A 56,449-nucleotide genomic window follows, 5' to 3' on the forward strand; every position below is an offset into this window, starting at 1 on the left:
AGGTCAGACCGGCACGGCCTCCAGTGCGCCCCACGGACGGGACGGCACCTCGGCCCGCAGCACGGGCGCGACCTCGGCGAAGAAGTGCTCCAGGTGGCCCCGTGCGGCGGCCGGGTCGCTGAGCAGGAAGCTGTCGACGCCGATGCCCAGGACCTCGTTGCCGAACAGCTCGCGGAACCGCAGCAGCTTCTCGGTGACCTGCTCGGCGGTGCCCACTAGGAGCGACCCGTGCTCGGCGAAGTCCTCGACCGACTCGAACGGGAACCGGTTCTTGGCGGCGCCCGGACTGTTCCGGAACGCCTCGAACGTGGGCCTGACCAGGTCGAACGCGTCCTGGGACCGGGCGGTGATCACCGGCGCGGCGGCGCCCACCCCCACCAGCGCGTCGGCGGGGTCGAAGCCGTGCACCGCGAGGCGCTCCCGATAGTCGTCGACCAGCCGGACGTAGGTCTCGGTGCGCTGGAACCCGTTCGCAGAGAACAGCGGGTCCCCGTGCCGGGCCGCGAGGTCGGTCGAGCGCGTGCTCGTCGCCGACCCGTGCCAGACTCGCGGGCCGGGCGACTGGAACGGCCGCGGGCGGACGGTCGCCCTGGCCAGCGGAGGGCGGAACCGCCCGGACCAGGTGACGTCCTCGTCGCGCCAGAGCCGGCGCAGCAGCTCGTACGACTCCTCGAGCCGGTCCCACTGCTCGGCCTCGGTCGCGCCGAACAGCAGCGGCGCGAACTCGTCGTTCCCCTTGCCGATGATGAGGTCCAGCCGACCGTCGGACAGGTGGTCGAGCGTCGCGTAGTCCTCCGCCGCCCGGACCGGGTCGAGCAGAGACAGGACCGTGACGGTGGTGACCAGCCGGATCCGCGACGTGCGCGCCGCGATGTGGGCCAGGAGCACGGGCGGTGCCGACGACAGGAACGACGGGTTGTGCCGCTCGCCCACCCCGAACGCGTCGTACCCGACGCCCTCGGCCCAGACGGCCGCGTCGACCACCCGTCGGAGCCGTTCGTGCTCGCTGATGTCCTGCGAGCCGGGGATGTAGCGGCCGTGCGAGACGAGGGTGCTGCCGAGGAACTTCATGGGACACGTGCTCCGGGGATCGCGTCGAGCAGGGCGCGCGTGTGCTCCGCCTGCGGGTTGTCGAACAGGTCGTCGGCGCGTCCGGTCTCCACCAGCCGCCCGCGGTGCAGCACCGCGACCGTGTCGCTGATCTGCCGGACCACGGCCAGGTCGTGCGAGATGAACAGGTAGCTCAGGCCCAGCTCCGCCTGCAGGTCCACCAGCAGCTGGAGGATCTGCCGCTGGACCGAGACGTCGAGCGCGGAGACCGGCTCGTCGAGGACCAGCAGCTCGGGCCGCAGCGCGAGGGCACGCGCGATGGCCACTCGCTGGCGCTGACCGCCGGACAGCTCGGCGGGACCCCGCGCGGCGACGGACGCCGGCAGCGCCACCTGGTCGAGCAGCTCGAGGGCGCGCCGGGTGCGCTCGGCCCGGTCCCCAATGCCGAAGGCATGCAGCGGCTCGGTGATGATCCGCTCCACCGACAGTCGGGGGTCCAAGGACGCGTACGGGTTCTGGTAGACCAGCTGGACGCGGCGGCGCAGGGCCCGCAGCGTCGCTCCGGACGCATGCGTGACGTCCTCGCCGTCGACGCGCAGCGTGCCGCTGGTCGGGTCGACCAGCCGCAGCGCGATCCGGGCCAGGGTCGACTTGCCGGACCCCGACTCCCCCACGACGCCCAGCGTGGTCCCGCGCGGCAGCCCGAGCGTGACGTCGTCGACCGCCCGGAAGGGTGCGCGGCCGACGCGGAACTCCTTGGTCACGTGCTCCAGCCGCAGCACGTCGCCCGCAGGTCCGACCGAGGCCGTCGCGGGCCGCCGTGGGGTCAGCCGCGCGCCGCGCAACGACGGCGCGGCCTCGAGCAGCTGCCGGGTGTACGCCTGCGTCGGCGCCTCGAGCACCTGGGCGGTCGGCCCCTGCTCGACCACCAGCCCGTGCTGCATGACGACGATCCGGTCGGCCCGCTCGGCGGCGACCCCGAGGTCGTGTGTGATGAACAGGACGGACGTGCCGTGCTCGGCGGTGACCTCGGCCAGGTGGTCCAGCACGGTGCGCTGCACGGTGACATCGAGGGCGGACGTCGGTTCGTCGGCGATCACGAGGTGCGGGCTGCAGGCGAAGGCGATCCCGATCAGCACGCGCTGGCGCATGCCGCCGGACAGCTCGTGCGGGAACTGCCGCGCGCGCAGCTCGGGGTCCGGGATGCCCGCGCGGCCGAGGATCTGCACGGCGCGCGCGGCGGCGGTCCGCCGGTCGGCAAGGCCATGGGTGCGCAGCACCTCGGCGATCTGCTCCCCGATCCGCTTCACCGGGTTGAGCGAGACCGTCGGGTCCTGCGGCACCAGGCCGACCGACTTCCCGCGCACGCGCTGGAGCTGCTTCTCGGACCAGCCGGACACGTCCTGCCCGCCCAGCAGCACGCGACCGCCCGTGATCGCCCCGCCGCGCGGCAGCAGCCCGATGACCGCGTGCGCCAGCGTGCTCTTGCCGGAACCGGACTCGCCCACCACGGCGACGACCTCGCCGGCGTCGATGCGCAGGTCGACCCCGCGCACGGCGGCCACGTCGTCGGTCCGGGTCCGGTAGGTGACCTCGAGGCCCTCGATCTGGAGCACGGGAGTCGTCATCGGGTCCGCCCGTCGCGGTCGAGCGCGCGGCTGACGCGGTTCGCGGCCAGCACGACGGCGATCACCACCAGGCCGGGCATCGTGGTGAGCCACCAGGCGGTGGCCAGGAAGTTGCGGCCGTCGGCGATCAGGGAGCCCCACTCGGGGGCCGGCGGCGGGGCGCCGTAGCCGAGGAAGCTCAGCGCCGACACCGCGAGCACGGCACTGCCCAGCTCGAGCGCGGCGAGCACCAGCACGGGCCCGAGGGAGTTGGGCAGCACGTGCCGGTGCAGCGTGGTCCACCAGCGCACGCCGCTCACGCGCGCGGCCTCGACGTAGGCGGAGCCGCGGACCCGGACCACGTCGGCGCGGATCAGGCGGGCGAACGCGGCGACGGCGGAGATGCCGACCGCCAGCGCGACCTTCATGGTGCCGAACCCGAGCGCGGTGACGATCGCCATCGCCAGGAGCAGGCCGGGGATGGCCAGCAGCACGTCCACCAGGCGCATCACGACGTCGTCGAACCGGCCGCCCACGAACCCCGACAGGAGACCGACCAGCGACCCGACCACGAGCCCGATGAGCACGGCGAGCGCCGTCGCCGACAGCGACATCGCGGCGCCGTGCACCACGCGCGTGTAGATGTCCCGGCCCAGCTGGTCGGTGCCGAACACGTGACCGGGTCCGGGCGCGAGGAGCCGGTCCGCGGCGACCACCTGCGTGGGGTCGGCCGGCGCGAACACGGACGGCAGGACCGCCCAGCCGACGACGAGCGCGAGCAGCACGAGCGCGAGGACGAGACCCGGCGCGGGCCGGCCCCGTCGGCGCGCTGCGGGAGCCGGTGCCGGTGTGGGGGCGGGCTCGACGGCCGGCGGGGCCGGCCTGGTGGCGAGGGAGGTCACGGGGGGCTCCTCAGACCGCCGCCGACACCCGCACGATGCGGGGGTCGACCACGGGGTAGACCAGGTCGGCGGCGAGGTTGACGACGACGAAGACGATCGCCGAGAGCACGACGACGCCCTGCACGAGCGGGATGTCCTGGGACATCACCGCGGACTGCGTCAGGCGGCCGACCCCGACGCGGGAGAACACGGTCTCGGTCACCACGGCGCCTGCGAGCGTGTTGCCGATGATGATCGCGACCATGGTCAGCGTGGGGATCGCGCCGTTGCGCACCACGTGCCTCAGGTGCACGGTCGAGCGCGGCAGGCCCTTGGCCCGGGCGGTCTCGACGAACGGCTGGTCCCACGTCGACCCGAGGCTCTTGGCCAGCACCTGCGTGAGCACGGCCGCGGTCGGCACCGCGAGCGTGACCGCCGGAAGGACCAGCGACTGCCAGCCCGTGTTGCCGGTGGCGGGGAACCAGCCGAGGCGGAACGAGAACACCTGCAGGAGCACCAGGCCCAGCCAGAAGCTGGGGATCGCCGCGCCCAGCGGGGGCAGCGACAGCAGCGCGTGCCGCAGCCCCCGAGAGCCGGTGAGCACCGCGGCGGAGGCGAGCAGCGAGCTCGCCACCACCGCGATGACCAGCGCGGTCGCGGCCAGCACGGCCGTCTGCGGAAGGGCGTCGACGATCGTCGTGACCACCGGCTGCCCGCTCTGCATCGACCGACCGAGGTCGCCGTGCAGCGCGGCGCCGAGCCGCACGAAGTACTGCACGATCACCGGCTTGTCGAAGCCGTACTCGGCCCGCAGCGCCGCCGCCGCGGCCGGGTCGACGTTCGCGCCCTCCCCGCCCTTGTTGAGCATGGTGAGGATGGGGTCGGACGGCAGCAGGTACAGGATGACGAACGTGGTGGTGAAGGCGGCCCAGACGACGAAGGCCGCCAGTCCGAGCCGCCTCGCCAGGTAGCCGATCAGGCTCACTGCTGCACCCAGGCGTCGTAGAAGACGAGCTTGGTCTCACCGTCGACCCGCAGACCGTGCGACGACGGCCCGATGCCGTAGGTCCACGCGCGGTCGGCGATCGGGATGTTCCACGCGTTGTCCACGACGTACTTCTGCACGGCCGCCGCGGCGGTCGCCCGCTCGGCGGGGTCGACGGTCGACTCCTGCGTGGCCAGCAGGGCGTCGAGCTCCGACGGGTTGGCCTTCGCGTAGCCCAGCGAGGTCCACGTCGAGGAGTACAGCGCGTTGAGCACCGTCGGGTCCGCCCGCGTCATGGTCCACGCGTAGATGTCGTAGTCCCCCGCGGCGACTGCCTTGCTGGACGCCGCCGGGTCGAGCTGGCGGATCGGGTAGTCGATGCCGACGTCCTTGAGCTGCTGCTGGATGATCTCGAGGTCCGTGTAGGACGCGATGACGTTGAGGGTCAGTCGCTTGCCGTTCTTCTCGCGGATGCCGTCGGCACCCACCTTCCAGCCGTCGTCGTCGAGCAGCTTCTTCGCCTTGTCCGGGTCGAACGCCAGGTCGGCGCTGAGGTCCGTGTAGCCCGGCGTGGTGCTGTTCAGCGGCGCCGTGCGGCTCTTGTACGTCGGGCCGTAGACGGTGTCGACGATCTCCTGGCTGTTGATCGCGTACCGGATCGCCTGCCGCACGGGCTCGTCGGTGGCCAGCCACGACTGCTGGTTCGGGATCCAGCTCTCCGTCAGGCCGGGCTGGTGCGCCGTGAGCAGGGTGTCCCCCGCGGCGGTCAGCGTCGCCTCGTCCTGCCACGAGATCAGCGAGGCCGACTGCACCTGGTTGCTGGTCACGGAGCCGGAGCGGACGCCGGCCTCGGGCACGAACGTGAACTTGAGCGTGTCGAGGTACGCCTCGCCCTTGTGCGCGGCCAGGCTGGAGGGCCAGTCGTAGCCGACGCGCTTGGCCAGCACGGCGTCCTGGTCCTTGGTGTAGCTGGTCAGCGTGAACGGGCCCGATCCGGCGTACGTGCCGGTGCACAGCTCCTCGGGGGTCTTGCCGGTGTCGGCGGGCGAGATGAGCCCGAACCACGAGCCCGACAGCGCCTGCAGGAACTGCACGTTGGGCCGGTCGAACGCGACGGTCACGGTCTGCGGGTCGACCACAGTGGTGCCCACGTAGCCCTGGATCCACGGTCCCGCGCCGACGGCCTTCGGGCCGAGCGCGACGATGCGGTCCAGGTTGGCCTTCACCGCGGCGGCGTCGATCGGCAGCCCGTCGGAGAAGGTGGCGCCCTCGACGAGCTGGAACGTGAACGACTGGGCGTCGTCGCTGATCTCCCAGCTCGACGCGAGCCACGGCACGATCTCGCCGGTCTTCGGGTCCTGGTCGACCAGCGAGTCGGCCAGCTGGCGCGTGATGTTCAGCGCCACGTGGTACCGCTGCTGCGGGGCGTCGAGGCAGCCGAGCGGGTCGCCCTCGAGGGCGTGGACGTAGGTGCCGCCCGCGACGGGCTGGGCCTCGGCCGACGCCGACGACGTGGCGCCGGAGCCGCCGCTGCCGCTCGAGCAGGCGGTGAGCAGGAGGCCGAGGAGGGCGAGGGACGCCAGCGCGAGGGGCCGTCGGCGTCGGACGTGATGAGGGGACATGGGAGTGCTCCTGGGAAAGGGGGAATGGCCGGCCGCCGGAGAGACCGGGGCGGTGCGTGCAGGGGGGCGCCGAGGGCGCCAGGTTCAGCGGGTCAGTGCTGACAACAGCGCGGAGCGGACCACGAGGCGTTGCCGCCCATGACCACCACCTCCGCCGCTGACGTGCAGGGCGCCCCGAGTGGGCGCCGCCTGCTGAACACGGCTCGGAACGTAGATATCCCGACCATTTCAGTCAACGATTCTCTGGCTCGTCTCACGGGCTGGACCAGAGAGCGAGATGTGCCGTCCGATCAATGAGACGGGCCCGGGCGACCGTTGACCGCCCCCGGACCTCTCCCTACGTTCCGGCGCGTCCGAGCACGAGCGTCGGGCCCCTCCCGGAAGGCAGCACCGATGACGACGACACCAGACCTCCTGGCTCCGCTGACACCCCTGTCCACCCTCGTCCGCGCCCTGAGCGAGCCCAAGGGCTTCGGCGACGCCAGCCTGCGCCGCCGCCGCGAGGGCGACATCGAGCTGCTCGGCGGGATCCCCGACGACTCCGCCCTGCCGGTCCACGAGCTTCTCGCCGCCACCGAGCGCGTGCTCACGGGCGCCCGCTCCGGCCCCGCGGCGTTCCAGTACTCGCAGTCAGCAGGACTCGACGAGCTGCGCGCGTGGATCGCGGCGCGCGAGGGCGTGCCGGCCGAGCGCGTCATCATCACGAACGGCGGGTTCCACGGCCTGTCGCTGTCGGTGCTCTCGCTGGTCGAGCGCGGTGGCCTCGTCGCCGTCGACAACCCGATCTTCCCGCTCTTCCTGCGGGCGCTCGAGCTCTCCGACGGCCGCACCCTGCCCGTCGGCGTCGGACCGCACGGGCTCGACGTGTCCGAGCTCGAGGACTCGCTGCGCGCGGGCGCCCGACCGGCGGCCGTCTACACGGTGCCCGACTTCCACAACCCGTCGCAGGGCACGCTCCCGACGGAGCAGCGCGTCCGGCTGGTCGAGCTCGCCGAGCGCTACGGCTTCGTGGTGCTGGCCGACAACCCCTACCGCGAGCTGCGGTTCCGGGGCGCCGACCAGGACGCGACCGTCTTCAACACCTCGGACCACGTCGTGCACGTCAACACGTTCTCCAAGACGCTCGGCCCCGGGCTGCGGCTCGGCTGGGTCGTCGCCTCCGAGCGCATCGCCAAGCAGCTCACCACCCTCCGCAACCGGCAGGACTCCCACACCTCGACGCTCGAGCAGCGCATCGTGATCGACCTGCTCACGCACGACCCGCAGTGGTTCGACCGCACGCTGGTGCGGGCCCGGGCGCTGTACCGCGAGCGGGCCGACGCCGTGGTGGACGCGCTCGACGAGCGCCTGGGCGGGCTCATCGAGTCGGTGCGACCCGAGGGCGGCTTCTTCCTGTGGCCCCGGATCACCGACCCGTCGATCGACCCGACCGCCCTGTACGAGGCGGCCAGCGCCCGCGGGGCGACGTACCAGCAGGGCGAGTTCTTCGCCTCCAGCGGCCGTCGCGAGTTCGCCGACCACCTGCGCCTGGCCTACGGCAACCACTCGGTGGAGACGCTCGTCGAGTTCGTCGACCGCCTCGGTTCCGCCGCGGACTCGCTGCGCTGAGGGTCCTCCACTCCGCCCTCGAGGTCCGGTCCCCCACCGCACCCCGATCCCGACACCTGCCTGAACGGTCGCAACGTCCGCACTCGTGGGGGTCAGGGCCCGACGGAGTGCGGACGTTGGGGGTGGGGCCCCGCTGACGTCCGCACTCGTGGGGGCCAGGACCCGACGGAGTGCGGACGTTGGGGGTGGGCCTCGCTGACGTCCGAGCTCGTGGGCGTCGGGGCCCTTCGATGCTCGGACGTTGCGGGTGGGTGAGCTGCACCAGGTCAGCGGCGGCGGCGGACCAGGACCAGGTCGTCGCGGTGGACCAGCTCGCGGTCGTAGCCGGGGCCCAGCGCGGCGCGCAGCTCGGTGGTGGACCGACCCAGCAGGGGCGGCACCTCCTCGGCGTCGTACGACACCAGCCCGCGCGCCACCAGCACCCCGTCGGGCCCGACGAGCTCGACAGGGTCGCCGGCCTCGAACGTGCCCTCGACACCCGTCACGCCGGCGGGCAGCAGCGACGTCCCCCGCTCGAGCACGGCCCGGACCGCGCCCGCGTCGAGGATGAGCCGCCCGCGCGTGCTCGCGGCGTGCGCGAGCCAGAGGCGGCGGATCGAGGTGCGGCGGCCGGTCGCGGTGAACCAGGTGCCGACGTCCTCGCCGGCCAGCGCCTGCGCCGCCTGCGCGGCCGACGTGAGGATCACGGGCACGCCGGACTGCGTGGCGATCGCGACCGACTCCAGCTTGGTGATCATGCCGCCGGTGCCCACCGCGCTCCCCCGCGAGGCCACGTCGATGCCCTCGAGGTCCTGCGCGTGCACGACGGAGGCGATCCGTCGGGACCCGTCGCGCGACGGCGGCCCGGTGTAGAGCGAGTCCACGTCGCTGAGCAGCAGCAGCGCGTCGGCGTGCACCAGGTGCGAGACCAGGGCGGCGAGGCGGTCGTTGTCGCCGAACCGGATCTCGTCGGTCGCCACGGCGTCGTTCTCGTTGATGACGGGGACGATGCCGAGGTCGAGCAGCCGGGTCAGCGCCCGGTGCGCGTTGCGGTAGTGCACGCGCCGCACGGTGTCGTCGGCGGTCAGCAGCACCTGCCCCACCTGCAGGCCGTGCCGGGCGAACGCGGCCGTGTAGTGCGCGACGAGCAGGCCCTGGCCGACCGAGGCCGCCGCCTGCTGCGTCGCGAGGTCCTTGGGACGGGTGGCCAGGCCGAGCGGGCCGATGCCGGCCGCGATCGCCCCCGACGACACCAGCACCACCTGCCCGCCGGCCGCCCGGCGTGCCGCCAGCACCTCGACGAGCGCGTTGAGCCGCTCGGGCGCCAGCCGACCGTCGGGCGTGGTCAGGGACGAGGAGCCGATCTTGACGACCACCCGGGACGCCGAGACCAGCTGCTGGCGGTCCTGCAGGGCGTCGGCGGTCACGTGCGGCATTCTGCCGCGTGCCGGCGCACGGTCACGCGGATATCCGCTGAGCGGACGTCAGCTCTCCGCCGCGTCCGTCCAGACCCCGGCCTCGCGCTCGGTCCACAGCTCCTCGCGCGCCTCGGTCTTGGCGTCCATGCGCTCCTTGTACTCCTGGCGCTTCTCTCCACGCGTCGGGCGCGAGTGGTCCTCGAGGCGCAGGTCCACGCCGCGGGGCCCACCGAGGAACTCGGAGCCCGTCATGAGCGTCGGCTCCCAGTCGAAGACGACCGCGTTGTGCTCGGGACCGATGCGGACCTCGTCGCCCGCGACCGCACCGGCGGCGAACAACCGGTCCTCGACGCCCAGGCGGGCGAGACGGTCCGCGAGGTAGCCGACGGCCTCGTCGTTGGAGAAGTCGGTCTGGCGCACCCAGCGCTCGGGCTTCTCGCCGCGCACCCAGAAGTACACGCCCTGGCCCTCGACCTCGCGGCGCGTGACCGTGAAGCCCGCGTCGTCGACCGCCTTGGGGCGCAGCACGACGCGCGTGTTCTCGACGACCGGTGCCTCGCGGCGGGCCTTGTCGACGATCTCCCCGAGGGCGAACGTCAGCGGGCGCAGGCCCTCGTGGCTGGCGGTGGACACCTCGAACACGCGGAACCCGCGGGCCTCGAGGTCGGGCTTGACCAGCTCGGCCAGCTCGCGCGCCTCGGGGACGTCGATCTTGTTGAGCACGACGATCTGGGGGCGCTCGAGGAGCGGCACCCGGCCGCCCTCGATGTCCAGGTCACCGGCGTACGTCCGCAGCTCGACCTCGATGTCCTCGAGGTCCGAGAGGGGGTCGCGGTCCGGCTCGAGGGTCGCGCAGTCGAGCACGTGCACGATGACCGCGCACCGCTCGATGTGCCGCAGGAACTCCAGCCCGAGCCCACGTCCCTCGGACGCGCCGGGGATGAGGCCGGGCACGTCGGCGACGGTGTACCGCGCGCCACCGGCCTGCACGACGCCGAGGTTCGGCACCAGCGTGGTGAACGGGTAGTCGGCGATCTTGGGCCGGGCCGCGGATATCGCGGCGACCAGGCTGGACTTGCCGGCGCTGGGGTAGCCGACCAGGGCGACGTCCGCGATCGTCTTGAGCTCGAGGACGATGTCCTGCTCGTTGCCCGGCTCGCCGAGAAGCGCGAACCCGGGGGCCTTGCGGCGCTGCGAGGCGAGGGCGGCGTTGCCGAGCCCTCCGCGCCCGCCGGCCGCGGCGACGTACTGCGCGCCCACGCCGACGAGGTCCGCGAGCACGGTGCCGTCTGGGGCCTTGACGACCGTGCCGTCCGGGACGCCGAGGACCAGGTCGCTCCCGGTCGAGCCGGAGCGGTGGTCGCCCATGCCCTGGGTTCCCGACGGCGCGTGCCGGTGCGGCGAGTGGTGGTAGTCGAGCAGCGTGGTGACCTGCGGGTCGACCTCGATGATCACCGAGCCACCGTTGCCGCCGTTGCCCCCGTCGGGGCCGGCGAGCGGCTTGAACTTCTCCCGGTGGATGGACGCACAACCGTGCCCACCGTCACCGCCGGTCGCATGCAGCACGACCCGGTCGACGAATGTCACCACGGCTGAACCTCCCTTGCATTGCTACGTCTCGATACTCACACGCAGAAGGGGCGCACCGCACCGGTGCGCCCCTCCCACGACAGACCCGACGCGGACCGATGCCGCGTCGTCATGACTTGCTCAGACCTCGGCCGCCACCACGATGTCGATGACCTTGCGGCCACGGCGCGTCCCGAAGGTCACGGCGCCCGGGGCGAGGGCGAACAGGGTGTCGTCGCCGCCACGGCCGACGTTCACGCCGGGGTGGAAGTGCGTGCCGCGCTGGCGGACGATGATCTCGCCGGCCTTGACGACCTGGCCACCGAAGCGCTTGACGCCCAGGCGCTGGGCGTTCGAGTCGCGACCGTTGCGCGAGGAGCTCGCGCCCTTCTTGTGTGCCATGACGAACCTGCTTTCGTGCTCAGAGAATGGGGGGCTGCGGGTGCCTGCGGCCAGCCGGCCGACGGCGCGAGATCAGGAGATGCCGGTGACCTTGAGGCGGGTCAGCTTCTGGCGGTGACCCTGGCGCTTGCGGTAGCCGGTCTTGTTCTTGTACTTGAGGATGTCGATCTTGGGACCCTTCTCGTCCCGCACGACCTCCGCCGTCACCGTCACCTTGGCCAGGGCCTTGGCGTCGGTGGTGACCTTCTCGCCGTCGACGAGGAGCAGGGCGGGCAGCTCGACGGTCGAGCCGGCCTGCGCAGCGAGGCGGTCGACGACGACGACGTCGCCCACCGCGACCTTCTCCTGGCGGCCGCCAGCCTTCACGATCGCGTACACCACGTTGCTGCTCATCTCTGCTCGTCGAACTGCTTGTCAACTACTCAGGCGAAAGTGCTGGTGCCTACCTGCGCCCGCGCACATCCCGTTGCGACCGGAGGTGACCGGTGCCCGTGGGGGTTCGCGTCGGCGCCGCTTCGGCGGCACACACGGTCAGCGCGCACACGACGCGCCGACGTTCTAGGGTACGGACCCCACGCCGCAGGGTCAAACCTGGCAGGCGCGGCGCGGGGTCGACGTGACCTAACGCACGTCCTCGTCGCCCTCGGGCTGCTCGGACTCGGGCTCGGCGTCGGGCTCGTCGGACTGGGGCTCCGCGTCGGACTCGGGCTCCGGCTCGTCGTCGGCCGCGAACACGTCGGCGGGGACCGCCGTGAGCTCGAGCTCCTCGACCGGGCCCTCGTCCTCGGCCGACGCCTGGACGGCGGCGAACTCGGCGAACACGTCGAGCCCGGGCGCGCTGGGGGCGTGCTCCTCGGCCTCGATCTCGACACCCTCGACGACCTCGACCTGCTCGACCGACGCGACCGGCGCGTGGTGCTCGTGGTCGTGCTCGTGCGCGTGCGCCGCCGCGGCGGCGATCGTCGCCAGCGTGGCCTTGACGGCCTCGCGCGCCTCCGGCAGGACCGGGACACCGGCGTGCGGCACGTGCGTGACGGGCTCCTTGGCGCCACCCCGCTTGCGACGCGAACGCGGGGCGGTGCCCTCGGACGCGACCGGCTGCGGCTGGGGCGCACCGGCGTCGGGACGCTGGTTGTTCTTCTCGATCGGCTCCTCGTGCACGATGAAGCCGCGCCCGTGGCAGTGCTCGCACGTCTCGCTGAACGCCTCGACCAGGCCCTGGCCCACGCGCTTGCGGGTCATCTGCACGAGACCCAGCGAGGTGACCTCGGCGACCTGGTGCTTGGTCCGGTCGCGGCCGAGGCACTCCACCAGGCGGCGGAGCACGAGGTCGCGGTTGGACTCGAGCACCATGTCGATGAAGTCGATGACGATGATGCCGCCGATGTCGCGCAGCCGGAGCTGGCGGACGATCTCCTCGGCGGCCTCGAGGTTGTTGCGCGTCACCGTCTCCTCGAGCGTGCCGCCCGAGCCGGTGAACTTGCCGGTGTTGACGTCGACGACCGTCATGGCCTCGGTGCGGTCGATGACCAGCGAGCCGCCCGAGGGCAGCCAGACCTTGCGGTCCATGCCCTTGGCCAGCTGCTCGTCGATGCGGTGCACGGCGAACACGTCGGTGTCGGACTCCCAGCGCGTGACCTTCTGCGCCAGGTCGGGGGCGAGCTCGTCGATGTACGACGAGATCGTCGACCAGGCGTCGGCGCCCTCGACCACGAGGGACGAGAAGTCGTCGTTGAAGATGTCGCGGACCACGCGGATGGCCATGTCCGGCTCGCCCTGGAGCAGGGCCGGCGCCGACGCGGTCTTCGACTTCTTCTCGATGGCCTCCCACTGGCCCTGCAGGCGGGCGATGTCGGCGCGCAGCTCGTCCTCGGACGCGCCCTCGGCGGCGGTGCGCACGATGACGCCCGCCGAGTCCGGGACGATCTCGCGCAGGATCCGCTTGAGGCGGTTGCGCTCGGTGTCGGGCAGCTTGCGGCTGATGCCGGTCATGCCGCCGCCGGGCACGTAGACCAGGTAACGGCCGGCCAGCGTGACCTGCGAGGTCAGGCGGGCGCCCTTGTGACCGATCGGGTCCTTGGTGACCTGCACCAGGACCGGGTCGCCTGACTTGAGCGCCTGCTCGATGCGGCGGGCGGACCCACCCTCGAGACCAGCGGCGTCCCAGTTGACCTCACCGGCGTAGAGCACGGCGTTGCGGCCCTTGCCGACGTCGACGAAGGCGGCCTCCATGCTGGGCAGCACGTTCTGCACGCGGCCGAGGTAGACGTTGCCCACCATCGAGGCCTGCGCCTGGTTGGACACGTAGTGCTCGACGAGCACGCCGTCCTCGAGCACCGCGATCTGCGTGCGGGCGTTCTTCTCGCGCACGATCATCGAGCGGTCGACGGACTCGCGGCGGGCGAGGAACTCCGACTCGGTGATGATCTGGCGACGACGGCCGGCGTCGCGGCCGTCCCGGCGGCGCTGGCGCTTGGCCTCGAGGCGCGTGGAGCCGCGCAGCGCGGTGACCTCGTCGCTGGGAGCACGGGTGCGTGCGGCGCGGGGCTCGTTCTGCTCGCCACCCTCGCCGCGCGAGGAGCCACGGCGACGACGGCGACGACGGCGGCTCGAGCCGGCGTCCTCCCCCGTGGCGTCGTCCGCGTCGGACTCGGCGGTCTCGTCCTCGTCCTGCTCGGACCCGGCCTCGTCGTCGTCGACCTCGGAGTCGGACCCGCCGGGCGCGTCGGTGCGGCTGCGACGTCCGCGGCCACCACGACGGCGGCGGCGGCGCGGCTGGCCGGACGTGCCGGCGGCCTCGTCGGTCTCGGCGGCCTCGTCGTCCTCGTCCTCGTCCAGCTCGGCGTCGGCGGGGGCGTCGACGACGGCCACCTCGTCGGTGACGACGTCCTCGTCCTCGGGCTCGGGCCGCGCGGCGTCACCGCTGCGGCCGCGACGACCGCGGCGGCGCGAGCCACGCGCAGGAGCGGCGCTGTCGGACTCGACCGCGTCGGTGGTCTCGACCGTCGAGTCGTCGGACTCGGCAGCAGCCTCCGCCTCGGCCTCGGCGCGGTGCGCGGCCTCGGAGATCTCCTCCGGCGAGCCGGTGCTGGCCTGCGCGCGGCGACGGCGGGGCCGGGCCGCGGACGGGTCCGGCGCCTGGAAGAGCAGCGCGGTGGTGGCGAAGCGGGGGCCGGTCGACGTGCTGCTGGTCGTGGCGTTCGGCTCGGCGGGCGGCACCGTGGCCGCGAGCTCGGCGAGCACGTCGAGGGTCGGGGCTGCGGACTCGGCGTCCTCGTCCTCCTCCTCGACCGGCTCGGGCGCGACCTCGACCACCGGCTCCGGCGCGGCGGCGGCACGGGTGCCGGAGCGGCGACGACGCGGGGCGGACTTGGCGGCGGGCTCGTCGGCGACGGGCGCCTCGGCGACAGCGGCAGTCTCGGCGACGGGGGCCGGCGTCTCGACGGCGGGCGCGGGCGCCTCGTCGGCGGAGACCGGGACCACGGTGCGGGTGACGCGCCGCGACTTCTTCACCGGCGCGGCGAGCTGCTCGGCGGGCTGCTCGACCGGAGCCGGCGCGTCCACGGCCGGGGCCGCGGGCTGCTCGGTCACGGCCGGCAGGGTGACGACGGCGTCGGCCGTGGCGTCGGTGCTGGGCGCGGCGGTGACGCGGGTGGCTCGGCGGCGGCGCGGCGCTGCGGGCGGTGCCTCACCCCCGGCGGTCGTCGTCACGTCTGTGGTGGGGGTGTTCTCGTCGGTCACGCGAAGTGCTCCTGGGTACCGAGCATCGCCACTCCACACCCGGCGGTACTCGGTCGGTCGGTCGTCGCTCGCGTGCTGCGCGGCGACGGAAAGTCGGCGGTCGTGGCTGCTGCACCCGGTCGGCGCCATCGCCTGCGAGGCCGGAGCCGGCGGTCCCGATCGGGGACCAGCGGGCGGCAGAGCGGCGGCTGGCGCGCACGACATGCTGGTGCTGCGAGCTCAAGGGTCCTCAGGCGGTGTGGTCGCCTGGAGAGCCGCGGCCAGTATCGCACAGGGCATCCCGGACGGCGTCCGGCACGCCTGAGCCGCGCACGATGCGTCTGTGGGCTGTTGGGACCTTGGTCCCAGGGGCAGACTGGACCCGGTCCTAGCGTTTTCCCAGGTCCGCAGGTCAGGGCTGGTTCCAGCCGGGACCGGCGTGGTCGGCGCGGACCCGACCCGACGTACCGGCTCGCACCCCGGAGGGGCCCGTGGACACGCTCGACGTAGCGCGTTGGCAGTTCGGCATCACCACCGTCTACCACTTCATCTTCGTGCCGCTCACGATCGGCCTGGCGCCGATGGTCGCGATCATGCAGACGATCTGGGTCCGCACGGGCAACGAGCGGTGGCTGCGGCTGACCAAGTTCTTCGGCAAGCTGCTGCTGATCAACTTCGCCATCGGCGTGGCCACCGGCATCGTGCAGGAGTTCCAGTTCGGCATGGCCTGGAGCGAGTACTCGCGGTTCGTCGGCGACGTGTTCGGGGCGCCGCTGGCCATGGAGGCGCTCGCCGCGTTCTTCGTCGAGTCGACGTTCCTCGGCCTGTGGATCTTCGGCTGGGACAAGCTGCCGAAGAAGATCCACCTCGCGTGCATCTGGGCGGTCGCCATCGCGACCAACCTCTCGGCCTACTTCATCCTCGCCGCGAACTCGTGGATGCAGCACCCCGTGGGCGCCACGTTCAACGCGGAGCGTGGCCGCGCCGAGATGACGGACATCGGCGCCGTGCTGTCGAACTCGACCCTCCTGGCGGCCTTCCCGCACACGATCTCCGCCGCGTTCCTCACGGCAGGCACGTTCGTCGCCGGGATCGCGGCCTGGTGGATGGTGCGCCTCGTGCGTGCGGGCCAGGCCGACAAGGCGCGCGACGTCTACCGCCCCGCCATCGTCCTCGGCGTGATCGTCATGCTCGTCTCGGGCGTCGGCGTCGCCCTGAGCGGCGACCAGCAGGCCAAGCTCATGTTCCAGCAGCAGCCGACGAAGATGGCCGCGGCCGAGGCGCTGTGCAGCACGACGTCCGGCGTGCCGTTCTCGCTGCTCGCGGTCGGCCCGCTGGGTACGGGTGCCGACTGCGACAAGGTCACGCACCTCCTCGAGATCCCCGGCATGCTCTCGTTCCTGGCGACCGGCGACTTCTCCTCGACGCTGCAGGGCACCGACGAGCTCCAGCAGGCGTACGAGCAGAAGTACGGGTACACCGAGGCGAACGGGGAGCCCATCAGCTACATCCCGAACCTCGCCATCACGTACTGGGGCTTCCGCCTGATGATCGGCTTCGCGCTCGGGTCCGCCGCGCTGGCGCTGGTGGCCCTGTGGGTGACCCGCAAGGGCCGGGTGAACGGGAACGTCTGGTTCGGCCGGCTCGGCATCGTCGCCCTGGTCACGCCGTTCCTCGCGTCGTCGTTCGGCTGGATCTTCACCGAGATGGGCCGCCAGCCCTGGGTGGTCGCGCCGAACCCCAACCCTGGCGGCGTCGACGGCGTGTGGCTGCTCACCGCCCGCGGCGTCTCGACCGTGACCAGCGCCGGGACGATCCTCACGTCGCTGATCGCGTTCACGCTGCTCTACGGGATCCTCGCCGTGTTCTGGTACCGGCTCATGCACCGGTACACGATCGAGGGCGTCGCCGACAGCGAGCGCGACCCCAGCCCGGACAACCCCGACAACGACCCGGACAGCGCTGACCGTCCGCTGTCGTTCGCGTACTGAGAGAGGGGCTGACGACCATGGAGCTCACGACCGTCTGGTTCCTGCTCATCGCGGTCCTGTGGACCGGCTACCTGGTGCTCGAGGGTTTCGACTTCGGCGTCGGGATGCTGCTGGGGCTGCTGTCCCGCGGCGACCTGGCCGCCAAGGACCGGGACCGCCGCGTCATGATCAACACGATCGGCCCGGTGTGGGACGGCAACGAGGTCTGGCTGCTCACGGCGGGCGGTGCGACGTTCGCCGCGTTCCCGGAGTGGTACGCCACGATGTTCTCGGGCTTCTACCTGCCGCTCCTGCTCATCCTGCTCGCGCTCATCGTGCGCGTCGTCTCGTTCGAGTGGCGCGGCAAGATCGACGACGACCGCTGGCGGGCCCTCGCGGACCGCTGCCTGATCGCCGGGTCGTGGGTCCCCGCGGTGCTGTGGGGCGTCGCGTTCGCCAACCTGGTGCGTGGCGTGGAGCTGGACGCCTCCCACCAGTACGTCGGAGGCTTCTGGGCGCTGCTCAACCCGTTCGCGCTGCTCGGCGGCGCGACGACCGCGCTGATCTTCCTCACGCACGGCGCCGTGTTCCTCGCGCTGAAGTCCGACGGTGACATCCGGGCGCGGGCCGGCGCGTTCGCCGCGCGCTCGTCGGTGGTCACGCTCGTCGTGGCCGGCGTCTGGGCCGTCTGGACCCAGGTCTCCTACTCCGTGCCGTGGACGTGGGCGGCCGTCGTGGTGGCCGCCGGTGCGCTGATCGTCCTGGTCGTCGCCGCGCAGCGCCGCAAGGAGGGGCTGGCGTTCCTCGCGTCGGCCGTCGCCATCGTCGGCGCGGTCGTGCTGATCTTCGGGTCGATGTACCCGGACGTCATGCCGGCGTTCGACCCGGCCAACTCCCTGACCGTCACCAACGCGTCGTCGACGCACTACACGCTCACCGTGATGACGTGGGTGGCCGTGGTGCTGACACCGCTGGTGCTGCTGTACCAGGGCTGGACGTACTGGGTGTTCCGCCGGCGGATCTCGGTGCAGCAGATCCCCGACCACACCGGCCTGACGTTCGACAAGGTGCCCGTGCTGAACAAGCCGTCGTCCGCCGACCAGTGAGACCGCTCGACCCGCGACTCCTCCGGCACGCCAGGGCCGCTCGCGGGTACGTCACGCTCACCGCCGGGCTCGGGGTGCTCACCGCCGCGCTGGTGGTGAGCCAGGCGCTGCTGCTGGCGCACGCGCTGGGGGACGCGGTGACCGACGGCGCCACGCTCGCGGACGTCGGCCCGCTGATCGCCTGGCTGGCGGTCGTGGTCGTCGCGCGCGCGCTGGTCACCGCCGTGCAGGAGCGGTTCGCCCACCGCGCGGCCACCCGCGCGGTCGGTGAGCTGCGCGAGGCGGTGGTGACGCACGCCGTCGCGCTGGGTCCGCGGTGGCTGGCGTCGGGCGAGGGCCCGGCCGTGGTCACGCTGGCCACGCGCGGGCTGGACGCCCTCGAGCCGTACTTCGTGCGGTACCTGCCGCAGCTCGTGCTGGCGGCGACCGTGACGCCGGGGGTCCTGCTGGTCGTGCTCGGCCTCGACCCGGTGTCCGCGGTGATCCTGGTCGTCGTCCTGCCGCTGGTGCCGATCTTCATGGTGCTGGTGGGTCGCCTGGCCCAGGGCCGCTCGGAGCAGGGGCTGGACAGCATGCAGCGGCTCGGCGCCCAGGTGCTCGACCTGCTGGCCGGCCTGCCCACGCTGCGCGCCCACGGCCGGGAGCGGGGACCCGGCGCCCGGGTCAGGGCGCTCGGCGACGCGCACCGCGTGGCCACCATGGCGACCCTGCGGATCGCGTTCCTGTCGGGCATGGTGCTCGAGCTGCTCACCACGCTCTCCGTGGCCCTGGTCGCGGTCGGCATCGGGCTCCGGCTCGTCGCGGGCGACCTCGACCTGGTCACGGGCGTCGCGGTCCTGGTCCTGGCGCCCGAGGTGTTCCTGCCGCTGCGGCAGGTGGGGACCCAGTTCCACGCCGCGGCCGACGGCGTCGCCGCGGCGGGTCGCGCGTTCGAGGTGCTCGAGACGCCGGTGCCCTCGACCGGGTCGCGGCCCGCGCCGGACCTGCGGACGGCCACGGTGCGCCTGGACGGCGTCGGGGTGCGCGGCACGCCGCACGACCTGGACCTGGTCCTGCGCCCGGGCACCGTCGTCGCGCTCACCGGTCCCAGCGGCATCGGCAAGACCACCGCGCTCGAGGTGGTGCTCGGCCTGCTGCGCCCGGACGCCGGCCACGCCACGATCGACGGCGTCGACCTCGCGGACCTCGAGCCCGGCACGCTCTGGTCGCAGGTCTCGTGGCTCCCCCAGCGCCCGGTGCTCGAGCCGGGGACGGTCGCCGAGCTGGTCGGAGGCGACGACGCGGCGCGGGCCGCGGCGGCCGCCCTGACCGGCCTCGACGAGGTGCTCGACGGCCTCCCGGACGGCTGGGCGACCGCGCTCGGCCGCGGCGGAGAGGGCCTCAGCCTGGGCCAGCGGCAGCGGGTCGCGCTCACCCGCACCCTGCTCACGGACACCCCGCTGGTGATCCTGGACGAGCCGACGGCCCACCTCGACGCGGCCGGCGAGCAGGTCGTCCTCGACACCGTCCGCGCCCTGCGGGCCGCCGGGCGCACCGTGCTGCTCGTCGCGCACCGGCCGTCGCTGGTCGCGGCCGCCGACGACGTCGTGCTGGTCCGCGCCGCCGTCGCCGAGGTCGCCGCATGACCGGGCCCCTGCGCCGGGCGGTCCGCCTGCTCGACATCGACCCCCGCCGGTTCGCGCTCGCGGTCCTGCTGGGGACCCTGGCGCTCGGCTGCGGGGTCGCGCTGGCGGCGGTCTCCGCGTGGCTCATCGCCCGCGCCTCCCAGATGCCGCCCGTGCTGCAGCTGTCCGTCGCGACGGTCGCGGTGCGGGCGTTCGGCATCGGTCGCGGCGTCCTGCGGTACATCGAGCGGCTGGTGTCCCACGACGTCGCGCTGCGGGGCATGACGCAGCTGCGCTCAACCCTCTACGAGCGCCTCGCCGTCGCGCGGCCCGACACGTTGCTACGGCTGCGCCGCGGTGACCTGCTCGCTCGCGTCGGGGCCGACGTGGACACGGTCGGCGACGTCGTGGTCCGCGGCCTGCTGCCCGCCGGCGTCGCTCTCGTGCTCGGGGTGCTCACCTCCCTGGCGATGTGCGCGTTCTGGCCGCCCGCCGGGCTCGCGCTCGCCGTCTGCCTCGTGCTCGCCGGCGTCGTCGCACCCGCGCTCGCGGCCCGGGCCGCGCGCACCACGGAGGAGCGCGCGCTGCAGAGCCGGTCCGACATGGCGGCGACCGCGCTGGGCCTTCTCGACGACGCGGGCCCGCTGCTCGTCGGCGGGCGTGCCGACGACGAGCTGACCGCCCTGCGGGACTCGGACCGTCGCCTGGCCGCCGCGACCGACGCGGGCGCCGGACCGGCCGCCGTCGCCGCCGGCCTCGGGCAGCTGGCCGTCGGTGTCGCGGTGCTGGCCGCCCTGCTGACGGGCATCCCCGCGGTCGGCGCCGGGCTGCTCTCGCCGGTCGAGCTCGCCGTCATCGTCCTCACCCCCCTCGCGGCGTTCGAGGCGACGGCCCTGCTGCCCGCCGCGGCCATCCAGGTGCAGCGCTCGCGCGCGGCCGCCGTGCGGATCCTCGCCCTGCTTGACGCGCCGACGGATCCTGCCCCGACCGACCCGGCACCGGGGCGTCCGCCGCTCTCCGCGACGGGCCTGGCGGCGGGCTGGCCGGGGGCGGACACCGTCGTCGCGGACCTCGACCTCGACCTGCGCCCCGGCCGGTCCGTCGCTATCGTCGGCCCCTCCGGCACGGGCAAGACGACCACGCTGCTCACGCTGGCGGGCCTGCTCCCCCGGCGCGCCGGGTCGCTCACCCTGGACGGGCACGACGTCGACCACCTGTCCCGGGACGCCGTCACGGCCGCGGTCGTCGTCGGCACCGAGGACGCGCACGTCTTCGGCACGACCGTGCTCGAGAACCTGCGGGTGGCCCGCGGCGACGTCACGCAGGACGAGGCGGCCGCGGTCCTGCGGCGCGTCGGCCTCGGCGACTGGCTCGCCGGCCTGCCGGACGGCCTCGACACGCTGCTCGGCCCCGACGCCAGGACGGTCTCCGGCGGGGAGCGGCGCCGGCTGCTCGTCGCGCGCGCCCTGCTGTCCCCGGCGGCCCTGCTGCTGGTCGACGAGCCGGCCGAGCACCTCGACCCCGTGCGGGCGGACGCGCTGGTCACCGACCTGCTCGGGGACCCGCGCGGGGTGGTGGTCGTGACGCACCGGCTCACGCCACTGGCCGCCGCCGACGAGGTCGTCTGGCTCGACGCGGGTCGGGTCCGCGCGCGCGGCACGCACGCGGAGCTGGTCGCCGCGGTGCCCGGCTACCGTGAGTCGCTGGACCGCGAACGCGCGACCGACCGACAGGAGGTGGGACGTGCCCGATGAGGCCCTGCCGGGCTCGCTCACCGAGGTGCCCGACTCCCCGCTCCGCGCGACCGGAGACGCGCTGAGCGACCTCCTGGGCGCGATCCTGGCCGTCGCCAGCGAGCTCGACATCGCCGCCGTCCTCGAGCGGTTCGTGCAGGTCAGCGCGGACCTCACGGGTGCCCGGTACGGAGCGCTCAACGTCCTGGACGCGCACGGCACGTCGACGACCTTCGTGTTCACCGGCGTGCCCACCGCGCTGGCCCGGGTGATGAAGGCGGCACCGCATGCCGCGGGCGTGCTGGGCGAGATCCCCGAGACCGGCGTGCTGCGTCTCGCGGACCTGCGCGAGCATCCCGCCTTCCGTGGCTTCCCGCCCGAGCACCCCCCGATGGGCTCGTTCCTCGGCACCTCGGTACGGGTCGGCCCGCGGGTGTTCGGGCAGCTGTACCTCTCGGAGAAGGACGGCGGGTTCACCGAGGCGGACGACGACGTCGTGCTGGCGCTCGCCGCGGCCGCCGGGGTCGCCGTCGCGAACGCCCAGCTGTACGCCGAGGCCGAGCGCCGCGAGCACTGGCTGCGTGCCGGGCAGGCCATCACGACGATGCTGCTCGAGGGGATCGACGAGGAGGAGGCGCTCGAGCACATCGCCTCGACCGCCCTCGAGGTCGCGCACGCCGACACCGCCGCGCTCGCGCTGCCCGGCGTGGGCGGCGAGCTCCTCATCGAGCTCGCGGTCGGGCACGACAGCGACCGCATCCTGGGCAACCCCATGCCGAAGGGCGGCCGCGCCTGGACCGTCATGACCGAGGGCAAGGGCCTCACGACGCCGTCGCTGTCGCAGGCCCGGACGGTCGGGGTGCCCGCGATGCGCACCTTCGGCCCGGCCCTCTACGCGCCGCTGCGGTCCCCGGGCCGCGACATGGGCGTCCTCATCCTGCTCCGACGCATCGGCGGGACACCGTTCGAGGACTCCGACCTGGCGACCGCGGAGTCGTTCGCCGCCCAGGCGGCGCTCGCCTTCCTGCTGGCCGGCGCCCGCCACGCCCAGGACGTCGCGGCGCTCCTCGACGAGCGGGCGCGCATCGCCCGCGACCTGCACGACCTGGCCATCCAGCAGCTCTTCGCCACCGGCATGCAGCTGGAGACCGTCCGGCGGCGCGCGGCGCGGGGTGTCGACCCCTCGGAGCTGGCCGGGATCGTCGACGAGGCGCTCGACAACGTCGACGGCTCCGTGCGCCAGATCCGCCAGATCGTGCACGAGCTCCGCGATCCCGACGCCGCCTCCGGGCTGGTCGAGCGCCTGAGGCGCGAGGCCTCGCTCGCGCGCACCGGCCTCGGCTTCGCGCCGTCCTTCGTCGTCAGCCTGGACGACAAGGCGCTGGTCGACGGCGGGACCGAGGAGGACCAGCTGGACGAGCGGGTCGACCCGACGCGCGCGTCCGACGTCGTCGCCGTGGTGCGCGAGGGCCTGGCCAACGCGGCCCGGCACGCCCACGCGGCGTCCGTCACGGTGCGCGTCTCGGTCCGCGGCTCGGGGCCGCGCGGCGTGGTCCTCGTCGAGGTGCAGGACGACGGGGCCGGCCTCCCGCAGCGACGCGGGCGCAGCTCGGGCACGGGCAACCTCGCGTCGCGCGCCCGGCAGCACGGCGGGACGTTCAGCCTGGGCGTGCCGCCCGACGGTCGCGGCACGCTGCTGACCTGGGAGGCACCGCTCGGCTGAGCGTTTGCGAGCCCCCTGCGCCGGGTCGACGATGCGAAGGACGCGAGGGGGCGCGCATGGCACCGCAGGTCGAGTCACCGGCAGGACAGCTCTCGCAGAGGGCGATCTGGGCCATCTTCGGCGGGCTGATGCTCGCGATGCTGCTGGCGGCGCTCGACCAGACGATCGTCGCGACCGCGCTGCCCACCATCGTGCAGGACCTCGGCGGCGCCGAGCACCTCTCGTGGGTGGTCACCGCGTACATGCTCGCGTCGACGGTGACGACACCCCTGTGGGGCAAGCTCGGCGACCTGTACGGCCGCAAGATCCTGTTCATCACCTGCATCGTCATCTTCCTCGTCGGCTCCGCGCTCGCCGGCACCTCGCAGACGATGCTGCAGCTCATCGCGTGGCGGGCGGTGCAGGGCGTCGGCGGCGGCGGGCTCATGGTGCTCTCGCAGGCGATCATCGCCGACGTCGTGCCGCCCCGGGACCGGGGCCGCTACCAGGGGGCGTTCGGGGCCGTGTTCGGGCTGTCCAGCGTCGCCGGGCCGCTGCTGGGCGGCTTCTTCGTGGACCACCTGACGTGGCGCTGGGTGTTCTACGTGAACATCCCGATCGGCGTGCTCGCCCTCGTCGTCGTCGCCGCGGTGCTGCCGGTGACCAAGGCACGGACGTCGCCGAAGATCGACGTCTGGGGCATCACGCTGCTGGCGACGGTCGCCACCTGCATCGTGCTCGTCACCTCGCTGGGCGGGTCGAGCTGGGACTGGGGCTCGGTGCAGGTCATCGGGCTGTCGCTGCTCGCCGTCGTGGCCGGGATCGTGTTCGGGTTCGTGGAGGCGCGCGTGCCCGAGCCCGTGCTGCCGCTGCGGCTGTTCCGCAACCCCGTCTTCTCCACCACCTCGGGCGTCGGGTTCGTGGTCGGGTTCGCGATGTTCGGGTCGATCACGTTCCTCCCGCTCTACCTGCAGCAGGTCCAGGGCGCCACGCCCACCGGCTCCGGCCTGCAGATGATCCCCATGATGGTCGGCCTGCTGCTCACCTCCATCACCAGCGGCCAGATCATCAGCCGCACGGGCCGGTACAAGGTCTTCCCGATCCTCGGCTCCGCCGTCTTCACCGTGGGCCTCTACCTGCTCTCCCTCATGGGCCGGGACACGACGGCCCTGCAGTCCGGCCTGTCGATGTTCGTGCTCGGCGCGGGGCTCGGCATGGTCATGCAGGTGCTCGTGCTGGCTGTGCAGAACGCCGTCGAGTACCGCGACCTCGGCACGGGCACCAGCGGCGCCACGTTCTTCCGGACGATCGGCAGCTGCGTGGGCGTCGCCGTGTTCGGCACCCTGTTCAACTCGCACCTCGAGTCGACCCTGGCCGCCGCTCCCCCGGCCGGCGCCGTCGGTCCCTGCTCGGGGCCCGCCCTCAGCGCGACGTCGGCCGCCCTGCGCAGCTGCCCGGCCGACGTCCAGGACTGGTTCCTCGACGGCTACTCCGACGCGATCCACACGATCTTCCTTTACGCCGTCCCGGTCGGCGTCCTGGCCTTCGTGCTGGCCTGGCTCATCCCCGAGGTCACGCTGCGCACCGGCGCCAGCCGCCCCGAGCAGGGCGAGGTCTACGCGCTGCCCGCCAGCCGGACGTCGTTCGAGGAGCTGCGGCTGCTGCTGTGGCGCGAGGTCGGGCACCAGGACCCGCTGCGGGCGTACGCGATCCTCAACCGCGATCTCGACATCGGCCTCTCGCCCGGCCAGTGCTGGATGCTCGCGCGGGTCACGGCCGAGGGCTCTCGGACCATCGACGCGATGGTCGACCACTCGGGCGTCGAGCGCGACCGCGTGCTCGCCACCGCGGACGTGCTGCTGTCCCGGGGCCTCGTCGACGTCACCGACGGGGTCGTGACCCCGACCGACGCCGGGCACGCGATCGCCGACGAGATCCGCGAGAACGAGCGAGCGCAGCTGCGCCGGATCGTGGACCAGTGGTCCGGCAGCGACGAGCCGCAGCTCGACGAGCTGGTCGAGCAGATGACCGCCCGCCTCTGGCGCGAGGACCCGTCCCCCGCCGGTCTGCGGGCCTGACCCGTCAAGGACCGGGTTCGGCCCGGTCAGTGACCGGGTTCGGCCCGCCAGCCGGCGTGCTTGCGGGACGCCACCCACGCGGCGACCTGCGTCCGGCGCTGCAGGCCCATCTTGGCCAGCAGGGACGTGATGTGGTTCTTCACTGTCTTCTCGACCACACCGAGCCGTTCCGCGATCTCGCGGTTCGACAGGCCCTCCCCGATGAGCTCGATGACGCGCAGCTCGCTGGGGGTGAGGTTCTCGGTCGGGTCGTCGTGGCCCGCCTTGCGCCGCGTGACGGTCCGCTCGTCGAGCAGGATGCGACCGGCGGCGACCGCACGGATGACGTCCGTGATCTCGGCGCCGCGGACGGACTTGAGCAGGTAGGCGGCGGCGCCGGCGTCGAGCGCGGCGGCCAGGGCGTCGTCGTCGTCGAACGAGGTCAGCACGATCGCGCGGGCATCGGGCAGCGTCTCGTGCAGCGTGCGCAGCAGCTCGATGCCCGTGCCGTCCGGCAGCTGCAGGTCCACCAGGAGCACCTGCGGGCGGACCAGGGCGGCCCGGCGGGCCCCGTCGGCGACCGAACCGGCCTCGGCGACGACGGTCATGCCGTCCGCACGCTCCACCACCTCGGCGATGCCGCGACGCACCACCTCGTGGTCGTCGACGATCATCACGGTGATGGGACCTGCGGAGGCGGTGGTAGCGGGCACGATGGCATCGTACGAGGGTGACCACCCTGCTGCTGCCCACGACCATGACCGACGCGCCGAACGTGCCACCGGACGTCCGGGTGGTCCGCTACGACGTGGGTCGACCGGTCCCCGACGACGCGCTCGACGCGGACGCGTTGGTGGTCTGGGGCAACGGGGACGACCAGCTGGCCGACGCCGCCGGGCGGCTGCCGCACCTGCGGTGGGTGCAGACGCTCGCGGCCGGGCCCGACGCCGTGCTCGGTGCGGGGTTCGCCGACGACGTCGTGATCACGTCGGGCCGCGGCCTGCACGACGGACCGGTGGCCGAGCACACGCTCGCCCTGGTCCTGGCCGCGGCGCGTCGCCTGCCCGAGCTCGTCCGCGCCCAGGACCAGCACCGCTGGGCCACCGAGCTGGGCGGCATGCAGCACGACGAGCCGGGGCAGTCGTTCCGGACCCTGGACCGCGCCCGCGTGCTCGTCTGGGGCTTCGGGTCGATCGCCGCGCGCCTCGCGCCCCTGCTCGCCGCGCTGGGCGCCCAGGTGACCGGCGTGGCCACCACCGCGGGCGACCGGCACGGCTTCCCGGTCATCTCCGCGTTCGACCTCCCGGACCACCTGCCCCGCACCGACGTGCTGGTCTCCCTGCTGCCCGCCACCGGCCAGACCCGGCACGCGGTCGACGCGGGCGTCCTCGCCCTCCTGCCACGGCACGCCTGGGTGGTCAACGTGGGCCGCGGGGCGACGCTCGACGAGGACGCGCTGCTCGACGCACTGCGGTCCGACCGGCTGGCCGGCGCCGCGCTCGACGTGTTCGAGACCGAGCCGCTCCCCGCCGACTCCCCGCTCTGGGCGGAGCCGCGCATCCTCATCAGCCCGCACGCTGCCGGCGGCCGGCCGATGGGCGCCGGCGAGCTGGTGTCCGCCAACCTGACGGCGTTCCTGTCGGGCGGCCCGCTGCGGAACGTGGTCCGGCGCTAGGCGTGCCGAGGGTCGCCGATCAGCTCTCGGTCGTCTTCGGCTTGACCGTGCGAGTCGCCAGGTCGCGATCCGCGGTTCTGATCTGGTCGCTCGCCTCCGGGTTCTTCGAGATCGTCCAGAGCTTGAGTCCCGAGATCACTGCCTCCGTGCCGAAGTAGAAGGCGACCACGGTGCCGACCACCGCCGAGAACTGCTTCACCAAGTTCCTGGCGAGCTCGGTCTCGGCATTTCCTGCCAACGCCGGGATGGTCAAGGCGAAGGGGAGCATGGTCAGGAATGTCAGGATGAACGCCGCACCGATCGCGACGCGTGCGCGTCTCGCTGCGACGTAGAAGCCACCGAACGCGACGAGCGAGACGGTCGACAGGGCGATCCCGACCACCGGCTGCCACGGGAGGTCGCGATGCTGCACGTAGTTGACGGCGAGCACGACGTGCGCCCCCACCACCACGACGGCCGTGATTGCCGTGGTGATGATCACCGCCCGGACATTGGTCACTTCGTCGTCTTGCCCGCTGCCAGCCATCGGTCTTGGCCCCCTGTCGTCGCACCGTTGCGCACCGTGGGAAGCGTGACCGAATCATTCCGTTTTGTCACGGATGTCCCACTTTCAGGTGAGAGCGAGGCGCTAGAACCGACCTCGCCGCGGGCGGGGCTGGCAGTGCGGGCACGTGTACGACGACCGGTTCATGAACTCGTCGCGCCGCACCGGCGTCCCGCAGCGGGGGCACGGCCGGCCCTCCTGCCCGTACACGGCGAGCGAGCGGTCGAAGTACCCGGACGCGCCGTTCACGTTCACGTAGAGGGCGTCGAAGCTGGTACCGCCCTGCGCGAGCGCCTCCGTCATGACCTCGTGCGCGCCGGCGAGCGCCCGCTCGACCTCGGCGCTGCGCAAGGTCTCCGTGGGCCGGGCGTAGTGCAGCTGCGCCCGCCACAGCCCCTCGTCCGCGTAGATGTTGCCGATGCCCGAGACCAGCGACTGGTCGAGCAGCGCGCGCTTGAGCCCCGTGCGACGCCGCCGGACCGCGGCGACCAGCGCGGCGTGGTCGAGGGCGGGGTCGAGCAGGTCGCGGGCGATGTGCGCGACGGGCTCGGGGACCACCGGCGCCGGCGAGCCGAGCCCGCCCGGGAGCCCGTCGGGCGTCGGCACCAGGTCGGGGACGCTGAGGTGCCCGAACGTGCGCTGGTCGACGAAGTCGAGGGCGGCGCCGTCGTCCAGGGACAGCCGGACCCGCAGGTGGGGGTGCTCGACCAGGGGCTCGCCGGGCGACCGCACGAGCAGCTGCCCGCTCATGCCGAGGTGGGCCATGAGGGCGTCGTCGCCGTCGTCGAGCAGCAGCCAGAGGAACTTGCCGCGTCGGACCGCCGAGTCGAACCGTCGCCCGTCCAGCCGGCCGGCGAAGTCGAGCGGCCCGCCCGTGTGCCGCCGGATGCTGTAGTCGCGCCGCACCTCCACGCCCGTGACCGTGCGGCCCAGCACGTGCCGCGCCAGCCCGTCCCGGACGGTCTCGACCTCGGGGAGCTCGGGCACGTCAGTCCTGCGGCAGCGCCGCCAGCGCGCGGTAGGCGTCCGCCGCGGCGTCCTGCTCGGCGAGCTTCTTGGCCGACCCGACGCCGACCCCGCGCGACACCCCGGCCACGACGGCGTGGGCGGTGAACGTGCGCGAGTGGTCCGGGCCCTCGCCGCTGACCTCGTAGACGGGGGCACCCAGGCCCAGCGTCGCGGAGAGCTCCTGCAGCGAGGTCTTCCAGTCCAGGCCCGCGCCGAGGTCCGCGGCGGCCTCGAGGGACGGGCCGACCAGCCGATCGACGAGCGTCCGCGCCGACTCCAGGCCGTGGGACAGGTACACGGCGCCGAACACCGCCTCGAGCGTGTCCGAGAGGATCGAGTCCTTGTCGCGGCCGCCGGTGCTCAGCTCGCCCTTGCCCAGCAGCACGTAGCTGCCCAGGTCCAGGTCCCGCGCGACGACGGCGAGCGCGCGCTGCGAGACCGTGGCGGCGCGCATCTTCGCCAGCGCACCCTCGGGCAGGTCCGGGTGCGCCCGGTAGAGCGACTCCGTGACGACCAGGCCGAGCACGGTGTCCCCGAGGAACTCGAGCCGCTCGTTGGTCGGGATGCCACCGGCCTCGTGCGCGAACGAGCGGTGGGTCAGGGCAAGCACGAGAAGCTCGGGGTCCAGGTGGACCCCGAGCTTCTCGAGAAGTTCTGCCGCGGCACTCACGCCGGTCCTCCGGTCATCGAATGCTCAGCGGCGGTGGAGCGTTGCTTGATGAGCCGCAGCTCAGCGAGCCTCGAACTCCGTACGCACGGCCTCGGCGTAGGCGCGGTCCTTGTAGGTACCGCACGTCGGGCAGGCCGTGTGCGGCATCTTGTTGGACTTGCACTGCGGGCACGTGTGGAGCGTCGTGGCAGTGGTCTTCCACTGCGACCGACGCGCACGGGTGTTGCTGCGCGACATCTTGCGCTTCGGAACAGCCACGGCTAGCTCTCTTTCGTCTCGTCGTTCGAACCCAGCAGGCCGCCCAGGGCGGACCAGCGGGGGTCAAGCGTCTCATGCGAGTGGTCAGGGTCATCCGCGAGCCGTGCGCCACACTCGGAGCACAGACCGGGGCAGTCGGGACGGCACAGCGGCTGGAACGGCAGAGCCGGCACGACCGTGTCCCGCAGCGCGGGCTCGAGGTCGACCAGGTCGCCCTCCAGCTCGCGCACGTCCTCCTCGTCGTCCCCGTCCTCGACCGCGATCGCCGCGCGCTCGGGGTAGACGTACAGCTCCATGAGGGGGACGTCGACATCCTCGACGACCTCACCCAGGCAGCGCACGCACTCCCCGATCGCCCGGCCGCGGACGGATCCGGAGACCAGGACCCCCTCCATGACCGCCTCGAGCCGCAGATCCAGCTCGACATCGGTCCCGGTGGGGATGCCGATCACGTCAGTACCGAGATCCTCCGGGGCGCCCACGGTGCGCTGCACGGTCCGCGTCGATCCCGGACGTCGGCCGAGCTCGTGCGAATCGAGCACGAACGGCGAACGGGGATCGAGGTGAACAGGGCGCTGCACGGCCAGGGTCCCCTCGTTGATCTCGGTCCGTGCCATGAGCGGCAGAACCAACGGACAACTCTACGGCACAGGTCTGGGGCCGCCCAAATCCTCCGGGAGTGGCGCAGGTCTCAGCTCTCGTCGGCCCCGAGCCGACCAGCGAGCTTCGCCCGCCCGGCCTGCACCTGGCTCAGCACCTTGCCCAGGTCGATCTCGAAGTCCGCCAGCCGCCGGTCGCAGTAGTCGTCCGCGTCGCGCTGCAGCCGGTCGGCCGTCTCCTCGGCCTCGGCGACGATCTGCGCGGCCCGCTCCTGTGCAGCCACCACGACCGCCTCCTGCTCGACCAGCGCGGCGGCCTGCGCGCGCGCCTGCGAGAGCACCGCGTCGGCCTCGGCCTGGGCCACCGCACGCGCCGCACCGGCGTCGGCCAGCACCTCGTCGGCACGCGAGAGCTGGCTCGGCAGCACGTCCCGCGCCTGCTCCACCAGGTCGAGCAGCTCCGCGCGGTTCACCAGCACGGACGACGACATCGGCATCGCCCGCGCGTTCGCCACGGCCGAGCCGATCGCGTCGAGCACGCCCGTGAGGCCCTCGGGCCGGGTGGTCGGGTCCTCGTCGGTCATCCTGCGTCCCTTCCTCGAAGTGCCGTCCGCACCGCGTCCGCGACGCCCTCGGGCACGAGGTCGTCGATCGGTCCGCCGTAGCGCGCCACGTCCTTGACCAGCGACGACGCGATGTGCGCCAGCGCCTGGTCGCCGACGACGAACACCGTCTCCACGCCCGAGAGGTGCCGGTTCATCAGCGCCATGGGCAGCTCGGCGTCGAAGTCGGCCCCGCCGCGCAGGCCCTTGACCACCGCGGCGGCCCCGACCTCCCGGACGAAGTCGGCCAGCAGCCCGTCGACGGCCTCGACCCGCACCCCGTCCACGTCGGCGAGCGCCGCCCGGGCCAGCGCGATCCGCACGTCCACCGGCAGCAACGACGCCTTCGACGAGTTGCGTGCGACGCCGACGACGACCTCGTCGAACATCGACCGGGCGCGCCTGATCACATCCATGTGGCCGAGCGTGAGGGGGTCGAACGACCCGGGGCAGACGGCGATGGTCACCACGTCAGGGTAGGCCAGCCGCCCGGTCCGACCAGCCGAACGCGCGGCAGCCCTACCCTCGGGCATGGCCTCCGACGTCGTCCTGGACCACGCCACCGCCGCGGACTCCCCCGCGATCCGCACGGTCCTCGCGCACGCCTACCGGGCGAACCCGCTGATGGCCTGGGTGCTGCCCGACGAGGCCACCCGCGAGGACGCGTGCGCGGCCTGGCTGGGCCCGTCCGTCGACCGGTACCTGGCTTTCGGCCGCGTGCACGTCGCCCGGCAGCACGGTGCCGTCGTCGGCGTCGCCGCGTGGCGGCTCCCGGGTCCGGTGCCCGTCTCCACCAGCGTGCCGAGCGCATCGGGCGTGCTCGCGCTGCTGGTGGGACGCGCGCGGGCCGACGAGATCCTCGCCGCGCTGGCGTCCGCGGCCGCGCTGGCCCCCGCCCGACCGGCCGCGTACCTCAACTTCCTCGGCGTCGAGCCGGGGCTGCAGGGCCGCGGGATCGGTCGGCGGCTGGTCGAGCACGGGATCGCCGCGGCCGACGACGCGGGCACGTACCTCGCCACGAGCGACCCGCGGAACCTCCCGTTCTACGAGCGCCTCGGGTACGCCGCCGCCGGCACCGTCCCGCTGGGCGACGACGGCCCGCTGCTGACGGTGCTGCACCGTCCCTGACGGCATCTCAGGGCTGCGGCACCGGCTCCGCGAACCACATGACCGTCTCGCCGTACGCCCGGCGGTCGAGCCGCACCAGCGTCTCGGGCCACGTCGGCTCCGGCGTGCGCGACGAGCGTTCGACGACGACGACGGCGTGCGCGGTCAGCGCCGGCGCGATGCCCGCGAGGACGTTCCCGAGGTCCTGCTCCGACAGGTCGTACGGCGGGTCGACGAGCACGAGGTCCCACGGCGCGGCGGGCGCCCGCTGCGCGAACCGCTCGGCCTTCTCCGCGACCACCTGCACGCGGTCCGCCAGGCCGAGCGTGGCGACGTTGCGTCGGCACACCTCGGCGGCGTCGCGAGCCGAGTCCACCAGCGTCACGTGCGCGGCCCCGCGGCTGGCGGCCTCGATGCCGAGCGCGCCGGAGCCCGCGTAGAGGTCGAGCACGCGCGCGCCGTCGACCACGTCGAGGTGCTCGAGCCGCGAGTACAGCGCCTCGCGGACCCGGTCGCTGGTCGGCCGGGTGCCCGCCTTGGGCACGACGAGCGTGCGGCCGCCGACCGTTCCGGCGACGATGCGGGTCACTTGCGGACTCCCGCCTTGTCCTGCATCGACTCCTGCGACTCCATCATCCGTTCCATCAGCGACCCGGTCCGGATCGACGAGGCGATCGCGACGGCGATGACCGAGAGGATGACCTGCACGTACAGCAGGATCGGGTTGACGGTCCGCAGCAGCACCGCGATCCACACCGGCAGCAGGCCGAGCACGACGAGGTCCGGGCCGCGGGCCAGCACGGTCGCCACGCCGGTCGGCAGGGCACCCATGGGCGTGGAGACCAGGGCACCGCCCCAGTCGGGCGCGGGCCGGTACGAGGCGCGGACGGCGGCGGCAGCCCACACGGGGGTCGACGCCAGCCCGAGCGCGATCCACCCGGGCACGTCGGACGCCCAGCGACCGACGGCCGCGAACGCGACGATCGACCACAGCGCCATCGCGGCGGCCGGCACGACCATGCGCAGCCGCCGGACCGTCTTCGCCTCGATCGGCAGCAGCCGGTCGAGGATCGGGGCCATCTCGGCGCGCCGGGCACCCTCACCGGTCGCGCTCATCGCCACGTAGCCGGCCACGAGCAGGCCGAGCAGCACGCCGAACGGGCTGGCCAGCTCGGGGACGGTGCTGACCAGCACGGGCACCAGCGCGGCGACGCCCAGCTGCACGACGTGACGCGCGGACCGGCGCAGGACGACGACGTCGGCCGTGATCAGCGCGGACGCGGGGCCGCGGGCGGTGCGCAGCCGGGAGATCCAGCGGCGCACGGGCGGCGCGGCGCCGTCGGTCAGGGCGCGGCCGAGCTCGCGCGAGTCCATCGACACCACGGCACCGACCGCCTGCGTGGCCACGGAGCCGCTCTCGCGCAGGGTCCGCTCGGGCATACGACCGAGCCGGTTGTCCACCAGGAACGCCAGGGCGGCGACCACGACGGCGAGCGACGCGAGCAGCCACCACGGCGGCCCGGGGACCTCGTCGACGGACCACCCGACGAGCGAGAGCACGACGGCGGCGACCGGGGCGAGGAAGAGCAGCACGTCGCCGACGAGGGCGATGGCGCGCCGCGAGACGCTGGCGGACTGCCCGACGGCCGCGAGCAGCACGATCCCGGCTGCCACGACGGCGGCGGTGCCGGCGACCCGCACCACGCGGTGCCCGGCGTCGGCCAGCAGGCCCGCGTCGAGGAGGGCCACGATGACGGCGCCGACGAACCCGGCGAGCAGCGGCAGCCGTCGCGCGGCGGGCCGCAGCAGCCCACGCCGGTCGACCGGCAGGCCCAGCCACCACGCGGCCTCGGCCCCGCCCGCGCCGACCGGGCCCAGGCGTCCGGCGAGGGACAGCAGGACGCCCGCGAGCGCGACCAGGACCACGACGACCAGGGTGGCCAGGCTCAGCGAGACCGGCGCCTGCACGTCCGGGGCCGGGGGCAGGGCGACGCGCATGGCCTGGGCGGCGCCGAGGGCGATGCCGATGCTGATCGCGATGCTGATGACGGCGTAGTAGACGCTCGAGAGCAGCGAGCCGATGCTCGCGCCGCCGCGCGCGTTGGCGGCCTGGGACGTGAACCGCCGGATGCTCTTGGCCGACGGGACCTCGCCGACCTCGAACGGCTGGACCGCGGGCTCGTCGTCCTGCACGTCGGCCGGCAGGTCGGTCACGGGTTCTCCCGCGAGATCAGGTCGGCGGCCTGGTCCGGGGGCAGCACCCGCGTCACGCTGTCCGAGACGTGCACCGCCCGGTCCGCGACCGCGCGCAGGAGGTCCGGGTCGTGCGTGGCCAGCAGGACCGCGCCCCCGGCCTTCTTCTCGGCGACGATCCGGTCCGCCAGCCGGTCCCGCATGGCCCGGTCGAGGCGCTGCTCGGGCTCGTCGAGCACCAGCAGCGACCGCGGCCGCACGAAGCCGGCGGCGAGGAGCAGGCGCCGACGCTGGCCGGACGACAGGGCGACGGGCAGCGAGCGGGCGTGGTCCGACAGGCCGAACTCGGCGAGCAGCTCGGCCACCAGCTCCTGGGCGCCGTGCACGCCGTGCCCGCGGGCGGTCAGGTAGAGGTGCTCCGAGACCGTGAGCGCCGGGAAGTACGCGTCGTCGTCCAGGACGCTGGCGACCTTGGTGCGGAAGGCGACCTCCCGCTCGTCCACGGGGGCGCCGAACACCTGCAGCGTCCCGCCCGACGGCTCGAGCAGGCCGATGACCGCGCGGAGCACCGTCGACTTGCCGGAGCCGTTGGCGCCGACGAGGGCGACCACCTTGCCCGGCGCCAGCGTGAACGTCACGGGTGCGCACACGGGCGCCCCGCCGTAGCCGACGAGAAGATCCTTGGCGCTGATGACGGGCTTGGACACGAGCGTCAGGGTATCTGCGGCAGGTGGGTGCTGCGGCCCGTCGTCAGCTCTGGCCGAGGAACTCCTCGCGCCCGCCCGCCAGCTGCGTCGCGATCGCCGCCTGCAGCGCCGGCCACGCGGCCAGCTCGGGGTCGACCTCGACCAGCGCGCGGGCGTCGTCGCGGGCCCGGTCGATGACGGCGCCGTCGCTGACGATGCGCAGGAACCGCAGGGTCCCGCGGCGTCCGGACTGCGCCGAGCCCAGCACGTCGCCCTCGCGCCGCAGCTCGAGGTCGACCCGCGCCAGCTCGAACCCGTCCGTGGTGGCCGCGAGCGCGCCGAGCCGCTGCGCCGCGACCGTGCCCTCGGGCGCGTCCGCGACGAGCAGGCAGAGCCCGGGCGCGCTGCCCCGGCCCACCCGCCCCCGCAGCTGGTGGAGCTGGGACAGCCCGAACACGTGCGCGTCGAAGATCACCATGACCGTGGCAGCCGGCACGTCCACGCCGACCTCGATCACGGTCGTCGACACGAGCACGGGGGTGCGGCCCGAGGCGAAGTCGGCGATCGCCCGGTCCTTCTCCTCGCTCGACATCCGGCCGTGCAGGAGGCCGACCGCCGCGCCCCCGAGCCGCGCGTCGCCGCGCAGCGTCTCGGCCACCTCCAGGACGGCCCGCAGCGGCTTCTTCGGGGCGCGCTGCGCCGCGGCCTGCGCCTCGCCGACGGTCGCGGGCTCGTCCGGCACCAGCTCCACGCCGTCGTCGGCGTCGCCCGCGCCCTCGGTGTCCTCGTCGATCCGCGCGCACACGACGAACGCCCTGCCACCCTTCTCGACCTCCTCGCGCACGCGGCTCCACGTCCGGTCCATCCACACCCGGTTGTCGGCGGGGACGACGTGCGTGGTGATGCCGCTGCGCCCGGCGGGGACGTGCCGCAGCTCGGAGATCTCGAGCTCCCCGAACACGGTCATCGCCACGGTGCGCGGGATCGGCGTCGCCGTCGTCACCAGCAGGTGCGGGGCGTTCGCCGCCTTGGCCTGCAGCCGCCCCCGCTGCTCGACGCCGAACTTGTGCTGCTCGTCGATGACCACGAGCCCGAGGTCGGCGAACTGCACGGGGTCGGACAGCAGCGCGTGCGTGCCGACGACGATCCCCGCCTGCCCGCTCGCCGCCTCCAGCAGGTTGCTGCGCCGCTCCGCCGTGGACTGTGCGCCGGTGACCAGCGCGACGCGAGTCCCGATCTCCGAGCCGCCCAGCAGCCCGCCCTCGGCCAGGTCGCCGAGCAGCGCGCGCAGCGTCCGCACGTGCTGCGCCGCGAGCACCGACGTGGGCGCGAGCAGGGCCGCCTGACCGCCGGCGTCGACCACCTGCAGCATCGCCCGCAGCGCGACGACCGTCTTGCCGGACCCGACCTCGCCCTGGAGCAGGCGCTGCATCGGGTGCGGCCGGGCGAGGTCGTCGGCGATCTGCTCCCCCGCCGCCACCTGGCCCTCGGTCAGCGTGAACGGCAGGCGTGCGTCGAACGCGTCGAGCAGTCCCCCGGCCCGGACAGGTCGCGCGGTGGACTCCTCGCGCTGCGCGTGCGCGCGCCGGCGGGCCAGCTCGGCCTGCAGGACGAACGCCTCCTCGTACCGCAGGCGCGCCTGCCCCTTGCGCCAGTCCTCCTCGGTGCGCGGGACGTGCACGTTGCGCAGCGCGGACCAGCGCGACGCGAGGTGCCGCTCCGCGCGGACGAGGTCCGGGACCGGGTCGGGCACATCGCTCTCGGTCAGCGGGTCGAGCGCCTTGCGGACCAGCAGGCGGATCTTGTCGGTCTCCAGACCGGCCGTCGCCGGGTAGATCGGGATCGGCCACTCGGCCTCTTCGAGCGCCACCTCCTCGTCGACCTCGAGCCCGAAGATCGAGTAGGTCGGGTTGGCCAGCTGCAACCGCCCGTTGAAGAGGTTGATCTGGCCCGAGAAGAGCCCGAGCTCCCCCGGCACCAGCCGCTTGAGGTGATACCCGGCCGCGCCGTGGTTGGGCATGAAGATGACCAGGTCGAGCGTGCGCGTGCCGTCGGTGATCTTCGCCTCGACCCGCGGCTTGCCGGTCTTCATCGCGGTCTTGATCTCCGCGCTGCGCACACGGGCGACCAGCGACACGTTGTGGCCCACCGCCAGGCTGGCGATGTCGGTCACCTCGCGCGTGTCCGCGTACCGCCACGGGTAGTGCGCGAGCAGGTCGCCGGCCGTCTCGATGCCGAGCCCCGCCAGCTTCTTCTGCTGGGCGGGCGTGCCGGGCGCCCGTCGCTCGAGGGCGTCGGCGCGCGTGGGGACGCTGTCCGGGTACACCAGGCCGCCGGACACGATCAGTCCAGCCCGAGCACGAGCGCGGGCCCGTGACCCGTCGGACCGACCGCCGTCGCCTCGACGCCGGGATGGTGCGCGGCCAGGTGCTCGACCACCCCGTCGACGAGGCCGTCGCCGGGCACGTCCCGCACCAACAGGGTGAGACTCTCGGCGGGCACCGCGCGCGGGGTGCCCAGGAGCGCGTCGGCCGCGTCGCAGGCGGACCGCACCGTACCGTCGTCGACCTCGGCCACGCCGAGCCGGCCCAGGGCCGCGTCCGCCGCGGCTCGGCCCTCGGCCGTCGGCCCGGCGCCCGCGAGCGCGAGCGCGCCGACCACGAGCCGGACCTCGTCCGCGGCGTCGAGCACGTCGACGAGCACGCCGGGCGTGGTCAGCGGGCCGACGGCGCCTGCCGCGCCCGGGAGCAGCACCACGCGCGCGGCGCCCGAGTCCGTGACCGCCCGCTCGAGGTGCACCGCCCGGACGGGCGCCTCCGGGCACTGCACGAGCGTGACCGCACCGGCGGAGGCGTACCAGGCGGCCAGGCCCGGCGCGGCCGTGCAGACCACGACGCCCCAGCGCTCCGGCCCGCCGTCCAGCGCGGACCCGCCCGCGTGCGCGCCGGACAGGAGCCGGACGAGCACCTGCTCGCGCCGGCCGAGCGCGGCCCCCTCGATCGCCGCCGCAGGGTCGTCGGTGTGGACGTGCACGTGCCACCAGCCGTCGCCGCCCACGACCGCGACGGAGTCGCCGAGCGCACCCATCCGCCGGCGCAGCTCCGCACCCGTGTCGACCTGTGGGTGGTCGTCGCTCACCAGCAGCATGACCTCGAACGCGCCGCCGGACGGCTCGACCGACGCGAGGTGCGCCGGGGCCGTCGGCAGCCAGTCCAGCGGCACGACCACCGGTCGCTCGTCGGCCGCCGACCGCGCCAGCGCGTCCAGCACGACGAGCAGGGCGCAGGCGCCCGAGTCGAGCACGCGGGCGGCGCGCAGCACGGGGTGCACCGCGCTGATGCGCCCCAGGGCCCGCAGGGCCTCCGCCACGGCCTCCGCGAGCATGGTCGGCAGGTCGGCGCCCGCGTCGGCGGCGGTCCGGGCTGCGCCGGCGACGACGTCGGCGAGCGTCAGCACCGTGCCCTCCTGCGGCTCGACCGTCGCCTCCCGCGCGGCCCGCGCGGCGACCGCCAGGCACCGCGCGACCTCGTGCGCCCCCGCGCCGGCCGGCAGGCCGCGGGCGAACCCGGTCAGGTACTGGCTGACGATGACCCCGGAGTTCCCGTGCGCCGCGAGCAGGGCTCCACGGGCGAACGCACGGGCGACCTCGGGAGCGCCAGCCTCCGGCCCGACGAGCTCGACCGCGTCGCGGCCGCCCGCGACGGTCAGCAGCACGTTCGTGCCGGTGTCGGAGTCCGCGACCGGGAACACGTTGACGGCGTCGATCCGGTCCCGCGCCCCCTCCAGCGCGGTGAGCGCGGCGTCGGCCCACGACCGAACCGTCGCTGCCTCGAGCAGATCCACCGCACCTCCGACGTCCACCGCTGGGCTCTGTCACAGCGTCCCGCCGTCGTACCGGCGTCGACCTGCACCTCCGCGGCACCACCCTGCCTCATCGCACCCACATTTGGGTCGACGTGCCCGATGGGCTAGTCTTGACCGGTTGCCCGGCCTTGCTGGGCACTGGTGGTGCCCCGAAGCGGCCCCCGAATCCTCTCTCGGAGTCGGCGTCGCTCGTGCGCTCTTACCCACGAAAGACCACATGACTTCGCCGCACACGCGGCAGATGATCCGTACAGAGCAACAGGAGAAGATCGTGGCTGCCAACTGCGACGTCTGCGCCAAGGGCCCGAGCTTCGGGCACAGCATCTCGCACTCGCACGTGCGCACGAAGCGTCGCTGGAACCCGAACATCCAGCGCGTGCGTGCCGTCGTCGCGGGGACGCCCAAGCGTCTCAACGTGTGCACGTCGTGCCTCAAGGCCGGCAAGGTGCAGCGCGCCATCTGACGTACCCAGTCTCATCCGAAGGGCCGTGAGGTTGTCACCTCATGGCCCTTCGTCATGTCCGAATCGTGTGGCATGGTGACCTCCATGGTCGAGCAGCTGGACGAGGTGACGATCCGCACAGCCTCCGAGGGGGACGCCGCGGGTATCGCCCGGGTGCACGTGCGGTCGTGGCAGGAGGCGTACGCCGGCATCGTGCCCGACGCGTACCTCGCCTCCCTCGACGCGAACGCGCGCACCGCCCAATGGACGAAGTACCTGCGCGAGGGGCCCGCGGACGAGATCCGCACCTGGGTCGCCGCGGTCCCCGACCGGCTGGTCGGCTTCGTCACCGTCGGGCCCAGCCGCGACGAGGACGCGCGGCGCGGCGACCGGGAGATCTTCTCCATCTACCTCGACCCCGGAACCTGGGGGCACGGGGTGGCTCGTGACCTCATGCGGACGGTCATCGGAGAGGTCGGGGACAAGACGACCATCACGCTCTGGGTGCTCGCGGACAACGAGCGTGCGCGGCACTTCTACCGGCGGCACGGCTTCCAGGCGGACGGCGTCGAGCGGTACGACGACATCGGCGGCGAGAGCCTGCTCGAGGTCCGCTACCGCCGCGGCTGACCCTCAGCCGCCGAAGTGGTCCCAGCCGGACCGTGCGGGTGCGGCCACGCCGTCGACGCGCACGCCCGGCACGTCTCCGTCGGCGACGTCGTGGACGCGACCGACCGCGCGGAACGGCGCCGGCAGCACGGTCCCGGCCGGGAACGTCGCCAGCAGGCCGTGGTCCTCTCCCCCGTCGAGCGCCCACCGCAGCGCCGGCTCGCCGAGCGCCTCGGCCGGGCCAGCCAGGCGGCCCAGGTCGTCGACCAGGGCCGACGTCTCCAGGTCGACCCGGACGCCGCTCGCGCGGGCGAGCCGGCCCGCGTCCCGCAGCAGCCCGTCCGACACGTCGAGCATCGCCGTGGCGCCCGCCCGGGCGGCGGCCGGACCGGCTGCGAGCGGGGAAGCCGGGCGCAGGAACGACCCGACGAGCTCGGGGTCCAGGTCGGTCCGCCCCGCCTCGAGCAGCGCGAGGCCCGCGGCGGACCACCCGATCACGCCGGCGTGCGCGACGACGTCCCCGGGCTGGGCGCCTGAGCGCAGCACCGGCGCACGCCCCTCGAGGTCGCCGTGCGCGGTCACCGCCACGACGACGAGCGGGCCGCCCGACAGGTCGCCGCCGACCACGCCCACCCGCAAGGGCTCGCACTCCGCGGCGAGCCCGCGCGCGAGGCCTTCCACCCACGAGACGGGCAGGTCGCCGGGGATCACCAGCGCGACGACGATCCCCGTCGGTCGGGCACCCATCGCGGCGACGTCGGCGAGGTTCTGCACGGCCGCCCGGCGCCCGACGTCGTCTCCCGACGACCACGAGCGCCGGAAGTGCCGGTCCTCGACCAGGACGTCCGTGGTCACCACGACCCGGCCGTCGGGGGCGGCCAGGACGGCGGCGTCGTCCCCGGGCGGCACGAGCGTGTCGGCCCCCGCGGGCAGCAGCGGGAAGATGCGGGCGAGCAGCGCCTCCTCGGACAGCTCGGAGACGAGCGGGCGGTCGGTCGGGGTGTCGCCGGTCACCCGGACACGGTAGAGGTTCGGCGCCCCGCTCGGGTTACCGTGACCGGGTGCCCCTGCTGCCCCCGAGCCGACGCCTGCCCGCCGCCGCCTCGGTGCTCGGGCTGACGCTCCTCGCCGGCTGTGCGAGCACCGTCCCGGCGCAGGTGGCCCCGCACGCGACGGACCCCGTGTGCGCGTCCGTGGTGCTGGCCATGCCCGACTCGCTGGGCGAGGGCCTCCCCCAGCGGGACACCACGGCGCAGGCGACGACGGCGTGGGGGGACCCGGCGACCCCGATCGTGCTGCGCTGCGGCGTCGAGCCCCTGGGGCCGACGACGGACCACTGCCAGACCGTCGAGACCCCCGGCGGCCCCAGCATCGACTGGGTGGTCGTCGAGGGTGACGACGGCGACTGGACGTTCACCACCTACGGCCGCGAGCCCGCGGTCGAGCTGCACATCCCGGCCGCGGTCGCGACGGAGCGCTCGACGTCCTTCGTGGACCAGCTGGGACCCGCGGTGGCCATGACCGAGCAGGTCAGGACCTGCCTGTAGGGAAGCGCCCGCCCGTCAGCGCCCGTACTGCGCCGCGACCGGGCAGTCGAACGCCGCACGGTCCGCCAGGCCGACGCGGTTGAGGTAGTCGACGACGATCTTGTACGACCGGAAGAACCCGACCTCGGTGTACTTGACGTCGAGCTTCTCGCAGTAGTCCCGGACGACCGGCTGCACGTGCTTGAGGTTCGGGCGCGGCATGCTGGGGAAGAGGTGGTGCTCGACCTGGTAGTTGAGCCCGCCCATCATGAAGTCGACGGCCAGCCCGCCCCGGATGTTCCGCGACGTCAGCACCTGCCGACGCAGGAAGTCGACCTTGAGCCCGGCGGGGATGATCGGCATGCCCTTGTGGTTGGGCGCGAACGACCCGCCCAGCAGCACGCCGAACAGGGCCATCTGCACCCCGATGAACGCCGCGGCCTTGCCGGGAGGCAGCAGCCAGAACAGCAGCCCGACGTACACCACCAGACGCGTCAGGACGATCGGCGCCTCGACCCACCGGTGCGGCACGGTCCCCTTGGCCAGCAGCAGCCGGACGCTCGACAGGTGCAGGCTCATGCCCTCGAGCGTGAGGAGCGGGAAGAAGAACCAGCCCTGGTTGCGGCCGAACCAGGCGCGCCAGCCGCTGCGGGTCTCGAGCGCGTCCTGGGTCCAGACGACGACGCCGGGCGCGATGTCCGGGTCCGCCCCCACCTGGTTGGGCGACGCGTGGTGCCGGTTGTGCTTGTTGCGCCACCACGTGTGGCTCAGGCCGACGAACCCGCCGGCCAGGATGCGGGAGGTCCAGTCGTTCCAGGGCCCGGACTTGAAGATCTGGCGGTGCGCGCTGTCGTGCCCGAGGAAGGCGATCTGCGTGAGCACGATCGCGAGCACGGCGGCGACGGCCAGCTGCCACCACGAGTTGCCGACGAGGACGACGGCCACCCACACGCCGGCGAACGCCAGCACGGCGGCGACGAGGCGCGTCCAGTAGTAGACGTAGCGGCGGCCCAGGAGGCCCGACTCGCGGACGTAGGCGGCCAGGGCCGAGTAGTCCTGCGTGGTGGCGGCACGCGCCGGAATGGGTGCCCCGGGCGACACAGTGGCGCTCATGCGCTCGCCTCGCGGGTAGTTTCGGCCTGCGGGACGAGCATGGAGTTCACCAGCGATCTACGTGAGCCGACGCTGCCTGCCGGCCGTGCGGCACACCCCGTTCCGGGGTGCGGAGGGGCGCGGAGCGTCCCGACGGTGATGGGGGGACGACCACCGCGGACGACGTCGTTGTCGGTCGCGGTCCACCACGAATGCCCTGAGGGTAGCCTGGCGCGCTGATTTTGGGCGTACGCCCACGCCCCCTGCCGACGTACATCGAGGGAACGTTCACCGCAGGCCGGTCGGACGCGCGAGCGCGAGCCGCAGCAGCTCGTCCACGAGCTCGGCGTAGCCGACCCCGGACGCCTCCCAGAGACGCGGGTACATGGAGTACGGCGTGAAGCCGGGCATCGTGTTGATCTCATTGACCACCACGCCGCCGTCCGGGGTGACGAAGACGTCCACCCGCGCGAGCCCCTCGCACCCGACCGCCTCGAACGTCCGCACCGCGGCGTCCTGCACGGCCGCGACGATGCCCTCGGGCAGGTCGGCGGGACAGGACAGCGTCACGCCGGCCTCGTCGAGGTACTTGGCCTCGAAGTCGTAGAACGCGTGCCGGGGGTCGACGACCAGGATCTCGCCCGGCAGCGACGCACGCGCCCGGTCCCCGTCGTGCCCGCCGAGCACGCCGCACTCGATCTCGCGCCCGACGATCGCGGCCTCGACGATGACCTTCGGGTCGTGCTCGGCCGCCGCGCGGATGGCCGCCGGCAGGTCCGGGAGATCGGTGACCCGCGAGATGCCCAGGCTGGATCCCGCGCGCGCGGGCTTGACGAACATCGGCAGCCCGAGCTCGGCGAGCCGCGCCGCCACCCCGTCGGGGTCGCGGTCGAGCTCACCGGGCTGGACCACCCGGAACGGCCCGACCGGCAGCCCGTGACCCGCCAGCACCAGCTTCATCATGTGCTTGTCCATGCCGACCGCCGACGCGAGCACCCCGGCGCCGACGTAGCGCACGTCGGCCAGCTCGAGCAGCCCCTGCAGCGTGCCGTCCTCGCCGAACGGACCGTGCAGCAGCGGGAAGACGACGTCGACCTCGCCGAGCACGCGGGGCAGGTGGCCCGGCTCGAGCACCTGCACGTCGCGGTCGTCGACGGCCTGCGGCAGCAGCACGTGCGCGGCGGTGTCCTCGACCTGCGGCAGGCGCCCGTCGACGATGGCCCAGCGGTCGGGATCGTCGTCCGCCAGCACCCAGCGGCCCGCGGGCGTGATGCCGACGGCCAGCACGTCGTAGCGGTCGCGGTCGATCGCGCGCAGCACGCCGCCGGCCGTGGCGCAGCTGATCGCGTGCTCGCCGGAGCGGCCGCCGAACAGGACCATCACGCGAGGGCGGCGACCGACCTCGGGGGTCGGCGCGGCGGTGTGGTCGTGGCCCGAGGGCTGGGAGGTGGCGTCCATCGCGCCCGACCCTACCTGGCGGCGGGGCCTCGGCCCGGCACGTCCGGGGCGTCGCCGGGACATCCGTGGGGCTGCCCACGGACCGCCCGGTGGGCGACCACCGCAGCACCCGACGGATATTCTGCGGCGGTGACCTCCGAGAGCACCGACGACCTCTCCCCCGCGACGCTCGTCGTGTCCGCCGGGCGGCCCCCGCGCACCCAGGGCGCCGCGGTGAACCCGCCCGTCATCCTGTCGTCGACGTTCGTCTCCCAGGGCGTCCCCGGTCCGGGCGAGCTGCTCTACGGCCGCATGGACGCCGACGCGTGGCACCCGTTCGAGCAGGCGCTCGGCACGCTCGAGGGGTCGACGCACCCCGCGCTGGTGTTCGGGTCGGGCATGGCGGCCATCGCCGCGGCCCTCTCGCTGGTGCCCCCGGGCGGCCGGCTCGTGCTGCCGCGCCACTCCTACCAGGTCACCCTCGGGTACGCCCACGACCTGCGGGAGCGCCTCGGGGTCGACGTCGAGCTGGTGGACATCGACGACACCGACGCGGTGCTCGCCGCGCTGCGGCAGCCCACGTCGATGCTCTGGGTCGAGACGCCGACCAACCCCATGCTCGAGGTCGCGGACCTCCCGGTGCTGGTCGAGGCAGCGCACGCGGCGGGCGCGCTGGTGGGCGTCGACAACACGTTCGCGACGCCCCTGGTGCAGCGGCCGTTCGAGCACGGCGCGGACGTCGTCGTGCACTCGGTGACCAAGTACCTGGCGGGCCACACGGACGTCGTGCTCGGCGCCGCCCTGGCCGACGACGACGACCTGCACGCCCGGCTCCACGCGTACCGCACCCTGCACGGGTCGATCGCCGGACCGTTCGAGGTCTGGCTCGCGCTGCGCGGCCTGCGCACCCTGTCGCTGCGCGTGGAGCGCGCGCAGGCCAACGCCGCCGAGCTGGCGCGCCGGCTCAGCGAGCACCCGGCCGTCGCCGAGGTCCGGCACCCGAGCCTGCCCGCCGACCCGGGCCACGAGCGCGCGGCGCGGCTGATGGACGGCTTCGGCGCGATCATCGGCCTGCGGCCCGTCGGCGGACCCGAGGCCGCCGACGCGGTGGTCGCGGCGCTGCGGCTGTGGGTGCCGGCGACCAGCCTCGGCGGGGTGGAGTCGAGCCTCGAGCGTCGCCGCCGGTTCGCCACCGAGTCCGTCACCGTCCCCGAGGACCTGCTGCGGATGTCGGTCGGCATCGAGGACGTCGAGGACCTCTGGCGCGACCTCGACCAAGCGCTGACCCGGTCGAGAGGGACCCTCTAGACGCCCTCGGCCTTGTGCGGCCGGGCGAGCAGCAGGGAGGCGAGCTGGTCGACCGGCAGCCCCTCGTGCAGCACCTTGACCACGGCGGACGTGATCGGCATCTCGACGCCCAGGGTCGTCGCCAGCTCCAGCACGGAGCGGCTCGACTTCACGCCCTCGGCCGTGCCCCCGGTGGCGGCGATCGCCTCGTCCAGGGTCATGCCGCGGCCGATGTGCCCGCCCAGCGTGTGGTTGCGTGAGTCGGGCGACGCGCAGGTCGCCATGAGGTCTCCCAGGCCCGCGAGGCCCGGGAACGTGTCGGCGTCGGCGCCGAGCGCCAGGCCGAGCCGCGTGATCTCGACCAGGCCGCGGGTGATGACCGTGGCCATCGTGTTGTAGCCCAGGCCGCGGCCCTGCGAGATGCCGACGGCCAGCGCGATGACGTTCTTCACGGCACCGCAGAGCTCCACGCCGACGACGTCGTCGTTCGTGTACGGGCGGAAGTAGGCGGACGCGCACGCGCGGGCCACCAGCTGCGCGGTCGCCTCGTCCGTCGAGGCCACCACGGTGGCGGTCGGCTGGCGGTGCGCGATCTCCAGGGCGAGGTTGGGGCCCGAGACCACGGCGACGCGGCCCGCCGGGATGCCGAGGGACTCCGCGACGACCTCGCTCATGCGGCGGTCGGTCGACAGCTCGACGCCCTTCATCAGGGAGACGGCGACGGCGTGCGGGGCGACGGCGTCGGCCAGCGGGGTGAGGGTGGCTCGGGCGCTCTGCGACGGGATCGCGACCGCGACGATGTCGGCGCCCGCCAGCGCGGCCCGGACGTCGTGGGTCGCCGTGACCCGCGCCGGGAGCGCGACACCTGGCAGGTACGCCTCGTTGCGGTGCTCGTCGGCGATCTGCCGGCAGACCGCCTCGTCGCGACCCCAGACCGTGACGTCGCAGCCGGCGTCGGCCATGACGGCCGCGAACGTGGTGCCCCACGCGCCGGCGCCCAGCACGGCGGCGCGCAACCGGGGAGCGCCGGGGACTGCGGGCCGCTCCTCGGCCACCTGGTCCGCCGTCACGGCAGCTCGGGGTGGGTCGCGTGGTCGCCGCCGACCCTCTTCTCGCCCGGCGCGGGCGGCTTGCGCATGTCGTACCGGACCGTCGGCGGTTCCTCGCCGCGGATCTCCTGCAGCTGCGCGGTGATCGCTGCCATGACGCGCTCGGTGGCCTCGCGCAGCGTCTTGGTGTCCTGCGGGCGGTCGTACAGGTCGTCGAGGTACACCGGCGGGCCCGCCACGACCGTCACCAGCTTGCGCGGGATGGGCCTGAGCAGCTTCCCGTAGCGGGGCAGCAGCGTCTGCGCGCCCCACTGGGCCACCGGGACGACGGGCGCCCGGGTGCTGAGCGCCAGGCGGGCGATGCCCGTCTTGCCGACCATCGGCCACAGGTCCGGGTCGCGCGTCAGGGTCCCCTCCGGGAAGACCGCGACCGCGTCGCCGGCCTCGATCGCCGCGATCCCCGCGTTGAGCGAGTCCCCGGCCGACGTCGTGTTCCGGTACACCGGGATCTGCCCGGTCGCGCGCAGGACTCCGCCGAGCACGGGCACCTTGAACAGCGGCGCCTTGGCCAGGATCTTCGGGGCGTACCCGTTGTCCCACAGGAAGTGCGCGAACGTCAGCGGATCGATGTTCGTCATGTGGTTCGACGCGACGATGAACCCGCCCTCGGTCGGGAGGTTCTCGGTGCCGCTCCAGTCGCGGCGCGTCATGGCGAGCATCAGGGGACGCACGATGCGCGCGACGTTGCGGTAGGCGCGATTGGATCTGGCCGGCGGATGCACGGGAGCAGATGCTACCGGGCGGCCGGCGCGGACCGGACGCTCACGCCCGCGTGAGCTCGCGGCTGAACTCGGCGCCCAGGGCCTCGAGCTTCTGCGTGAACCGCTCGTAGCCGCGGTCGATCAGGCTGATCCCCCGCACGGACGAGGTGCCCTTGGCCGTCAGGGCGGCGATGAGATGGCTGAACCCGCCGCGCAGGTCCGGCACCTCGATGTCGGCCGCGGACAACGGCGTCGGCCCGGAGATGACCGCCGAGTGGTAGAAGTTGCGCTGCCCGAACCGGCACGGCCGGCCCCCCAGGCACTCCTTGTAGACCTGGATCGTCGCGCCCATGCCCACCAGCGCGTCCGCGAAGCCGAAGCGGTTCTCGTAGACGGTCTCGTGCACGATCGACAGGCCCTTGGCCTGCGTGAGCGCGACGACCAGCGGCTGCTGCCAGTCCGTCATGAACCCCGGGTGCACGTCAGTCTCGAGCGTGATCGAGCGCAGGTCGCCGCCGGGGTGGAAGAACCGGATCCCGTCGTCGTCGATGGCGAACTCGCCGCCCACCTTGCGGAACGTGTTGAGGAACGTCGTCATCTCGGGCTGCGTGGCGCCGCGGACGAAGATGTCGCCGCCCGTCGCCAGGGCCGCCGATGCCCAGGACGCCGCCTCGATGCGGTCCGACAGCGCCGTGTGCCGGAACCCGACCAGCCGGTCGACGCCCTCGATCCGGATCACCCGGTCGGTGTCGACGGAGATCATCGCGCCCATCTTCTGCAGCACGTTGATGAGATCCATGATCTCGGGCTCGATCGCCGCGTTGGACAGCTCGGTGATGCCCTCGGCGCGCACGGCGGTGAGCAGCAGCTGCTCGGTGGCCCCGACGCTGGGGTACGGCAGCGCGATCTTGGTGCCCTGGAGGCGCCGCGGCGCGCGGATGTGGATGCCGTTGTCGGTCTTCTCCACGACCGCGCCGAACTGCCGCAGGATGTCGAGGTGGTAGTTGATCGGCCGGTCGCCGATCCTGCAGCCGCCGAGGTCGGGGATGAACGCCTCGCCCAGCCGGTGCAGCAGCGGGCCGCAGAACAGGATCGGGATGCGGCTCGAGCCCGCGTGCGTGTCGATGTCCGCGACGTGGGCCGACTCGACGTCCGTCGGGTCGAGGTGCAGGACCCCGGCCTCGGCGTCCGCGTCGACCTTGACCCCGTGGAGCTCGAGCAGGCCCGTCACCACGGCGACGTCGCGGATCTGCGGCACGTTGCGCAGCACGCTGGGCGTCTCCCCCAGCAGCGCCGCGACCATCGCCTTGGAGACGAAGTTCTTGGCGCCGCGCACGGTGATCTCGCCCGAGAGGGGGTTGCCACCGTTGACGTACAGCAGATCCGTCATGGAAAGGTCGGTCATCGAACCATCGTCTCCCACGCGCTGGGGTGCTCCCGACCGTCCGGGCTCCGGCGCGCCGAGGCCGTGCGGAACCTTCACACGGTCCGCCGTCGGGATTACTTCTTCTTGGTGTGGCCCTTGCCGGACTTCTTCTTGGCTGCGGCCTTCGCCTTGGCCTTCTTGGCGTCGGCCCGCTTCTTCGCGTCGGCCTTCTTCGCGGCGTCGGCCCGCTTCTTGACGTCGGCCTTCTTCGCCTCGGCCTTCGCCTTGGCCTTCGGTGTGGCCTTCGTCTTCGCCGACGCCTTGGTCGTGGCCTTCGGCTTCACGGCCGCCGTCGACGGAGCCGCGGCGGGGGCGGGGGCTGTCGGCGCGGGCGCCTCTGCCGCGGCGAGGCCCTGCAGCGAGCCCAGGTCCGCGACGGCGCCGAGCGGCTCGCCGGATCCGGCGGCCACCCGTGCCCGCAGGCCGGCGCCGGGGTGGAACCGGGCGACGGTCGTCGCCGCCACCTCCAGCGTCTCCCCCGTGCGGGGGTTGCGCGCGGTGCGGGCCGCGCGGCCGGCGGCCTCGAACGTGCCGAACCCGGTCAGCGTCACCCGCTCCCCGGCGGCCAGGGCCGACGTGATCTCGTCGAGCACCGCCTCGACGGCGGCGAGCGCGGCGGTCTTGGTCGCCCCCCGAGCGGCGATCCGGTCAGCGATCTGCGACTTGCCCGGCATGGTCGTCCTCTCTCGGCCGGCGCTCCGGTGCGCCGTGGCCCGCAGACACGCTATCGACTGCGGCCGTCCGGCGGGTCCCCTCGGAGGCGACCCGCCGGACCGACGTCAGGCGCGGCGGCCGATCTCGACCGGCACGCCGGCCGGCCGGGCGGCCACGATCTCGACGGGCGGCAGGTGCTTGGCGGGCAGCGTCGCCGGGCGCCACGCCTCGCGACGGGCCTCGAAGGCCGAGATCTCGTCGGCGTGCTCGAGCGTCAGGCCGATGTCGTCGAGACCCTCCATCAGGCGCCAGCGCGTGTAGTCGTCGACCTGGAACGGCACCACGACGTCGTCGCACGTGATCGTCTTCGACTCGAGGTCGACCGTGACCTCGGTGCCCGGACGGGTCTCGAGGATCTTCCAGATCAGCTCGATGTCCTCCTGCGACGCCTGCGCCGCGAGCAGCCCCTGCTTGCCGGAGTTGCCGCGGAAGATGTCCGCGAAGCGGTTCGAGATGACGACCTTGAAGCCGTAGTCCTTGAGCGCCCAGACGGCGTGCTCGCGCGACGAGCCGGTGCCGAAGTCGGGACCGGCGACGAGCACCGAGCCGGACCTGTAGGCGTCCTGGTTGAGGATGAACGCCGGGTCACCGCGCCAGGCGGCGAACAGCGCGTCCTCGAACCCCGTGCGCGTCACGCGCTTGAGGTAGACGGCCGGGATGATCTGGTCGGTGTCCACGTTGCTGCGCCGCAGCGGGACGCCGACGCCGGTGTGCTGACTGAACTTCTCCATGGCTGTGTCTCTTTCTCGGTTCCCGAGTTCCGTGGTCAGACCGTCTGGAGGTCGGTGAGGGGGCTGCCGTCGGGCGTGGGCGCCCCCGTGGCGAGGTCGGCGTACGACGAGAGCGTGCCGCGGATGGCGGTCGCGGCGGCGACGAGCGGCGAGACCAGGTGCGTGCGGCCGCCCTTGCCCTGCCGACCCTCGAAGTTGCGGTTCGACGTCGACGCCGAGCGCTCCCCCGGGGCGAGCTGGTCGGGGTTCATGCCCAGACACATGGAGCAGCCGGCGTTGCGCCACTCCGCACCGAAGTCGAGGAAGATCTTGTCGAGCCCCTCGGCCTCGGCCTGCAGGCGCACGCGAGCCGAGGCGGGCACCACCAGGACGCGGACGTCCTCGGCCTTGTGCTTGCCCTGGACGACCTTGGCGACGGAGCGCAGGTCCTCGATGCGGCCGTTGGTGCACGAGCCGATGAAGACCGTGTCGACCTTGATCTCGCGCAGCGGCTGGCCGGGCGTCAGGCCCATGTACTCGATGGCCCGCTCGGCGGCGCCGCGCTCGTCGGCGTCGGCGATCTCCTCCGGCACCGGCACCGAGCCCGACAGCGGCAGGCCCTGCCCGGGGTTGGTGCCCCACGTGACGAACGGCTCGAGGTCCTCCGCCTTGAGCACGACCTCGACGTCGAACTCGGCGTCGTCGTCGGTCCTCAGCGTGCTCCAGTACGCCACCGCGGCGTCCCAGTCGGCACCCTCGGGCGCGTGCGGGCGGCCCTGGAGGTAGTCGAACGTGGTCTGGTCGGGCGCGATCATGCCCGCGCGGGCGCCGGCCTCGATCGACATGTTGCAGACGGTCATGCGGGCTTCCATCGACAGCGCGCGGATGGCCTCGCCGCGGTACTCGAGCACGTAGCCCTGACCGCCACCGGTGCCGATCTTGGCGATGATCGCCAGGATGATGTCCTTGCTGGTGGCGCCCGCGGGCAGCTCGCCGTCGACCGTGATGGCCATCGTCTTGAACGGGGCCAGCGGCAGCGTCTGCGTGGCCAGCACGTGCTCGACCTCGCTGGTGCCGATGCCGAACGCGAGGGCGCCGAACGCGCCGTGCGTCGACGTGTGCGAGTCACCGCACACGACGGTCAGGCCCGGCTGCGTCAGGCCCAGCTGCGGTCCCACCTGGTGGACGATCCCCTGGTCGGCGTCGCCGAGCGAGTGGATGCGGACGCCGAACTCGGCGGCGTTGTTGCGCAGCGTCTGGATCTGCGTGCGGCTCGTCTCGTCGGCGATCGGCCGGTCGATGTCGAGCGTGGGGGTGTTGTGGTCCTCGGTCGCCAGCGTCAGGTCCGGGCGGCGGACCGGGCGACCCGCGAGGCGCAGGCCCTCGAACGCCTGCGGGCTCGTCACCTCGTGCACGAGGTGGAGGTCGATGTAGAGGAGGTCAGGCGCGCCGTCCGTGCCCCGTCGCACGACGTGCGCGTCCCAGACCTTCTCCGCCAACGTGCCGGCCATCTTCTCGGTCCGTTCTCTCGTTCGATCTCTCGGCCAGGAGTGTGGTTTTCCCGGCTCGTCTGCCGTCGTACTTGCATCTCAGCCTTCGAGACGCCAATATCGACCTATGGACAACTCTAGCGGAGTCGGCGTGCTGGACAAGGCCGCGTCCGTTCTCAGCGCTCTCGAGGCGGGACCGGCCACCCTCGCACAGCTCGTCACCGCCACCCATCTTGCTCGCCCGACGGCCCACCGGCTGGCCGTGGCGCTCGAGCACCACCGACTGGTCGCCCGCGACATGCAGGGTCGGTTCGTGCTCGGACCGCGCCTCTCGGAGCTCGCGACGGCCGCCGGCGAGGACCGCCTGCTCGCCGCCGCCGGCCCCGTGCTGGCCGCGCTGCGCGACCACACCGGCGAGAGCGCACAGCTCTACCGGCGCCAGGGCGACCAGCGCATCTGCGTCGCCGCGGCCGAGCGGCCCATCGGCCTGCGCGACTCGATCCCGGTCGGCGCCACGCTGACGATGCACGCGGGCTCCGCGGCGCAGATCCTGCTCGCGTGGGAGGAGCCGGACCGCCTGCACCGCGGCCTGCAGGGCGCCAAGTTCACGGCCACGATCCTCTCCGGCGTCCGTCGCCGCGGCTGGGCGCAGTCGGTCTCGGAGCGCGAGGTCGGCGTCGCGTCGGTGTCCGCCCCCGTGCGCGGACCGTCGGGCCGGATCGTCGCCGCCGTGTCCGTGTCCGGACCGCTCGAGCGGCTCTCCCGGCAGCCGGGCCGGCTGCACGCCGCCGCGGTCGTCTCGGCGGCCAACCGGCTGACCGAGGTCCTGCGCCGCACGGCCGACTGATGGCCGTGCGGGGTGCCGCCGCCGCGCGACGCCGCCTGCGCCGTCGCGTGGCCGTCATCTGCTTCGTCGTCGGGCTCGTCGTCGGCGCGGTCCTCGCCCTGCTGGGCGGGGGCAGCGCGGTCGATGCCGTCATCACCGGCCTCTTCATCGGCGCGCTCGCGGCGGTGATCGGCTCGATCGTCGTCGCCGTGCTGCCGACGTCGAGCCACGGCCCGCCCGGGCAGCACTGATCCAGGAACGCAGAAGGCCCGGTCACCGTGGTGACCGGGCCTTCGTGTACGTACCCCCGACCGGATTCGAACCGGCGCTACCGCCGTGAGAGGGCGGCGTGCTAGGCCGCTACACAACGGGGGCCTATACGCTGCGAGGCCCTGGGGCCTCGCTTGCGAGTGAACACTCTACCCGATCCTCCGAGGAGGTCGGACCAGCGGTGCTCGCGCTGGGGTACCAGGACTCGAACCTAGACTAACTGAACCAGAATCAGTCGTGCTGCCAATTACACCATACCCCATGGGGGTATGACCCCCGGAGCTCGAGAGTCGCCTGGCGGGGCGGACCTTCGTGCATCCGGACGTCGTACCGGCGGTGAACACTACCCGAGCGTCGGGGCCGGGTCCAACTGGCTCCGCCGCTGGGGCCCGTTCGTGACGAAGGCCACGGACGGACCGGCTCAGCGCGGGATGCCCGCCAGCTCGGACGCGTCGTACCAGAGCAGGTCACGCTCGTCGAGGCGGTCGACGGCGGCCTCGTCCCCACCGGCCGCGAGCACGACGTCGGGCGCCGCACCCGGCTCGTCGACGTGCACGCAGATGACGTCGGACTGCTCGACCGACCGCACCAGCTCGACCGCGCTCGGCACGTCCTCGTCGTCGGTCACCGGCTCGATGGCCGAGTCCGCGACGTCGACGGACACGACCAGGCGCAGCTGCGGCGCGGCCCGATGCGTCGCGAGGTGCTCGAGCGAGTCGTCGGCCGCCGCGAGCTGCGCCGCGAACTCCAGGCCCTCGTCGTCCTCGTCGGGGAACAGCGCGCGCAGGGCTGGCGTCACGGCGTGCGCGCGGCGCGCCGACAGCGGTCCTGCCGCGGGGTCGAGCTGGTCCAGCGAGGCCGGGAGATAGATGCGCACGTGGCCAGTGTGCCGCCCGCGACGTCGCCCGGCCGGTCAGACGCGCGCGGGCTCCCCCACCAGGAGCGCGTCGACGCGGGCTGCCACGCCGGCCAGCGCACGGCGGACGGGCGACCCCGGTGCGACCTCACGCACCGTGCGCGCCTCGAGCAGCGCCGTGTCCACGGCCGCGCGGTCCTCGGGCACGAGGAGCGCGTCCGTGACCCCCGCGTACCGTGCGAGGGCCCGACCCACGGCCTCGGCCGGCTTGGGACCCGCGACGGTCGCCCGGACGCGGTTGACCAGCACCAGCCGGGTCCCGTCGAGGCCGAGGTCGGACAGCTCCCCCAGGCCCCGCACGAGCCGCTGGATCCCCACCGGGTCCGCCGCGCCGACCACCACGACGGCGTCCGCGGCCTCGAGGGCGCTCAGCGTGGCCGCGTTGCGGCGCGGAGCCCTCGTGTCGTAGCTCAGCACCTCGTCCTGCTCGAGGCAGAAGCCGCAGTCGACCACGGTCCACTGCGCGAGCCCGCGCGCGACCGACCAGACCGCGTCGAGCGACGACGACGGGAGCTCGGGCCAGCGGTCCGCCCGCGAGATGCCCGAGAGCACGCGCAGGTTGGAGGCGATCGTCGGGGTCAGCCGGGCCAGCGTGGTCAGGTCGAGCGTCCCCTGACCCGCCGCGCGGGCCGCCGCCGCGAGGCCCGGTGCCTCGTCGAGCATGCCGACCACCTGCGCGACGCACCCGCCGTACGTGTCGGCGTCGACCAGCAGCGTCCGGCGACCCGCGGCAGCCAGCTCGGCGGCCAGGTTCACCGCGACGGTCGTCCGGCCCGGCGCGCCCGTCGGACCCCACACCGCCACGACGAGCCCGCGAGCGGGACGTCGGACGGTCTGCTCGTCGGGGAACGCCGGTGCCGGTGTCCCGTCGTCGGGCGCGCTGCCGAGGACCGCGAGCGCGTCGCGCAGCATCGCCTGGGCGGAGTCGTCGTCGTGCGGCGCCACGGCCACGACATCGGCGCCCAGGGCAGCGAGCCGCTCGCCGAGCCACGGGCGTGCCGCGTCGCCGATCCCGACCACGCGGACCCCCGAACGGTGCAGGAGCTCGACGGCCTCGCGGTCGAGGAGGTCGAGGTCCCCCGAGACCACCGCCAGCCTGCCGAGCCCGGCCTCGGCCGCCGCGAGCAGCTCGGTGAGGTCGGCGCAGCGGCGGGTCACGCTCAGCCGGCCTCCGGTCCGCTCGACGGCCTGCACGATGATCGACTCGGCAGGGCCCCGCACGGCGCACAGCACCCCGAACGTCACGTCAGCCTCCCGTACCCGGGACGGGCACCACGTCGACGGTGCCGTCCGCGGCGAGGGCGGTCAGGATCACCGGCAGGACGTCCGTGGGGACCAGCACCTGGACCGAGCTCCCGCCCGAGGCCCGGAACGCCCCGGTCGGCGTCGTCACCTCCGCCACCGTGAGCCCCCCGGCCAGCTGCCGGGGCTCCCCCGGCGCCGCGTCGTCGTCCGGGGCCGGCGGCGTGAACCACACGTCGACGAGCGCACCCGGTGCGACCTCCCGCGACGGCGCGCGCGTCAGGGTGATCGAGACCGGGCGAAGGTCCAGGTCGGCGGCCGAGCCGACCGCGGAGGCGGGCACCAGCTCGCCGCGTCCGACGGCCCGCACGACCACGACGTCCGCGGCCGTCGGCCGGTCCGCCCGCAGGTAGTGGTCGAGGTTCACGGTGCCCAGCCGCACGTCGACGACCGCGAGCTCGTCGGCGGAGACCGTGTCTCCCGGCACCAGCGCGGCCCGCGTCACGTAGACGGGGACCGTCGCCTGGGCCGTCCGGACCGCCCACGAGCCCAGCAGCACCGACGCCGCGACCATCGCGATCCCCGCCAGCAGCCGCGGGTCGCGCCAGCCGGGCCGCCGCAAGCGCGCCGCCACCGGAGCGGGCAGGTCGATCACGCTCGTGTCCATCGACTCTCCAGGTTCGTCGCGCGCAGGCTCGGACGGCCATCCTGCCGCGTCCAGGACCCGGCGGAGGGAGCATTGTGGACAAACCGGTCCGGGCGCCAGCGCGTGCCACACTTCGAGCATGCCTTCGAGGTTCCTGACCCTCGCGGACGTCACCGAGGAGCTCAACATCTCGGCGCCGCAGGCCTATGCGCTCGTCCGGTCCGGTGAGCTGCCCGCCATCCAGATCGGTGGTCGGCTGCAGTGGCGCGTCGAGTCCACCGAGCTGGAGAAGTACATCCAGCGGATGTACGAGCAGACCCGCGCCCGCATCGCGAGCGACGGCCGCGCGACCGACGCCGCCGACGACGCCTCGGACTGACCGCGCGTCAGGCGCCCGACCGGACCACCCGGAGCGTGGCGAACGTGACCGCCCACGCGCCGCGACCGGCTCCGCCGACGTCGGCGAGGTCGAGGTGGTCGGCACCCACGCGCTCGATCCGGCCGGTGAGCTCCGCCCCTCCGGCGTCCACCCGGACGACGACGCGGTCGCGCGCGAGCGCGCGCAGAGCATGACCCAGCCTCAGTCGCGCCCCGACCGTGCCCGTGGCCGGGGCGGCGTGCTCCGCGAGGCCGTCGACGGCCGCCACGGCACCGAGCGGGACCAGCGCCCGACGCACCGGTGACGTCGCCACGAGGAGCCACTCGGTGGTCGCGTCCACGAGGTCGCCCTCGACGGTGTCGCCGCCGACGACGAGCACGCGCACCGGCCGCCCCACCGACGAGAGCACCCGCGCGTCGAGCCCCACCGAGGCACGCTCGGCCCGCGCGAGCTCGGCGACGTCCGCCCGCACGTCCGCGAGCCGGCCCGCCGCCAGCTGGGCTTCCATGTCCGCGAAGAGCGCCTCCCACCGCATGGGAGCACCGTAGTGTCGCGGGTCGCGCTGATGTGCCGGCTCGACAGGTTCACGCACGTCAGCCGTCCGGCGACAGCGTTTTGGCGAACCAGTGGTGCGCGTACGGCTCGTCGTTGAAAGGCGCGACCTCGACGTAGCCCGCGCTCCGGTCCAGAGCGATGGCCACGTGGAGCGTCTCGTTCGTCTCGAGCCGCAGCGTCCGTACCCCGCGCCGCCGGGCGTGAGCCTCGAGCTCGACCGGCAGCCTCCGCGCCAGGCCACGGGCGCGCGCCGAGGGGTCGACCCAGACGCGCGTGACCTCGGCCGTCTCGTCGTCGACGAAGCGGAGCGCCCCGCAGCCGACCGGCTCATGACCCCGCCGGGCGACGAGCAGCAGACCGGCCGGCGGTGACAGCTCGGCGTCGAGGGCCACGTGGCTGCGCGCCGGGTCGAACCCGGTGTCGAGACGCGAGGCCAGCTCGGCGGCGTACCGCTCCATCGTCACCCGCGCGTCGGGGTGGTCGGGCGGGCACACGTCGATGCGCTCGTCGGTCGATGACGTCGCGCCCTCCCTGGTCATCACTCTCGCACCGGCGCCCCCGGAGCCCCGGGAGGTCGTGGGTCGGCGCCGCGCCTCAGGCAATGAGCCGCGTGGCGTGGGTCACCCAGGGCACGAACCAGGCTGCGAGTCCTCCGACGAGAAGCGCCAGGCCCCAGCCCGTCCACCCGCGCCACGACCGGACGGCGAGGATCGCAGGCGCCAGCCAGGGCAGGTAGGCGATGACGAACCACACCGCACCGGCCGGGTTGTACTCGGGTGCCGGCGGCAGACCCATGTACGGGACGTTCGCCCGCTGGGCCTGACCGATGGCCCACACCGACACGACGGCCGCG

Annotated in this window: 54 protein-coding genes and 2 tRNA genes (1 of these 56 cut by a window edge); 16 read left to right on the plus strand and 40 right to left on the minus strand. The window is 73.7% G+C overall.

The window, feature by feature from the left end; genetic code table 11:
* Positions 1 to 3 precede the first annotated feature (3 nt).
* From AC1DWH_RS18205 to AC1DWH_RS18225, 5 genes are read right to left on the minus strand one after another with little or no spacing between them, the layout of a single operon-like run.
* The gene (locus AC1DWH_RS18205; RefSeq protein ID WP_477094879.1) at positions 4 to 1,071 is read right to left on the minus strand and encodes an LLM class flavin-dependent oxidoreductase; all 1,068 of its coding nucleotides are present in this window, start codon (positions 1,069 to 1,071) and stop codon (positions 4 to 6) included.
* Positions 1,068 to 2,678 carry a dipeptide ABC transporter ATP-binding protein gene (locus AC1DWH_RS18210; protein WP_477094880.1) on the minus strand — a complete coding sequence of 537 codons (1,611 nt, stop codon included), beginning with the start codon at positions 2,676 to 2,678 and terminating at the stop codon, positions 1,068 to 1,070. The genes AC1DWH_RS18205 and AC1DWH_RS18210 overlap by 4 nt, the downstream gene beginning before the upstream one ends.
* Positions 2,675 to 3,559 carry an ABC transporter permease gene (locus AC1DWH_RS18215; protein ID WP_477094881.1) on the minus strand — a complete coding sequence of 295 codons (885 nt, stop codon included), beginning with the start codon at positions 3,557 to 3,559 and terminating at the stop codon, positions 2,675 to 2,677. Before AC1DWH_RS18215 ends, AC1DWH_RS18210 begins: the two co-directional genes overlap by 4 nt.
* Before the next feature lie 10 nt (positions 3,560 to 3,569).
* The gene (locus AC1DWH_RS18220) at positions 3,570 to 4,523 is read right to left on the minus strand and encodes an ABC transporter permease (protein WP_477094882.1); all 954 of its coding nucleotides are present in this window, start codon (positions 4,521 to 4,523) and stop codon (positions 3,570 to 3,572) included.
* Entirely contained in the window at positions 4,520 to 6,145 is a 1,626-nt protein-coding gene (locus AC1DWH_RS18225; RefSeq protein ID WP_477094883.1) for an ABC transporter substrate-binding protein, read from the minus strand. The genes AC1DWH_RS18220 and AC1DWH_RS18225 overlap by 4 nt, the downstream gene beginning before the upstream one ends.
* 393 nt (positions 6,146 to 6,538) lie before the next feature.
* Between AC1DWH_RS18225 and AC1DWH_RS18230 the strand changes: the two genes are divergently transcribed.
* On the plus strand, positions 6,539 to 7,753 hold the full coding sequence (locus AC1DWH_RS18230) for an aminotransferase-like domain-containing protein (RefSeq protein WP_477094884.1): 1,215 nt from the start codon (positions 6,539 to 6,541) through the stop codon (positions 7,751 to 7,753).
* A gap of 266 nt (positions 7,754 to 8,019) precedes the next feature.
* Here AC1DWH_RS18230 and proB read toward each other — a convergent pair whose 3' ends face one another.
* From proB to AC1DWH_RS18255, 5 genes are all read right to left on the minus strand, one after another.
* Positions 8,020 to 9,168 (minus strand): glutamate 5-kinase, encoded by a 1,149-nt coding sequence (gene proB, locus AC1DWH_RS18235; protein WP_456845717.1) that lies wholly within the window; start codon positions 9,166 to 9,168, stop codon positions 8,020 to 8,022.
* Between the two features lie 48 nt (positions 9,169 to 9,216).
* Complete coding sequence (gene obgE, locus AC1DWH_RS18240) at positions 9,217 to 10,740, minus strand: GTPase ObgE (RefSeq protein WP_456845718.1); 1,524 nt, start codon at positions 10,738 to 10,740, stop codon at positions 9,217 to 9,219.
* A 120-nt stretch (positions 10,741 to 10,860) separates the two neighbouring features.
* A complete protein-coding gene (rpmA, locus tag AC1DWH_RS18245) occupies positions 10,861 to 11,121 on the minus strand; it encodes a 50S ribosomal protein L27 (protein ID WP_055913072.1) in 261 nt (86 codons plus the stop codon).
* A gap of 72 nt (positions 11,122 to 11,193) precedes the next feature.
* Positions 11,194 to 11,502 carry a 50S ribosomal protein L21 gene (gene rplU, locus AC1DWH_RS18250; protein ID WP_370505510.1) on the minus strand — a complete coding sequence of 103 codons (309 nt, stop codon included), beginning with the start codon at positions 11,500 to 11,502 and terminating at the stop codon, positions 11,194 to 11,196.
* A 240-nt stretch (positions 11,503 to 11,742) separates the two neighbouring features.
* Positions 11,743 to 14,862, minus strand: a complete 3,120-nt coding sequence (locus tag AC1DWH_RS18255) for an Rne/Rng family ribonuclease (protein ID WP_477094885.1) — start codon at positions 14,860 to 14,862, stop codon at positions 11,743 to 11,745.
* Positions 14,863 to 15,332: 470 nt separating this feature from the next.
* On the opposite strand from AC1DWH_RS18255, the gene AC1DWH_RS18260 reads away from it, so the two are divergent.
* From AC1DWH_RS18260 to AC1DWH_RS18285, 6 genes are read left to right on the plus strand one after another with little or no spacing between them, the layout of a single operon-like run.
* Positions 15,333 to 16,832, plus strand: coding sequence for a cytochrome ubiquinol oxidase subunit I (locus tag AC1DWH_RS18260; protein WP_456847282.1), 1,500 nt, complete (start codon positions 15,333 to 15,335; stop codon positions 16,830 to 16,832).
* Between the two features lie 17 nt (positions 16,833 to 16,849).
* Complete coding sequence (cydB, locus tag AC1DWH_RS18265) at positions 16,850 to 17,917, plus strand: cytochrome d ubiquinol oxidase subunit II (RefSeq protein WP_477094886.1); 1,068 nt, start codon at positions 16,850 to 16,852, stop codon at positions 17,915 to 17,917.
* On the plus strand, positions 17,914 to 19,542 hold the full coding sequence (cydD, locus tag AC1DWH_RS18270; protein WP_477094887.1) for a thiol reductant ABC exporter subunit CydD: 1,629 nt from the start codon (positions 17,914 to 17,916) through the stop codon (positions 19,540 to 19,542). The genes cydB and cydD overlap by 4 nt, the downstream gene beginning before the upstream one ends.
* Positions 19,539 to 21,275 carry a thiol reductant ABC exporter subunit CydC gene (gene cydC, locus AC1DWH_RS18275; RefSeq protein WP_477094888.1) on the plus strand — a complete coding sequence of 579 codons (1,737 nt, stop codon included), beginning with the start codon at positions 19,539 to 19,541 and terminating at the stop codon, positions 21,273 to 21,275. The genes cydD and cydC overlap by 4 nt, the downstream gene beginning before the upstream one ends.
* Complete coding sequence (locus AC1DWH_RS18280) at positions 21,265 to 22,977, plus strand: GAF domain-containing sensor histidine kinase (RefSeq protein ID WP_477094889.1); 1,713 nt, start codon at positions 21,265 to 21,267, stop codon at positions 22,975 to 22,977. The genes cydC and AC1DWH_RS18280 overlap by 11 nt, the downstream gene beginning before the upstream one ends.
* Positions 22,978 to 23,033: 56 nt before the next feature.
* The gene (locus AC1DWH_RS18285) at positions 23,034 to 25,034 is read left to right on the plus strand and encodes an MFS transporter (protein WP_477094890.1); all 2,001 of its coding nucleotides are present in this window, start codon (positions 23,034 to 23,036) and stop codon (positions 25,032 to 25,034) included.
* Positions 25,035 to 25,060: 26 nt separating this feature from the next.
* Here AC1DWH_RS18285 and AC1DWH_RS18290 read toward each other — a convergent pair whose 3' ends face one another.
* Complete coding sequence (locus AC1DWH_RS18290) at positions 25,061 to 25,687, minus strand: response regulator (RefSeq protein ID WP_477094984.1); 627 nt, start codon at positions 25,685 to 25,687, stop codon at positions 25,061 to 25,063.
* A 56-nt stretch (positions 25,688 to 25,743) separates the two neighbouring features.
* Here AC1DWH_RS18290 and AC1DWH_RS18295 point away from each other — a divergent pair, with 56 nt between their 5' ends.
* Positions 25,744 to 26,688 carry an NAD(P)-dependent oxidoreductase gene (locus AC1DWH_RS18295; protein ID WP_477094891.1) on the plus strand — a complete coding sequence of 315 codons (945 nt, stop codon included), beginning with the start codon at positions 25,744 to 25,746 and terminating at the stop codon, positions 26,686 to 26,688.
* A 19-nt stretch (positions 26,689 to 26,707) separates the two neighbouring features.
* On the opposite strand, the gene AC1DWH_RS18300 is transcribed toward AC1DWH_RS18295, so the two are convergent.
* The 7 genes from AC1DWH_RS18300 to coaD all read right to left on the minus strand — a co-directional run bounded on the left by AC1DWH_RS18300 (position 26,708) and on the right by coaD (position 30,836).
* Positions 26,708 to 27,169: a hypothetical protein gene (locus tag AC1DWH_RS18300; RefSeq protein WP_477094892.1), complete on the minus strand. Its 462-nt coding sequence runs from the start codon at positions 27,167 to 27,169 to the stop codon at positions 26,708 to 26,710.
* A gap of 147 nt (positions 27,170 to 27,316) precedes the next feature.
* Positions 27,317 to 28,219: a bifunctional DNA-formamidopyrimidine glycosylase/DNA-(apurinic or apyrimidinic site) lyase gene (gene mutM, locus AC1DWH_RS18305; protein WP_477094893.1), complete on the minus strand. Its 903-nt coding sequence runs from the start codon at positions 28,217 to 28,219 to the stop codon at positions 27,317 to 27,319.
* 1 nt (position 28,220) lies between these two features.
* Entirely contained in the window at positions 28,221 to 28,910 is a 690-nt protein-coding gene (gene rnc, locus AC1DWH_RS18310) for a ribonuclease III (protein ID WP_477094894.1), read from the minus strand.
* Between the two features lie 60 nt (positions 28,911 to 28,970).
* Positions 28,971 to 29,168, minus strand: coding sequence for a 50S ribosomal protein L32 (gene rpmF, locus AC1DWH_RS18315; RefSeq protein WP_370505356.1), 198 nt, complete (start codon positions 29,166 to 29,168; stop codon positions 28,971 to 28,973).
* A 2-nt stretch (positions 29,169 to 29,170) separates the two neighbouring features.
* On the minus strand, positions 29,171 to 29,749 hold the full coding sequence (locus AC1DWH_RS18320; protein WP_477094985.1) for a YceD family protein: 579 nt from the start codon (positions 29,747 to 29,749) through the stop codon (positions 29,171 to 29,173).
* Positions 29,750 to 29,859: 110 nt separating this feature from the next.
* The gene (locus AC1DWH_RS18325) at positions 29,860 to 30,351 is read right to left on the minus strand and encodes a hypothetical protein (RefSeq protein ID WP_477094895.1); all 492 of its coding nucleotides are present in this window, start codon (positions 30,349 to 30,351) and stop codon (positions 29,860 to 29,862) included.
* Positions 30,348 to 30,836 carry a pantetheine-phosphate adenylyltransferase gene (gene coaD / locus AC1DWH_RS18330; RefSeq protein WP_456845619.1) on the minus strand — a complete coding sequence of 163 codons (489 nt, stop codon included), beginning with the start codon at positions 30,834 to 30,836 and terminating at the stop codon, positions 30,348 to 30,350. The genes AC1DWH_RS18325 and coaD overlap by 4 nt, the downstream gene beginning before the upstream one ends.
* A 64-nt stretch (positions 30,837 to 30,900) precedes the next feature.
* Between coaD and AC1DWH_RS18335 the strand changes: the two genes are divergently transcribed.
* On the plus strand, positions 30,901 to 31,497 hold the full coding sequence (locus AC1DWH_RS18335) for a GNAT family N-acetyltransferase (protein WP_477094896.1): 597 nt from the start codon (positions 30,901 to 30,903) through the stop codon (positions 31,495 to 31,497).
* Positions 31,498 to 31,504: 7 nt separating this feature from the next.
* Here the strand turns inward: AC1DWH_RS18335 and rsmD are convergent, their stop codons facing one another.
* Genes rsmD through AC1DWH_RS18360 form a run of 5 tightly spaced genes read right to left on the minus strand, consistent with a single transcriptional unit; the run spans position 31,505 to position 38,198 of the window.
* Complete coding sequence (gene rsmD / locus AC1DWH_RS18340) at positions 31,505 to 32,065, minus strand: 16S rRNA (guanine(966)-N(2))-methyltransferase RsmD (RefSeq protein ID WP_477094897.1); 561 nt, start codon at positions 32,063 to 32,065, stop codon at positions 31,505 to 31,507.
* Positions 32,062 to 33,690 carry a DUF6297 family protein gene (locus AC1DWH_RS18345; RefSeq protein WP_477094898.1) on the minus strand — a complete coding sequence of 543 codons (1,629 nt, stop codon included), beginning with the start codon at positions 33,688 to 33,690 and terminating at the stop codon, positions 32,062 to 32,064. The genes rsmD and AC1DWH_RS18345 overlap by 4 nt, the downstream gene beginning before the upstream one ends.
* Positions 33,687 to 34,376 (minus strand): ABC transporter ATP-binding protein, encoded by a 690-nt coding sequence (locus AC1DWH_RS18350; RefSeq protein ID WP_456845623.1) that lies wholly within the window; start codon positions 34,374 to 34,376, stop codon positions 33,687 to 33,689. Before AC1DWH_RS18350 ends, AC1DWH_RS18345 begins: the two co-directional genes overlap by 4 nt.
* A 43-nt stretch (positions 34,377 to 34,419) precedes the next feature.
* Positions 34,420 to 36,696: an ATP-dependent DNA helicase RecG gene (locus AC1DWH_RS18355; RefSeq protein WP_477094899.1), complete on the minus strand. Its 2,277-nt coding sequence runs from the start codon at positions 36,694 to 36,696 to the stop codon at positions 34,420 to 34,422.
* Positions 36,697 to 36,698: 2 nt separating this feature from the next.
* Positions 36,699 to 38,198: a DAK2 domain-containing protein gene (locus AC1DWH_RS18360; RefSeq protein WP_477094900.1), complete on the minus strand. Its 1,500-nt coding sequence runs from the start codon at positions 38,196 to 38,198 to the stop codon at positions 36,699 to 36,701.
* A gap of 292 nt (positions 38,199 to 38,490) precedes the next feature.
* Here AC1DWH_RS18360 and rpmB point away from each other — a divergent pair, with 292 nt between their 5' ends.
* Both rpmB and AC1DWH_RS18370 read left to right on the plus strand, forming a co-directional pair.
* A complete protein-coding gene (gene rpmB, locus AC1DWH_RS18365) occupies positions 38,491 to 38,682 on the plus strand; it encodes a 50S ribosomal protein L28 (RefSeq protein ID WP_028050248.1) in 192 nt (63 codons plus the stop codon).
* Between the two features lie 84 nt (positions 38,683 to 38,766).
* A complete protein-coding gene (locus tag AC1DWH_RS18370) occupies positions 38,767 to 39,291 on the plus strand; it encodes an N-acetyltransferase family protein (protein ID WP_477094901.1) in 525 nt (174 codons plus the stop codon).
* A gap of 3 nt (positions 39,292 to 39,294) precedes the next feature.
* Here the strand turns inward: AC1DWH_RS18370 and AC1DWH_RS18375 are convergent, their stop codons facing one another.
* On the minus strand, positions 39,295 to 40,284 hold the full coding sequence (locus tag AC1DWH_RS18375) for a thiamine-phosphate kinase (RefSeq protein ID WP_477094902.1): 990 nt from the start codon (positions 40,282 to 40,284) through the stop codon (positions 39,295 to 39,297).
* 47 nt (positions 40,285 to 40,331) lie between these two features.
* Here AC1DWH_RS18375 and AC1DWH_RS18380 point away from each other — a divergent pair, with 47 nt between their 5' ends.
* Entirely contained in the window at positions 40,332 to 40,817 is a 486-nt protein-coding gene (locus AC1DWH_RS18380) for a DUF3515 family protein (protein ID WP_477094903.1), read from the plus strand.
* A gap of 15 nt (positions 40,818 to 40,832) precedes the next feature.
* Here the strand turns inward: AC1DWH_RS18380 and AC1DWH_RS18385 are convergent, their stop codons facing one another.
* The gene (locus AC1DWH_RS18385; protein ID WP_477094904.1) at positions 40,833 to 41,909 is read right to left on the minus strand and encodes a fatty acid desaturase family protein; all 1,077 of its coding nucleotides are present in this window, start codon (positions 41,907 to 41,909) and stop codon (positions 40,833 to 40,835) included.
* Positions 41,910 to 42,176: 267 nt separating this feature from the next.
* Entirely contained in the window at positions 42,177 to 43,346 is a 1,170-nt protein-coding gene (locus AC1DWH_RS18390) for a D-alanine--D-alanine ligase family protein (RefSeq protein WP_477094905.1), read from the minus strand.
* Between the two features lie 129 nt (positions 43,347 to 43,475).
* Here AC1DWH_RS18390 and AC1DWH_RS18395 point away from each other — a divergent pair, with 129 nt between their 5' ends.
* Positions 43,476 to 44,633 (plus strand): trans-sulfuration enzyme family protein, encoded by a 1,158-nt coding sequence (locus AC1DWH_RS18395; protein WP_477094906.1) that lies wholly within the window; start codon positions 43,476 to 43,478, stop codon positions 44,631 to 44,633.
* On the opposite strand, the gene AC1DWH_RS18400 is transcribed toward AC1DWH_RS18395, so the two are convergent.
* From AC1DWH_RS18400 to leuC, 6 genes are all read right to left on the minus strand, one after another.
* Positions 44,630 to 45,682: an NAD(P)H-dependent glycerol-3-phosphate dehydrogenase gene (locus AC1DWH_RS18400; RefSeq protein ID WP_456846863.1), complete on the minus strand. Its 1,053-nt coding sequence runs from the start codon at positions 45,680 to 45,682 to the stop codon at positions 44,630 to 44,632. The genes AC1DWH_RS18395 and AC1DWH_RS18400 overlap by 4 nt on opposite strands.
* Entirely contained in the window at positions 45,679 to 46,443 is a 765-nt protein-coding gene (locus tag AC1DWH_RS18405; protein ID WP_477094907.1) for a lysophospholipid acyltransferase family protein, read from the minus strand. The genes AC1DWH_RS18400 and AC1DWH_RS18405 overlap by 4 nt, the downstream gene beginning before the upstream one ends.
* 40 nt (positions 46,444 to 46,483) lie before the next feature.
* On the minus strand, positions 46,484 to 47,812 hold the full coding sequence (murA, locus tag AC1DWH_RS18410) for a UDP-N-acetylglucosamine 1-carboxyvinyltransferase (RefSeq protein ID WP_456846865.1): 1,329 nt from the start codon (positions 47,810 to 47,812) through the stop codon (positions 46,484 to 46,486).
* A gap of 110 nt (positions 47,813 to 47,922) precedes the next feature.
* Positions 47,923 to 48,522, minus strand: a complete 600-nt coding sequence (locus tag AC1DWH_RS18415) for an HU family DNA-binding protein (RefSeq protein ID WP_477094908.1) — start codon at positions 48,520 to 48,522, stop codon at positions 47,923 to 47,925.
* A 105-nt stretch (positions 48,523 to 48,627) separates the two neighbouring features.
* On the minus strand, positions 48,628 to 49,293 hold the full coding sequence (gene leuD / locus AC1DWH_RS18420; RefSeq protein WP_477094909.1) for a 3-isopropylmalate dehydratase small subunit: 666 nt from the start codon (positions 49,291 to 49,293) through the stop codon (positions 48,628 to 48,630).
* Positions 49,294 to 49,328: 35 nt separating this feature from the next.
* Positions 49,329 to 50,783 (minus strand): 3-isopropylmalate dehydratase large subunit, encoded by a 1,455-nt coding sequence (gene leuC / locus AC1DWH_RS18425; RefSeq protein WP_477094910.1) that lies wholly within the window; start codon positions 50,781 to 50,783, stop codon positions 49,329 to 49,331.
* A gap of 106 nt (positions 50,784 to 50,889) precedes the next feature.
* Here leuC and AC1DWH_RS18430 point away from each other — a divergent pair, with 106 nt between their 5' ends.
* Together AC1DWH_RS18430 and AC1DWH_RS18435 are read left to right on the plus strand one after the other, a co-directional pair.
* Complete coding sequence (locus AC1DWH_RS18430) at positions 50,890 to 51,609, plus strand: IclR family transcriptional regulator (RefSeq protein WP_028046824.1); 720 nt, start codon at positions 50,890 to 50,892, stop codon at positions 51,607 to 51,609.
* Positions 51,609 to 51,839 carry a hypothetical protein gene (locus tag AC1DWH_RS18435; protein WP_477094911.1) on the plus strand — a complete coding sequence of 77 codons (231 nt, stop codon included), beginning with the start codon at positions 51,609 to 51,611 and terminating at the stop codon, positions 51,837 to 51,839. Before AC1DWH_RS18430 ends, AC1DWH_RS18435 begins: the two co-directional genes overlap by 1 nt.
* A 51-nt stretch (positions 51,840 to 51,890) precedes the next feature.
* On the opposite strand, the gene AC1DWH_RS18440 is transcribed toward AC1DWH_RS18435, so the two are convergent.
* The 5 genes from AC1DWH_RS18440 to AC1DWH_RS18460 form a co-directional block, all read right to left on the minus strand.
* Positions 51,891 to 51,963 (minus strand) — tRNA-Glu (locus tag AC1DWH_RS18440).
* Between the two features lie 85 nt (positions 51,964 to 52,048).
* Positions 52,049 to 52,120, minus strand: a tRNA-Gln gene (locus AC1DWH_RS18445).
* A gap of 159 nt (positions 52,121 to 52,279) precedes the next feature.
* Positions 52,280 to 52,735, minus strand: a complete 456-nt coding sequence (locus AC1DWH_RS18450) for a DUF6912 family protein (protein ID WP_477094912.1) — start codon at positions 52,733 to 52,735, stop codon at positions 52,280 to 52,282.
* 36 nt (positions 52,736 to 52,771) lie between these two features.
* Complete coding sequence (locus AC1DWH_RS18455; RefSeq protein WP_477094913.1) at positions 52,772 to 54,019, minus strand: CpaE/TadZ family protein; 1,248 nt, start codon at positions 54,017 to 54,019, stop codon at positions 52,772 to 52,774.
* Between the two features lies 1 nt (position 54,020).
* Positions 54,021 to 54,683 (minus strand): hypothetical protein, encoded by a 663-nt coding sequence (locus AC1DWH_RS18460; RefSeq protein ID WP_477094914.1) that lies wholly within the window; start codon positions 54,681 to 54,683, stop codon positions 54,021 to 54,023.
* 118 nt (positions 54,684 to 54,801) lie between these two features.
* Here AC1DWH_RS18460 and AC1DWH_RS18465 point away from each other — a divergent pair, with 118 nt between their 5' ends.
* Positions 54,802 to 55,041, plus strand: coding sequence for a helix-turn-helix domain-containing protein (locus AC1DWH_RS18465; RefSeq protein ID WP_477094915.1), 240 nt, complete (start codon positions 54,802 to 54,804; stop codon positions 55,039 to 55,041).
* Between the two features lie 7 nt (positions 55,042 to 55,048).
* On the opposite strand, the gene AC1DWH_RS18470 is transcribed toward AC1DWH_RS18465, so the two are convergent.
* The 3 genes in view from AC1DWH_RS18470 to AC1DWH_RS18480 are tightly spaced (at most 58 nt apart) and all read right to left on the minus strand, a layout consistent with a single transcriptional unit that may run on beyond the window.
* Positions 55,049 to 55,576 (minus strand): hypothetical protein, encoded by a 528-nt coding sequence (locus AC1DWH_RS18470; RefSeq protein ID WP_477094916.1) that lies wholly within the window; start codon positions 55,574 to 55,576, stop codon positions 55,049 to 55,051.
* 58 nt (positions 55,577 to 55,634) lie between these two features.
* The gene (locus AC1DWH_RS18475) at positions 55,635 to 56,135 is read right to left on the minus strand and encodes a GNAT family N-acetyltransferase (protein ID WP_477094917.1); all 501 of its coding nucleotides are present in this window, start codon (positions 56,133 to 56,135) and stop codon (positions 55,635 to 55,637) included.
* Between the two features lie 55 nt (positions 56,136 to 56,190).
* Positions 56,191 to 56,449 carry the 3' portion of a hypothetical protein gene (locus AC1DWH_RS18480; RefSeq protein WP_477094918.1) on the minus strand. It continues 92 nt past the right edge of the window, so 259 of the gene's 351 nt are visible here — the last part of the coding sequence; the start codon falls outside the window, past its right edge — the gene reads right to left on this strand; it ends in the stop codon at positions 56,191 to 56,193.

This window comes from Cellulomonas sp. P2_F12 (assembly GCF_056403775.1).

Coding starts and splice junctions, on each gene's coding strand:
- AC1DWH_RS18205 (WP_477094879.1), bottom strand. CDS start 1,071: ATGAAGTTCCTCGGCAGCACCCTCGTCTCGCACGGCCGCTACATCCCC.
- AC1DWH_RS18210 (WP_477094880.1), bottom strand. CDS start 2,678: ATGACGACTCCCGTGCTCCAGATCGAGGGCCTCGAGGTCACCTACCGG.
- AC1DWH_RS18225 (WP_477094883.1), bottom strand. CDS start 6,145: ATGTCCCCTCATCACGTCCGACGCCGACGGCCCCTCGCGCTGGCGTCC.
- AC1DWH_RS18230 (WP_477094884.1), top strand. CDS start 6,539: ATGACGACGACACCAGACCTCCTGGCTCCGCTGACACCCCTGTCCACC.
- proB (WP_456845717.1), bottom strand. CDS start 9,168: ATGCCGCACGTGACCGCCGACGCCCTGCAGGACCGCCAGCAGCTGGTC.
- rpmA (WP_055913072.1), bottom strand. CDS start 11,121: ATGGCACACAAGAAGGGCGCGAGCTCCTCGCGCAACGGTCGCGACTCG.
- cydB (WP_477094886.1), top strand. CDS start 16,850: ATGGAGCTCACGACCGTCTGGTTCCTGCTCATCGCGGTCCTGTGGACC.
- cydC (WP_477094888.1), top strand. CDS start 19,539: ATGACCGGGCCCCTGCGCCGGGCGGTCCGCCTGCTCGACATCGACCCC.
- AC1DWH_RS18285 (WP_477094890.1), top strand. CDS start 23,034: ATGGCACCGCAGGTCGAGTCACCGGCAGGACAGCTCTCGCAGAGGGCG.
- AC1DWH_RS18290 (WP_477094984.1), bottom strand. CDS start 25,687: ATGATCGTCGACGACCACGAGGTGGTGCGTCGCGGCATCGCCGAGGTG.
- AC1DWH_RS18325 (WP_477094895.1), bottom strand. CDS start 30,351: ATGACCGACGAGGACCCGACCACCCGGCCCGAGGGCCTCACGGGCGTG.
- AC1DWH_RS18335 (WP_477094896.1), top strand. CDS start 30,901: ATGGCCTCCGACGTCGTCCTGGACCACGCCACCGCCGCGGACTCCCCC.
- AC1DWH_RS18370 (WP_477094901.1), top strand. CDS start 38,767: ATGGTCGAGCAGCTGGACGAGGTGACGATCCGCACAGCCTCCGAGGGG.
- AC1DWH_RS18385 (WP_477094904.1), bottom strand. CDS start 41,909: ATGAGCGCCACTGTGTCGCCCGGGGCACCCATTCCGGCGCGTGCCGCC.
- AC1DWH_RS18390 (WP_477094905.1), bottom strand. CDS start 43,346: ATGGACGCCACCTCCCAGCCCTCGGGCCACGACCACACCGCCGCGCCG.
- murA (WP_456846865.1), bottom strand. CDS start 47,812: ATGACGGATCTGCTGTACGTCAACGGTGGCAACCCCCTCTCGGGCGAG.
- AC1DWH_RS18415 (WP_477094908.1), bottom strand. CDS start 48,522: ATGCCGGGCAAGTCGCAGATCGCTGACCGGATCGCCGCTCGGGGGGCG.
- leuD (WP_477094909.1), bottom strand. CDS start 49,293: ATGGAGAAGTTCAGTCAGCACACCGGCGTCGGCGTCCCGCTGCGGCGC.
- leuC (WP_477094910.1), bottom strand. CDS start 50,783: ATGGCCGGCACGTTGGCGGAGAAGGTCTGGGACGCGCACGTCGTGCGA.
- AC1DWH_RS18430 (WP_028046824.1), top strand. CDS start 50,890: ATGGACAACTCTAGCGGAGTCGGCGTGCTGGACAAGGCCGCGTCCGTT.
- AC1DWH_RS18435 (WP_477094911.1), top strand. CDS start 51,609: ATGGCCGTGCGGGGTGCCGCCGCCGCGCGACGCCGCCTGCGCCGTCGC.
- AC1DWH_RS18460 (WP_477094914.1), bottom strand. CDS start 54,683: ATGGACACGAGCGTGATCGACCTGCCCGCTCCGGTGGCGGCGCGCTTG.
- AC1DWH_RS18465 (WP_477094915.1), top strand. CDS start 54,802: ATGCCTTCGAGGTTCCTGACCCTCGCGGACGTCACCGAGGAGCTCAAC.
- AC1DWH_RS18470 (WP_477094916.1), bottom strand. CDS start 55,576: ATGCGGTGGGAGGCGCTCTTCGCGGACATGGAAGCCCAGCTGGCGGCG.
- AC1DWH_RS18475 (WP_477094917.1), bottom strand. CDS start 56,135: ATGACCAGGGAGGGCGCGACGTCATCGACCGACGAGCGCATCGACGTG.